Genomic DNA, 54622 nt, shown 5'->3' with positions numbered 1-54622 from the left:
CGCCCACATGTCCCTTCATCAATCAACAATGTCAAAGAGCCGACAACCATACCGGACAGCTGTCCTACCCCGTTCCTTGCGTTCCGGGAGACCAGCGTCCGTTCCTGTTGGCGACCGTCGTTTCCGCCGTCCCTGTGGGGCAGCGCCGCGTCGGTGAAGGGGCATATATGGAGGGCTTCCCGAACCGTCAAACCCTTTTTGCAATTTTATTTCAGAATTTTTTGGGACTTGCCGGATAGAAGGACCCCGCGGCCATGAACGGTCCGGAAAACAGGAATGAAGATGGGTTTGCAGGACGCCGACGCAAGCGACGCCGGTTTTGGCTCGAAGATAAGAAGCGCGATCCTCTGGCGGTCGGGCAGCCAGATCGTGGCGCAGATGCTGAGTTGGGTCGTGACATTGGCCGTGATTCGAATGCTCGATCCCGCCGATTACGGTCTGTTCGCAATGACGCAGGTGATCCTGAACTTCGCGACCTTCCTCAACGGCTATGGGCTGGTGAGCGCGCTGGTGCAGTCCGAAACCGTCGAGACGCACAAATTGCGGCAGGCCTTCGGCATCATGCTGTTGCTGAACGGCGGACTTGCCCTGGCCCAGCTTGCGGTCGCTCCGCTGGCAGCTGCCTATTATGAGCAGCCCATGGTTGCGGATCTGCTGCGGGTGCAGGCGCTGCTCTATCTGTCGACGCCCTTCATCTCGATTCCCGAGGCGATCATGGGCCGGGCGATGGATTTCCGGCGGCCCGCGCTGGTCAACCTGATCGCGGCCATCGCGTCGGCGGCGGTGGCGCTGACCGGGGCGCTGTCGGGCTGGGGCGTCTGGACATTGGTGTTCGCGCCGATTGCGGGATTCTGGGTCAAGGGCATAGGCTATGTGCTGGCGACCGGGTTCATGCCGATTCCCAGCTTCGATTTCCGCGGGACCGGAGCGATGGTGGCCTATGGCGCGTCGCTGCTGGGGGGGCAGCTTTTCTGGATCGTGCAGAGTCAGGCCGACATCTTCATCGGCGGGCGGGTGCTGGAACCGCATCAACTGGGCCTTTATGCCGAAGCGCTGTTCCTGACGCAGATCTTCGTCAGCAAATTCATCCCGCCGCTCAACGACGTGGCCTTTCCTGCCTATGCGCGGATGCAGAAGGACCCGTCGCGAATCGCATGGTCCTTCTGCAAGGCGGTGCGGCTGCTGCTGCTGATTAGCTGCCCGGTCTATCTGGGCATGGCGGCGACGGCGGGGCCTTTGGTCGAGACGCTGTTCGGCGCGAAGTGGCGGGACATGGCGCCTTTCGTCGCGATTCTGGCGCTCGCCATGCCGTTCATGACGTTGCAGGTGATGTTCGCGCCGGTCAGCAATGCGCTGGGCCGGCCGGGGACGACGGCGCGGGTGTCGGCGGTGGGCGCGGTGCTGATGCCGGCGGCCTTCTTCATCGGGATTCGATTCGGGGCGATGGGGCTGGCCTGGGCATGGTTGTGCGCTTTCCCGATTCTGACGCTGATCACCGCCCAGCTGGCGGGCGCGCCGATGGGGTTGCGGCTGATCGACCTGATGCGGGCGACCGCACCGGGGCTTGGCTGCTCGCTGTTGATGGCTGCGGCGGTGATGGCGGTCGACCGGTTGCTGCCGCCCCTCGCCGCACCAATCCGGCTGGGGATATTGGTGCCGGCAGGCGGGCTTGCCTTTCTGGCCGCCCTGATGCTGTGCGCGCAGGGGACGCTGATGGAGCTGGTCGCGCTGGTCGTTCGGCGGGCCCCGCCGGTCGAGGCGCCCGCCTGAAACGGGTCAGGCGGTCTGGATATAGTCGCGCAGGGCGGCCGCTTCCGATTCGATCGAATCGATGCGGAACTTCACCAGATCGCCTATCGACACCAGCCCGACCAGCGCGCCGTCGACCACGACGGGCAGATGCCGGATGCGCCGCTTCGTCATTAGCGACAGGCAGTGGATGACGGGCGTCCGCTCGTCCGTGGTGATCGCCGGAGCCGTCATGATCTCCCCCACCGGACGCTCCAGAACCCCTGCCCCCTCCTGCGCCACGCGATAGACCAGGTCGCGTTCGGAGAAGATGCCGACCACCTTGCCGTCATCCACCACCGGGACGCAGCCGATCCGCCGCTCGGCCAGCAATTGCACCACCGACAGGACCGTGTCGCCCGATTGCACCTGGACGACATCCTGTCCCTTGCGTTGCAGAATCGCCGCGATCGTCATGGTCCGTCTCCCTGCCTGCCGGCTAAATGCCTCAGTCCCTTGATGATCCCACTTTCACACTCCAAAGGAAAGGGATGACGCACAGACAAGGACTTGATGACCCGCAGGTCGCGCAGGTCGCATGGCGGCGGTTCCGCCGCATCATGGGATGGATGGCGCTGGGCGGCGCATTGTGCGTCGGGGCGGCGCTGCTCTTCCTGCACTGGTGGGCGGGCCCCATGCCGATCCATATGGTCATCGCCACCATATTGGGCGTCTGGTTGACGTTCATGTTGGGGACGGGTCTGATGGCGCTGGCATTTCTGTCGAGCGGAACGGGACATGACGAACAGGTCATCGACCGGATGAAGGATGAGGTTTCCAGTGATGACTGACGAAAAGGGCGAAGTGGTGTTGCGCGTGGTGCCGCACATAACGGACATCAACGCCAATGGGCATATTTTCGGCGGCTGGGTGTTGAGCCAGATGGACATTGCCGGCGGCATCATCGCCGCCCGGATCGCCCGGGGCGCCGTAGCGACCGTCGCGATAGAGGGCATGACGTTCATTGCCCCGATCCTGCTGGGCGACATCGTGTCGGTCTATGCCCATGAGGAAAGGCGGGGACGGACATCGGTCGCCATCCGGATCGATGTCGTCGCGACGCGGGGACCGCAGGAGACGAAGGTTGAACTGACCAGCGGACTGTTCACCTTCGTCGCTTTGGATGAAAATCACCGGCCGCGTCCGCTGCCCACTGCCTGATCCCGTCAAGGCCGCGCCGGAAGCATGAAAAAGGGGACAGCGCAGCGGCACTGTCCCCTTTTCTTGACGCTCGTCCCCACCCATCCGGGCGGAACCGGCGCCTATTCGGCGGCTTCAGCAGCAGGCCGGGCCCGGCGGGTGCGCTTGCGCGGGGCTTCAGCGGCAGGTTCCGCATCATTGTCGGCGCGCGCGATCGAGGGCGGCAGCACCGCCAAGTCCAGACCGCCCTGGCCTTCCTCCTGCGCGGCCGCCGCCTTGCGCGGACGTCCGCGACGGGCGCGGGGAGCCTCAGCCTCGGGCTGCGATTCCGGAGCGGCCTGCGCGGGGGCCGACGGCTGAGGCGCGGTTTCGGGCTGCCGCTGTTCCACGGCTTCCTCGATGGCCACTTCCTCTACCGGCGAGCGTTCCCGACGCCGTTCGTTACGATCGTTGCGGTCGTTCCGGTCATTGCGATCGCGCCGATTGCGGTCGTTCCGGCCTTCGCGATAATCGCGCTGCTCGTCCCGACGGCGATCGAAGTCCTGCCCGCGGTCGCTCGCCTGATCGGCGCGCCCGTCCTCGCCCGCTTCGTCCCCGGCATCGAAATCGTCGAAATTCTCGTCGAAGCTTTCGTCGCGCGGGCGGAAGCGTTGCTGCTGCTCCTCCTGACGGGCGCGATTGTCGGCCAGCACGCGGAAATAATGGTCGGCAAACTGCAGATAATATTCCGCATTCACCCGATCGCCCGCCATCTGGGCATCGCGCGCCATATTCTTGTATTTTTCAAGAAGCTGGGCCGCATTGCCGCGCGCGCGGCTGTCGATCCGGTTGCCATTGTCACCGCCGCCCCGATTGCCACCGTTGGGCCGGCCATTATTGTTGTTCCGGCCGCGATTCCGGCGACCGGCCTGCCTGTTGTTGATCAAGAGCTGATCCTTGCGTTCACTTTGCCATCATTCACGGAAAAACACTGTTCAGTCGCCATCCTTCAGCACGGCCTGACCATCAGGCCGGATAAGGCTCCGCCAGGCAGGGGCCGAGCGATCGGCCTATGCCCTTGACCTGCCAGAGGCGCCTGCGCAGCAGCGCCGTCGTGACTTTGAAGGAGCGGGAAAACGGCCTTTTCTTGTCGCGGCCCCACAGGGCAGATCCTCAGGATAGTGCCGTCCCTAAGCTCCATGTAGTGGCTTCCCGGCCATAAACCAAGCAATTTTAGCTTGTGCCGGCGCAAATCCTTCGCCGGGTCAGACGGATGGAGCCAGGGTTGCGATCAGGCAGCGGTCATGACCGGCGAGATCGTGGCGGACCGCGACGCTAAGTCCTTGATCGGCAAGCAGGGTGGAGACGCTGAGCCGTTGGTCGTAGCCGATCTCGATGGCGGCCATCCCGTCCGGCGCCAGCAGCCGGGGCAGCATCGGCGCGATCCGGCGATAGTCGTCCAGCCCGTCCGCGCCTGCGAAAAGGGCGCTTTCGGGCTCATGGAGGACGTCGCCCGCCAACGCAACGTCGCGGGCGATATAGGGTGGATTGATCAGGATCAGGTCGAAGGAGCCGTCCATTCCCTCCGCCCAGTCGCCCATCCGGAAATCGGCGCGTTCGCTGAGATCCAGCCGATCGGCATTGCCCCGGGCGACCGCCAGCGCCGCCGGGGAAATATCGACGCCCACCCCGCTTGCCTGCGGCCATTGGCTGAGCGCCGCGAGCAGCAGCGCGCCGGAACCGGTGCCGAGGTCGAGGATGCGGGCGGGACTCCGCACGCCGAAATGGTCGAGAGCCGCCTCGATCAGCGTTTCGCTGTCAGGACGGGGAATGAGGACATCTGGCGTGACGCGCAGGCTGATCGTCCAGAAATCGCGCGCGCCGGTGATATAGGCGATGGGTTCGCCGGTCAGGCGGCGTTGGAGCAGCGTTTCGAAGCCGGGCGGGACGCTGAGGTCGCGCTGGCGCATCAGCAGCTCGTTGCGGTCGATCTCCAGCGCGTGGGCCAGGAGCAGTTCGGCGTCGAGGCGCGGGGTGGCGCTGATGAGGGCGAGGCGCTCGGTTGCCTGACGCAAGGCTGGAGCGACCCCCATATTTGTCATTCCCGCGAAAGCGGGAACCCATCTCCAGACGCTGCACCAAGTCGCAACTTATGGGAGATGGATTCCCGCCTACGCGGGAATGACGGATGGTGCTGAGAGGGCGACGGCATCACGCCACGCCGTCCAGTTGGGCGAGGCGGGCGGCTTCGTCCTCCGCCACCAGCGCGTCGATGACTTCGGACAGGCCCGGCCCTTCCAATATTTCCGGCAGGCGGTGCAGGGTCAGGTTGATGCGATGGTCCGTCACCCGCCCTTGCGGGAAATTATAGGTGCGGATGCGTTCGGACCGATCGCCGGAGCCCACCATCGCCTTGCGCGCACCGGCCTGTTCGCTCTGGGCGCGCTCGCGTTCCATCTCATACAGGCGGGCGCGCAGCACCTGCATCGCCTTGGCCTTGTTCTTATGCTGGGATCGCTCGTCCTGCTGCGTCACCACGATGCCGGAGGGCAAGTGGGTGATGCGCACGGCGGAATCGGTGGTGTTGACGTGCTGGCCGCCCGCGCCGGACGCCCGGTAGATGTCGATCTTGAGGTCGCTGTCCGCGATCTGGACGTCGACCTCCTCCGGTTCCGGCAGCACCGCGACGGTGGCGGCGGAGGTGTGGATGCGTCCTCCGCTTTCCGTGACCGGAACGCGCTGGACACGGTGGACGCCGCTTTCGAACTTCAGCTTGGCGAAGACGCCGGTGCCGGTGACGCTGGCGACGACCTCCTTATAACCCCCGACTTCGGAGGCGTTGGCGGAAATGAGTTCCATCTTCCAGCCCTGCGCGTCGGCATAGCGCTGGTACATGCGGAACAGGTCGCCCGCGAACAGCGCGGCTTCGTCGCCGCCGGTGCCTGCGCGGATTTCCAGCATGGCCGGGCGGGCATCGGCGGCATCCTTCGGCAGCAATTGCAGCGCGAGGGCGCGTTCGGCGTCAGGCAACCGACTCTTGATCAGTTGCATCTCTTCCTGCGCCATTTCGCGCATCAGCGGATCGGAATCCGCATCCTCGCCGCCCGCCATATATTCCAGCGCGCTCAGTTCCTGGCGCAAGCGGCGGACCTCATGGGCGGCCTTCGCCACCGGCTCGATCTCCGCATATTCCTTGGACAGCCGCACGAACTCCTCCGGCGCGAGGTCGGCACGCGTCATCGACGCCTGCACCTCGTCCCGGCGCGCCTCGATCTGCGCGATGCGTTCGGCGGAGATATGCATCAGCGCGTTGCCAGTTTCCCGATCAGCGCATCTAGGGCGACGGCTTCCTGTTCGCCCGTGCCGAGATTGCGGACGGCCGCCTCGCCCCGCGCCAGTTCGTCGTCCCCTAGGATCACCGCCCAGGCCGCGCCCGAAGCATTGGCCCGCTGCATCCGCTTCTTCATGTTGCCGCGATAGCCCATGTCGCAGGCAATGCCCGCGCGGCGCAGGTCGGCGATGATGCCGGTGGCCCTGACTTCGGCGGCTTCGCCCATGGGTATGACGGCGACGGTCGGGCCGGCAATCTCCGGCATATCCACCAGCATCGCCAGCCGCTCGATCCCCGCCGCCCAGCCGACCGCCGGAGTCGAGGGGCCGCCGAGATTCTCGATCAGCCCGTCATAGCGCCCCCCGCCCAGCACCGTGCCCTGCGCGCCGAGCCGGTCGGTGATGAACTCGAACGCCGTGTGGCGGTAATAATCGAGGCCGCGCACCAGCCGGGCGTTGCGCTCCCACGCCACACCCGCCGCGTCGAGGCCCGCCGTCACCTTTTCGAAGAAGCTGCGCGCTTCATCGGTCAGATAGGCGTCGATGTCCGGCGCGCTGTCCGCCACCGGACGGTCGCGTGGGTCCTTGCTGTCGAGGATGCGCAGCGGATTGCGGTGCAGGCGATCAAGGCTCTCTTCCGAAAGCTGATCCCGATGCGCCTCGAAATGCGCGATCAGCGCGGCGCGCCACGCTTCGCGGCTCGGGCCGTCGCCCAGCGTGTTGAGGTTGAGCGTCACGCCTTCCGATACGCCCAGTTCCCGCAGCAACTGGTCGGCCAGCACCAGCAGTTCCACGTCCGCGCCCGGCTCGCCCGCGCCGATGACCTCGGCGTCGAGTTGGTGGAACTGGCGGAAGCGGCCCTTTTGCGGACGCTCGTAGCGGAACAGTGGGCCGTGGGTCGCGACCTTCAGCGGCGCATATTGCTGCCAACCCTCGGTGATATAGGCGCGGGAAATGCCCGCGGTGAATTCCGGGCGCAGGGTGATGCTGTCGCCGCCGCGATCCTCGAACGTGTACATTTCCTTGGAAACGACGTCCGTGCTTTCGCCCAGCGAGCGGGCGAACACCGCCGTCGATTCGAACACCGGCACTTCCACCCGCTGGAATCCGTAGAGCCTGCGCACCCGGTCGAAGGTCGCGACCACATGGGCGAAACGTTCCTGAAACGCTTCGCTCGTGCCGCCCAGCATGTCCTGCGTGCCGCGCACCGGGCGCGGGGTTTCGATCTTCGCCATGGGGGAGCGCCTTTAACGATAAAGACGGCTCAAGGAAACGCGCTTTTTTGTCGTAAAATATGCCAAGAAGAGTTGGGGGTGGACGAGAGCGGAATGGCTCGCCATGCTGTTGTTATACGGTCGTTCGACCGCACGCTTTTTCGGAGATGTTCATGATCCGCAGCCTTGCTGCCGCCCTTTTCCTTTCCACGGCGATCGCAACCCCGCTGATCGCGCAGGATGCGATCCGCTCCAAACCTACGGCGCTGCCGGTCGACTATGCCGCGCCGGCGCCCAAGGATGCGCCCTATCCCGGCGGCACGATCAGGCTGGAGGTCGACGCCACCGATACGGTGCAGCGCATCTTCCGGGTGAAGGAAACCATCCCCGTCGCCGCCGCCGGGCCGATGACGCTGCTGATGCCGCAATGGCTGCCGGGCAACCATGCGCCGCGCGGACAGATCGAGAAGCTGACCGGCCTCAGCTTCACGGCCGACGGCAAGCCGCTGGCGTGGAAGCGCGATCCGCTCAACGTCTATGGCTTTGTGATCGACGTGCCGCAGGGGACGAAACAGGTCGTCGCATCCTTTCAGTTCCTGTCCGCCACCCAGCCCAATCAGGGCCGCGTCGTCGTCACGCCCAAGATGCTCAATATCCAGTGGGAGTCGGTGTCGCTCTATCCGGCAGGCTATTATACGCGGCAGATTCCGATCCAGGCGACCGTCACCTATCCCGACGGCTGGCAGGCCGCGACAGCCTTGCGGGGCAAGAAGACCGGATCGACCGTCGCCTATGAGACGATCGACTATGAAGCCTTGCAGGATTCGCCGGTGTTCGCGGGCCTTCATTTCAAGCCCGTGGACCTCGGCCATAATGTGACGCTCAACATCGTCGCGGACGATGCCGACGAACTGGACGCCAAACCCGACCAGATCGCCAGGCACAAGAAGCTGGTCGATGAAGCGGGCGCGCTGTTCGGCACCTATCATTTCGACCATTATGACTTCCTGTTCGCCATTACCGACGAGATGGGCGGCATCGGGCTGGAGCATCACCGGTCGTCGGAGAATCAGGTCGAGCCGGGCTATTTCAAGAAATGGGGCGACGGCGATGCGCTGCTGGACCGCAACCTCTTGCCGCATGAATTCACCCATAGCTGGGACGGCAAGTTCCGCCGTCCGGACCTGCTGTGGACACCCGATTTCAACGTGCCGATGCAGGACAATCTGCTGTGGGTCTATGAAGGGCAGACGCAGTTCTGGGGCTATGTGCTGGGGGCGCGGTCCGGGCTGTTCTCCAAGCAGGAAACGCTGGACGCCTATGCCCATATCGCGGCCAAGCTGGATACGGCGCGGGGCCGCGAGTGGCGCCCGATGGAGGACACCACCCATGATCCCATCATCTCCGCCCGCCGTCCCAAGGGCTGGTCGAGCTGGCAGCGGTCGGAGGATTATTACAATGAAGGCCTGATGATCTGGCTGGAAGCGGATGCGATCATCCGCCAGCAGACCAGGGGCGCCAAGGGCCTGGACGATTTCGCCAGGGCCTTTTTCGGCATCAATCCGGGCGATTGGGGACAGGTCGTCTATAATCGCGGCGACGTCATCAAGACGCTCAACGCAGTCGCGCCCTATGACTGGGCGGGCTTCTTCCAGAAATATGTCGACAGCACGACCAGGGAGACACCCAAGGGCGGCTTCACGCTGGGCGGCTACAGGCTGGTCTATGGCGACACGCCGGGGGCCATCACCAAGGCGGCCGAAGGATCGGGCAAGTTCACCGACCAGAGCTTCGGCATCGGCATGATCGTCAAGAATGACGGCGAGATCAGCAACGTCGTCTGGGACAGTCCGGCCTTCAAGGCTGGCCTGGCGACCGGATCGAAGATCCTCGCGATCAATGGCGATGAATATTCGGGCGATGTGTTCAAGGCGGCGATCAAGTCCGGAAAGCCGCTCCAGATCATAGTGAAGCAGGACAAATATTATCGCACTTTGACCCTCGCATATTCCGGCGGCCTGCGCTATCCGCGCCTCGAAAAGACAGGAGAGGGTGAAGGCAGCCTGGACCGGCTGCTGAAACCGAAAACATAATCACCCGTAGCGCCAACGCGTATCGAAAAAGGCTTGAAGTCCCATGAATATCGAACTGATCCCGGTGGGCGACGATCCGCCCAACAGCCTGAATGTCATCATCGAGGTTCCGGTCGGTGGCGAGCCCGTCAAATATGAGTTCGACAAGGCGTCGGGCGCGCTGTTCGTGGACCGCATCCTGCATACGCCGATGCGCTATCCGGCCAATTACGGCTTTGTGCCGCACACGCTGTCGCCCGATGGCGATCCGCTGGACGCGCTGGTCATCGCCCGCTCGCCCTTCATTCCCGGCGCCGTGGTCGCGGCCCGCCCGATCGCCGTGCTGAATCTGGAGGATGAAGCGGGCGGCGACGAAAAGCTGGTCTGCGTGCCGGCGGATTCGGTCTTCCCCTATTATTCGAACGTTGGTGAGAAGGACGACCTGCCCGGCATCGTCATGGAGCAGATCGAGCATTTCTTCACCCACTATAAGGATCTGGAAAAGAAGAAGTGGGTGCGCATCGGCACCTGGGGCGGCGCGGAAGACGCCAAGCGCATCACCCTGGAAGCGATCGAACGCTACAAGGCTGAGAAGCAGGCCGCCTGAAGCGCTGCGAAATACTGAACGAAAGAGGGGCCGCGTAGCTTATCTGCGCGGCCCCTCTTCATTTTGTCTGATCGATGAAGCGCCGCGCGTTGGAATCGGTGAAGATGGCCGTCCGCTGCGCCACTCCCCAAAGACAGAGGCGATGAATGCCGTAATGACCGGCTGCCTCCACCACCCATTCAATCCGGGCGCATGGCTTCCGCAACCAGGGCTTCGGCCTCGATGAGCAGGGCATCCTCCACCTCATGCTGGGCGACCTGCTCGCGTCCGATGAGGATCAGCACGGGGACGGCGAGCGGGCTCACCCGGTCGAGATCGACATGCAGCATGGTGGCCGAGGCGCGGTCGATCAGGTCGCCCAACCGTCCCACGTCGGTCATCCGTGCGCGGGCGTCGGCCCAGGCCGCCTTCAGCAGCAGATGATCGGGCTGATATTTGCGCAGCACGTCGTAGATGAGGTCGGTCGAGAAAGTGACCTGCCGACCCGTCTTGCGCTTGCCGGGATGCTGGCGCTCTATCAGGCCGGAAATGACGGCCACGTCGCGAAAGGCGCGCTTGAGCAGGCTCGACTGTTCGACCCATTCGATGAATTCATGATCCAATATGTCGGCCGAAAAGAGGCTCTGCGGGTCGGTGATCGGCTTCAGCCCATAAACGGCCAGCGCATAGTCGTTGGAAACGAAGCCCATCGGCATCAGCCCCTGCGCATCCATGCGGCGGGTCAGCAGCATGCCCAGCGACTGATGCGCGTTCCAGCCTTCGAAACTGTAGCAGACCAGATAGTGCCGTCCCTCATGCGGGAATGTCTCGATCAGCAATTGCCCCGGTTCGGGCAGGGCCGAGCGATATTTCTGCACCTCCAGCCATTCGCGCACATCGTCGGGAAAGCGGGACCATTGCTCCGGTTCGGCCAGGAAGTGGCGGACGCGGTCGGCCAGCCGCGTGGACATGGCCATGCGCGTGCCGCCCCAGCTGGGGATGCGTGCCTGTCTGGAAGTCGCGCGGACGATGAGGTCGGTGCTGTCCATACGGACCACTTCCAATGCGGTGCCGGAAAAGAAGAAGCAGTCGCCGGGGCTCAAGGTGGCGGCGAAGCCCTCCTCCACCGTGCCGAGCTTGCGCCCATTGGCGAAGCGGACGGCGAGCGCCGGCTGGTCGACGATGATGCCGGCGTTGAGGCGATGCTGCTGGATGAAGCGCGGATGGGAGACGCGCCATAGACCGTCAGGTCCAAGCGTCAGCCGCTTGAAGCGGTCATAGGCGCGCAGGGCATAGCCGCCGCCCTCGATGAAATGGAGGACATTGGCAAAGGCTTCCTCCGTCAACGCGCCATAGGGGGTGGCCGACCGGACTTCCGCCAGCAGATCTTCCGCCCGAAAGGGCGCTGCGCAGGCGAGGCCCATGACATGCTGGGCAAGGACGTCCAGGCTGCCCGGACGGAAATCGTCGGTGTCGCGCTCGCCCGCCTCCACCGCGTCCAGCGCCGCGCGGGCTTCGAGATATTCGAAACGGTTGCCGGGGATGAGGATCGCCTCGGACGCCATGTCGAGGCGGTGATTGGCCCGCCCGATGCGCTGGAGCAGGCGCGAACTGCCCTTGGGGGCGCCCATCTGGATCACGCAGTCCACATTGCCCCAGTCGACGCCGAGATCGAGCGAGGCGGTGGCGACCAGCGCGCGCAACCTGCCGGCCGCCATCGCCGCCTCCACCTTCCTTCGGGCTTCGATGGAAAGGCTGCCATGATGGATGGCGATGGGCAGGTTCGCCTCGTTCACCGACCAGAGTTCCTGGAAGATCAGTTCCGCCAGGCCGCGCGTGTTGCAGAAGACCAATGTCGTGGCGCGGCGCTCGATCTCCTCCATCACCTGCCGGGCGGCATATTTGCCGGAGTGGCCGGACCAGGGAATGCGCCCTTCGGGGATGAGGATGGCGACATGGGGATCGGCGCCCGCCTCTCCCAAGACCGGAGTGACGGCGCCGATGTCCCCGTCCGGGGCCAGCCAGGCCCGATAGGCATCGACATCGGCGACGGTCGCCGACAGCGCCACGCGGCGAAGGCCCGGATTGATGCTCTGGAGGCGGGACAGGGAAAGGTTGAGGATGTCGCCGCGCTTTTGCGTGGCGAAGGCGTGGACCTCATCGATGATGACCGTCTTCAGGCCTGGGAACATCAGGAAGCTGTCGGGATAACTCAGCAGCAACGACAGCGATTCCGGCGTGGTGAGCAGGATTTGCGGCGGGCGGGCGCGCTGGCGCGCCTTGCGGTCGGAAGGGGTGTCGCCGGTGCGGGTTTCCACCCGGATCGGCAGGCCCATTTCCTCGATGGGCGTCAGAAGGTTGCGCCGCACGTCGACGGCGAGCGCCTTGAGGGGCGAGACATAGAGGGTGTGGAGACCCTCACCGGGATTTTCGATGAGGTCGGCCAGGGTCGGCAGGAAGCCGGCGAGCGTCTTGCCCGCGCCGGTGGGCGCGACGAGCAGCGCGTGGTCGCCGGATCGGGCAGCGCTCAGCATGTCGATCTGGTGGCGGCGGGGCGTCCAGCCGCGTGAGGTGAACCATTGCTCCAGCGGTTCGGGTAGGCGTTGGTTCATGGGGAGGATGTAGGATGAGAAGACATAAACGTCATCCTGTTCAACGCTACCTCGCCTCAAAACGCTCCGCGCTCCTGCGCAGGAATATGGAGCGCATAGTAATTTAACTTTGGTTTCATGAAATAATCTAACAATCCGCTCTGGCTCCTTCCCCCCCGAAAGCGTTACACTCCCTGCCATCGCAGCGGCGCAACAGACGCCGCAAACATGCAGGAGATCATCGATGAACGGCGAAACCGAAGCCGACCTCACGGGCGCGGAACCCACGCGCAACCGCCGCCGCCCCAAGCAACCGATCATGGAAATCGAAGGCCGCAAGCTGAAGCCCGCGACGTTGATGATGGGCCATGGCTATGATCCCACTCTGTCCGAAGGCTCGCTGAAGCCGCCGATCTTCCTCACCTCCACCTTCGCCTTCGAAAGCGCCGCAGCGGGCAAGCGGCATTTCGAGGGGGTGACCGGCATCCGTCCGGGCGGCGCCGAAGGCCTCGTCTATTCGCGCTTCAATGGGCCGAATCAGGAGATTGCGGAGGACCGGCTGTCGGTCTGGGAAGAGGCGGAGGACGCCCTGCTCTTTTCCAGCGGCATGTCCGCCATTGCAACGACCTTGCTGGCTTTGGTGCAGCCGGGCGACGTGATCGTCCATTCGGCGCCGCTCTATGCCGCGACCGAATCGCTGATCGGACGCATCCTCGGCAAGTTCGGCGTGCAGTGGCTGGATTTCCCCGCGGGCGCGAGCGAGGAGGAGATCGGCGCGGTGATCGACCGGGCCAAGGCGCTGGGCCGCGTGGCGCTGATCTATCTGGAAAGCCCGGCCAATCCGACCAATGTCCTCGTCGATCTGGAGGCGGTAGTTGCGCGGCGCGACTTTTCCTTCGCAGGCGAAGAATATCGACCGCCCATCGCCATCGACAATACTTTCCTGGGGCCGCTCTGGCTGCATCCGCTGAGCCATGGGGCGGATCTCGTCATCTACAGCCTCACCAAATATGCGGGCGGGCACAGCGATCTGGTCGCGGGCGGGGTGCTGGGGTCCAATGCGCTGATCAACACCATCCGGCTGATGCGGAACACCATCGGCACGATCCTGGACCCGCATTCCGCCTGGATGCTGCTGCGGTCGCTGGAGACGCTGGAACTGCGCATGAGCCGCGCGGGCGAGAATGCGGCCAGGGTCTGCGCCTGGCTGAAGGACCAGCCGCAGGTGGAGAAGGTCGTCTATCTCGGCTTTCCGGAGACCGAACGACAGGCGGACATCTACCGCCGGCATTGCACGGGCGCAGGATCGACCTTCTCGCTTTACCTGAAGGGCGGCGAGGCGGAGGCCTTCGCCTTTCTGGACGCGCTGAAGATCGCCAAGCTGGCCGTCAGCCTGGGCGGGACAGAGACGCTGGCGAGCCATCCGGCGGCGATGACGCATCTGTCCGTCCCCGCCGAACGCAAGAAGGCGCTGGCGATCAGCGACAATATGGTGCGCATCTCCATCGGCTGCGAGGATGCGGAAGATCTGATCGCGGACTTCGCCCAGGCCTTGCGGGCGGTGGGATGAGGGAAGCGCGCCCCGTGATACTGGTGGCGCAGCCGCATCTGGCGCCGCTGCTGGACGTGCTGGCCCCCCATTATGACGTCATGGCCTTGTGGGAGGAGAGCGGGCAGGCGCGGCTGGCGGAGGCCGAAGCGCTGGTGACGGCGGGCGAGTTCCGGCTCGACCCGGCGATGCTGGAGCGGATGGCGGCGCTGCGGCTGATCGCCTGTTTCACCGTGGGCTATGACGGGGTGGACCTCGACTGGGCACGGGCGCGCGGCGTGGCCGTGACCCATGCGGGGGACGCGAATGCGGCGGATGTCGCGGATCATGCCCTGGGGCTGATCCTCGCGCACCGGCGGCAGATCGTGCTGGGCGACCGGCAGGTGCGGTCGGGTGAATGGAGCGCGGGCGCGAAGATGCTCACCCGATCCATGGCGGGCGCGGGGATCGGGATCGTCGGCATGGGGAGCATCGGGGTCGCCTTGGCCGAACGGGCCGGGGCGATGCGGATGCGGGTCGGATGGTGGGGGCCACGAGACAAGCCGGAACTGCGCTGGCCACGGGCGCAAAGTCTGGCGGCGCTGGCGCGGGACAGTGACGTCATGGTGGTGGCGGCCAGGGCGACCGAGGAGAATCGCGGGATGATCGATGCGTCCGTGATGGACGCGCTGGGGGCACAAGGGCTGCTGGTGAATGTCGCGCGGGGGCAATTGGTGGATGAGGATGCACTGATCGCGGCTCTGCGCGAGGGACGGCTGGGCGGAGCGGCGCTGGACGTGTTCAAGAGCGAGCCTACGCCCGCGGCGCGCTGGGCCGATGTGCCGAATATCGTGCTGACCCCGCATACAGGCGGCGCGACCTATGAGGCGGTCGGGCGGATGCGGGACATGCTGTTGGCGAATCTCGCCGCGCATTTTGCCGGGGAGGCGCTGGTTTCGCCGGTGATTTAACCGCGCATCATGCTCCTGCGAAGGCAGGAGGACCTCATCCTATGCCGCCATCGAGCCTTACGCCCAGTCCACCCGTTTCCATCCCCGTTCCGCCGCCAGCTTCGCCAGCGGCTTGTGCGGATTGGACGCGAAGGGAATATCCGCGAACTCCAGCATGGGCGCGTCGGACACATGGTCGGAATAGGCGCGGATATGCGCCTGCGTGCGGTCGATCGCCTCGGCCGCCATCCACGCCTTGATCATGCGCAGCTTGCCGGTGTCGTAGCAGTTCTCGCCCGCGATCCTGGCGCGGACATAGCGCAGATCCTGCGAGAGATGATCGGTCGCGATCACTGCATCGAAGCCCAGCCGCCGGGCAATCGGCTCGACATAAAGGCGGTAGGAGGCGGTGGCGAGAACCAGCCGGTAGCCGTCCGCCCTGTCCTTCGCGATCTGCGCCAACGCGCCCGCACGGACATTATGGGCCACCACCTTCGCCGCATAGCTTTCCACATGCGGCATCAGCCGGGCACGCTCGACATTATGGCCGATCATCAGCGCCTGGTTCATTTCCTTCAGCCGCTGCCGGCTGATCAGCTTCAGCACATAGGCCAGCATCAGCAGGACGACGCCGGGAAACAGCGCCAGACGCCACGGCGCCATGCGTTTCGCGACATGAACCAGAAAGCCGGTATAGGTGCCGCTGAAGGTGACCGTGCGGTCCATATCGTAGATTGCGAGCCTGTGCGTCATGCCATGTCCGAAACTTTTTGCGGTGCCCCTTCGTTTGATCGTGCGGATGGGCCGTTTCGGCTTGCCGTGCAACCGATAATGGACCACACCACCGCCTTGATGAACAAAGCCGCTGATCTTGCTCAGGAAGTCCGCGACGGCGAGACGGTCATTCGGCTTTCGGGCAATATGTCCATCGCTTGCCTCAACCATCTGCCCGACCGGCTGGACGCGATAGAGGGTCCGGTCGACACCATCGACCTGTCGGGCGTGGAACATATGGACACGATCGGCGCGTGGGTGCTGCACCGCACGATCAAGCGCTGGAACTGCAAGATCACGGGCGACAAATGCGATGCGGAACGGCTGATCGCGGCGGTCGGCCGCGTCGATGAACCGGTCAACATCCGCCCCGACTATGTGCCGCCCTGGCAGCGCGTCGTCGGCCAGATCGGGGAAGCGGTGGTCAATGCGGGCAGCACCATGCTGGGCCTGCTCGGCTTTTTCGGCGGAACGCTGGTGGCGACGTGGAACGTCATCCGTCATCCCAGCCGGTTCCGCATCAATGCGGTGGTCCAGCGGTTCGAGGTGGTGGGCGTCTCGGCGCTCGGCATCATCGGCCTGATGAGCTTCCTGATCGGCATCGTCATCGCCCAGCAGGGTTCGGTGCAGCTCCGCCAGTTCGGCATGGAGATGCTGACGATCAACCTGGTCGGGCGCCTGACCTTCCGTGAACTCGGCGTGCTGATGACGGCGATCATGGTCGCGGGCCGGTCCGGTTCCGCCTTCGCCGCGCAACTGGGGACGATGAAGCTGACCGAGGAGGTCGACGCCATGCGCACCATCGGCGTGTCGCCCATGGAGGCGCTGGTGCTGCCGCGCACGCTGGCCGTCGTCGTGATGATGCCGCTGCTCGGCTTTTATTCCTCCATCGTCGCGATCGTCGGCGGCGGGTTCCTTTGCGCCGTATCGCTCGACATTCCGCCGATCACCTTCGTCCAGCGGCTGCGGGAGGTGGTGCCGATCCACGACCTGTGGGTGGGGCTGATCAAGGCCCCGGTCTTCGGCGTCATCATCGCGCTCGCCGGCTGTTTCCAGGGCATGCAGGTCAAGGCCAATGCCGAGGAAGTGGGCCTGCGCACGACATCGGCGGTGGTGCAGGCGATCTTCCTCGTCATCGTGCTCGACGCCTTTTTCGCCGTCTTCTTCACCTGGGTGGGCTGGAACTGATGACGCCCGAAGAAGCGATGAGCGCGGAGGAAGAGCGGGTCGAAAAGGCGCTGGAGCGCGATGATGTCGCCATATCGGTCCGCAACCTGCGCAACAGCTTCGGCGACCAGGTCGTGCATGAGGGGTTGAACCTCGACGTGCGCAAGGGCGAGATATTGGGCGTGGTCGGCGGGTCGGGGACGGGCAAGTCGGTGCTGATGCGCTCCATCATCGGCCTCCAGACGCCCGATGAGGGCGAGGTCCACGTCTTCGGGGAATCGATGATCGGCCGGCTGGACGATGAGGCGCTGGCGATCCGCAAGCGCTGGGGCGTGCTGTTCCAGGGCGGCGCGCTGTTCTCCACGCTGACGGTCGCGGAGAATGTCGAGGTGCCGATCCGCGAATATTATCCGAACATCGGCCCCAAGCTGCGCGACGAGATTGCCGCCTACAAGATCCGCATGACCGGCCTGCCCGCCGAGGCGGGTCCCAAATATCCCGCCGAACTGTCAGGCGGGATGAAGAAGCGCGCGGGGTTGGCGCGGGCGCTGGCGCTTGATCCCGACCTGCTGTTCCTCGATGAACCCACGGCCGGGCTTGATCCCATCGGCGCGGCCGCCTTCGACGACCAGACGCGCAAATTGCAGCAGACGCTGGGCCTCACCGTCTTCCTCATCACCCATGATCTCGACACGCTCTATTCGATCTGCGACCGGGTGGCGGTGCTGGCGGACAGAAAGGTGACGGCGGTCGGCACCATCGATGAGCTGCTGGCGACCGATCATCCGTGGATTCAGGAATATTTCAACGGCCCGCGCGGGCGCGCCGCGACGGCGGCGGTCGCTCGCGAAAAGGACAAGAGGCGATAGGATATGGAAACCCGCTCCAACCATGTGCTGGTGGGCACGGTCACGCTGCTGCTGCTGGCGGCGATCATGATCGCGGCTTTCTGGTTCTCGCGCCTCTCCCAGGGCGACAATATGGAATATGACATCTTCTTCAAACAGTCGGTCAACGGCCTCGCCAAGGGATCGAGCGTCAACTATTCCGGCGTCCCGTCCGGTCAGGTCGAGAAGATCGAGCTGTGGAAGCGCGATCCCAGCTTCGTGAAGGTGCGCATTTCGGTGAAGGAAGGGACGCCGATCCTGCAAGGGACCACCGCGACCATTGCCGGGGTGGGCTTTACCGGCGTGTCGGAAATCGTGCTGGACGGCGCGGTCAAGGGCGCGCCACCGATCACGTGCCCGGCGGAAAACCCCCTCGCCTCCTGCCCCGATGGCGTACCGGTGATCCCGACCAAGCCGGGGGCGCTGGGCGAGCTGCTCAACAACGCCCCGCAGTTGCTGGAGCGGCTGTCGACGCTGACCGAGCGGCTGACGGAGTTGCTGAACGACAAGAATCAGCAGTCCATCGCCGGCATATTGGCCAATGTGGAGCGGATTTCCGGCTCGCTGGCCGACCGCAGCCCCGAAATCGCGGCAACGCTGGCCGAGGCGCGCATCGCCGTGCAGCGCACTGGCATCGCCGCCGAACAGATCGGCAAGCTGGCCGCGTCCACCGACGCCATGGTCAATGATGAGGGCCGTCCGCTGCTGGCCGACCTGCGCAAGAGCATCCAGTCGGCCACGCGCAGCATCGACACGCTCGACAAGACCATTGCGGAGGCGCAGCCGGGCGTCCACGCCTTCAGCAACCAGACCATGCCGGAGGTGAACCAGTTGGTCCGCGACCTGCGCGAAATGTCGCGCTCCTTCCGCGGCGTGGCGGAAAAACTGGATCAGCAGGGTGCGGGATCGATCGTCGGATCGCCCAAATTGCCTGATTACAAGCGATAAGAGGGACATGATGATGTTTCACAGGAAACTTGGCCTGATGCCCGTGGCCCTCGGCGCATCGATGCTGGCCGGCTGCGTGTCCTTCGGCGGCAAGCCGCCCGAACGGCTGCTGTCGCTCAACGCCGCGCAGAAGGTCGCCCCGGGCACGCTGCGCAGCGCATCGGCGGGCGCATCCATCACGGTAGCCGATCCCGAAGCGCCCAAGATGCTGGATACGGTGCGGGTGCCGGTGATCACCTCCCCCACGTCGGTCGCCTATGTGACGAAGGTGCAATGGGCGGACACGCCGCGCCACCTGTTCCAGAAGCTGCTGGGCGAAACCATCGCCGCCACCAGCAACCGCATCGTGCTCGACCCCGGTCAATATTCCGCCGACGCCGGGCAGCGGCTGATGGGCGAGCTGGTCGATTTCGGCGTGGATGAGGCGAGCAACAGCGCGATCGTGACCTATGACGCGATGCTCACCGGGCCGGGCGGCACGGCCATCGCCAAGCAGCGCTTCACCGCCAGCGCGCCGATCGGGGGCAAGATCGACGCCAGCAGCGTGGGCGCTCCGCTCAATGCCGCCGCGAACAAGGTGGCGGCGGATGTGGCCGCCTGGCTGGCGACTTCGGGAAGGTAGGGCGCCGTTCCTGGCCGTCATCCCAGCTTTCGCTGGGGTGGCGCGCAGGGTGGAAGGACGTCTTTACTCCAAACTCTTGCTTACCTGCTCCGTCACATCCTTCGACAGTCCCGGCTCAAGCAGGATGCGCTGCAATTCCGCCCGCATCAGCGCAGCGCGTGGTTCATCGAACCGTTTCCAGCGGCCGAGCGGCGGCACCAGCCGGGCGGCGGTCTGGGGGTTCAGCTTGTCGAGCGCGATGATGCAGTCCGCCACCAGACGATAGCCCTTACCCGACGGGTGATGGAACGCCCATTGATTGCCTGCGAAGGCGCCATAGAGCGCGCGCACCCGGTTGGGATTGGTCAGGGTGAAATCCTTGTGCCTGCCCAGTTCCTCGACCAGATCGACCGTATCGGGATGGAAGGCGAAGGCCTGGGTCTGGAACCATTTGTCCAGCGTCAGCGCATCGTCACGATAGCGGTTGTAGAAGATGTCGAGCGCCGCTTCCCGTTCCGCGCTGGTGCCGTTCGCCAATGTCGCGAGCGCTGCCTGCCGCTCGGTCATATTGTCGGCCTCGCTGAACTGGCCGAAGGCGACGGTCGGACCATCGACCGCGCCGGAAGCTGCAAGATAGAGCAGCGCCGTGTTGCGCAGCTTCCTGGCGCCCTTGGCGACTGACGACAGGGCGAAGGCATTGGCCCTGGTCCGGGCGTGAATATCGCGCCAGAGCGGCTCCAGTTCGGCGCCGATGCGCCGTTGCAGCGCATCCCGGGCCGCGTGGATCGCGTCGGGATCGACCACCGCCATCTGATCGCCCAGATAGGCTTCGCTCGGCAGGCGGATCGCCTCCGCGACGAAGGCGGGATCTAGCAGCGGATCGGTGGCGGCGTTGCGGATCGCGGCGATCACCGCATCCTCATCGACCGCCTGCCCGCCGATCCGGCCGACCAGCACATTGACCATGAGTTGCTGCATCGCCTCATAACGGGCGAAGGGATCGTCGTCATGGGCCGAGAGGAAGGCAAGATCGGCCTGGCTGCGATTGGTTTCGACAATGACCGGGGCGGAAAAGCCGCGATTGATCGAAAGGATGGGCGCGGCCGTCCAGCCCTGGAAGGTGAAGCTCTGCCGCGCTTCGGTCAGCATCAGAAGTTCATCGCCCCTGTTCTCACCCGTTTCCGGATCGAACAGAGCCGTGCGCAACGGGATGGCCATGGGCCGTTTTTCGGGCTGGCCCGGCGTCGGCGGGACCGTCTGCTCCAGCAGCAATGTCACGCTGCGCGCAACCGGGTCGTGGGTCAGCAGGGCGCGGACATGAGGCGTGCCGGCCTGCTCGTACCAGAGGCGGAACTGGCCGAGGTCGATCTCTCCCCCCTCCTCCATCGCCCGCACGAAATCCTCGCAGGTCGCTGCCTCGCCATCATGTCGGTCGAAATAGAGGTCCGTTCCGGCACGGAAGCGCTCCGGACCCAGCATCAGCGCCATCATGCGGATCAGCTCCGCGCCTTTATTGTAGATGGTCGCGGTGTAGAAGTTGCTGATTTCCATATAGGATTCCGGACGAACCGGATGGGCGAGCGGTCCGCTGTCCTCCTGGAACTGCGCCGCGCGAAGGATGCGGACGTCCTCGATCCGCTTGACCGCGTGCGATCCCATGTCGGCGGAGAAATTCTGGTCGCGGAAGACGGTGAAGCCTTCCTTCAGGCTGAGTTGGAACCAGTCGCGGCAGGTGACGCGGTTGCCCGACCAGTTGTGGAAATATTCGTGCGCCACCACCCCCTCGACGCCGTCATAGTCGATGTCGGTCGCGGTTTCCGGATCGGCCAATATGTAGCGTGAATTGAAGATGTTGAGGCCCTTGTTCTCCATCGCCCCGAAGTTGAAATCGGCAACGGCGACGATGTTGAACACGTCCAGATCATATTCACGGCCATAGACGCGCTCGTCCCAGGCCATGCTGTTCCTGAGCGCCTGCATCGCATGGGCGGTGCGAGGCAGATCCGCTTCCCTGACCCATATGCCCAGTTGCACCTCCCGCCCGCTCATCGTGACGAAGCGGTCGGCATTGCAGGCAAGGTCGCCGGCGACCAGCGCGAACAGATAGCAGGGCTTGGGAAAGGGATCGTTCCAGCGCGCCCAGTGGCGGCCGCCGGGCAACTCTCCCTGCTCGACGGGATCGCCATTGGCGAGCAGCACCGGGTAGAGCGCCTTGTCCGCCGCCATGCGCACCGAATAGCGCGACAGCACATCGGGCCGGTCGGGGAAGAAGGTGATGCGCCGGAAACCCTCCGCCTCGCATTGCGTACAGAGGAGGCCGCCGCTGGCATAAAGCCCCATCAGTTTGCTGTTGTCCTGAGGCGCGATCTCCACGAGCGTTTCAACTATATGAACGGCGTCGGGAAGCGCGATGACCAGCGCGCCGCTGTCCATCGACCATAGGTCCGCGGCGAGGGGGTTGCCATCGACCCTGATCTCCAGCGGCAGGAGGCCGTCGCCATCCAGTTTCAGCGGCCGGTCATGATCGCCATTTCGCGTGACCGACAAGGTTGCATGGACGCGCGTTGCAGCGGCGTCGAGATCGAAATCCAGCGCGATGTCGGGAACAAGCCAGTCCGGCGGCCGATAGTCCTCGCGACGGACGACATGGGGCACGGTGAGGGAGGAGGAATTGTCTGCCATGCGTGCAGGCTAGGCAGTTGAGGGGGAAAAGACCAGTGGCCGCCGCGCCTAAATGCGTTGGCCACCAGTCCTTTGGCGAAGCTTCAGATACGCTCGCCCGAGAGGCGCTGGCACAGCATGTCCAGTTGGTCGAGCGTCGAATAATGCAGCGAAAGCGTGCCGTTGCCGCCTTGCATATAGTCGATGTCGACCTTCACCCCCAATATGTCGGCAAGATGCTGCTCCAGAGCCGCGATGTCGGGATCGTTTTCCTTCGGGACAGCCGCCCGTCTGCGGCCGGGCGCGTCATCGCCCTTCTTCGCGCGGCGCACCAGTTGTTCCGTATCGCGAACCGACAGGCCCCTGGCTTCCACGGTGCGGGCCAGATTTTCGCAGTCCGGCGCGCCGATCAGCGCACGGGCATGGCCCATGCTGAGCTTTTGTTCGATCACCTGCTGCTGAACGGGCGCGGGCAGATCGAGAAGGCGCATCAAGTTCGCGACATGGCTGCGCGACTTGCCGACCAGACGGCCCAGCGCTTCCTGGCTGTGCTGGAACTCCGCGATCAACTTGCGATAGGCTTCCGCTTCTTCGATCGGGTTGAGGTCTTCGCGCTGGATATTTTCGATAAGGGCGATTTCCAGCGTTTCCGCCTCATCGAAATCGCGCACGATGGCAGGGATGCGGTGAAGCTGGGCGCGCTGGGCCGCGCGCCAGCGACGCTCGCCCGCGACGATCTGGAAACCGCCGCCATGGGGCCGAACGATGATCGGCTGGATGACGCCCCGCTTGCCGATGCTGTCCGCCAGTTCCTGCAACGCGCCCTCATCGAAATGGCGGCGCGGCTGTTCCGGATGGGGCTGGATCAGCGCGACTTCGATGCTCTGGATCGCCTTGGTGGACGGCGGCGTGGCCGCTGTCGGCGCGACGGGTTCTTCCCGCGCCACGTCTCCCAACAGTGCCGACAGCCCCCGGCCAAGGCCGTGGGGGCGCTTCACCGACTTCATGGCATTTTCGTTATTCAAGCAGCAACCTCCTGCCGGGGCAGGCGCGCGATCAACTCACGCGCCAGACGCATATAGGCTTCCGATCCCGAGCAGCGGAAATCGTAGATCAGGGCCGGCACGCCGTGGCTGGGCGCTTCCGACAGGCGGACATTGCGCGGGATGACCGTGGAAAAGACAAGATCGCCCAGACAGGCCCGCACATCGTCCGCAACCTGATCCGTCAGGCGATTGCGGCGGTCGTACATGGTGAGCGCCACGCCCATGATCGACAGGCCGGGATTGAAGCGGCCACGAATCCGTTCCACTGTCTGGAGCAGTTGCGAGAGCCCTTCCAACGCAAAAAATTCACATTGCAGCGGCACGAGCAGCGACTGCGCCGCGACCATGGCGTTTATCGTCAGCAGGCCAAGCGAGGGCGGGCAGTCGATAAGGCAGATGTCCCAACGGCCGGGCTGGGCTTCGGCGAGGACCCTTTCCAGCCGATGGGTCCGTTCCTCATATTCGATCAGTTCGATCTCCGCGCCCGACAGATCCTGTGTCGCGGGAACGATGTCGAGCTTGGGAACCCGCGTGCCGAGAACCGCATCCTCAAGCGCGCAATTGCCGAGAAGCAGGTCGTAGCTCGACTGGACGCGATCCGATTGGTTGACGCCGAGTCCGGTGGACGCATTGCCCTGAGGATCGAGATCGACCAGCAGCACGCGAAGACCAGTGGCCGCCAGACCTGTGGCCAGATTGATGGCGGTCGTGGTTTTTCCGACGCCGCCCTTCTGATTGGCAATGGCAATACGGATCATCCTCGGGCTTTCCTCCTGACGGATCGGACCGCCTCCGCGACGATGATGGCGCTGTCGGCATCGGTCACGCTGCGTTCCACGTGGAACGCACCTTGCCATGATCGAGTCGCCGCCTCCAGTTCATTCTGCGCATTTCGTCCTTTTGGAAGCACCCAAATGGTTTTTTCATCGGCCAGATGATGCGCGGATTCGAGTAGCCGGGGCAGAGGCGCATAGGCGCGGGCGCTGATGATGGCTGCCGCCGAAGCGGGAACGGTCTCTACCCGACCGCCAAAGACCTGGGCATGGGAGAGGCCCAGCTCTGCGATGACGTCGTTCAGAAAGTCGATCCGCTTGCGCCGGGACTCCACCAGTTGGATGGGGCGTTCATGGAGGATCGCGATGACTATGGCCGGCAAGCCGGCACCCGAGCCCAGGTCGACCCACCTGCCCTGCCCGGCCTTCGCGGCCAAAGGCAGGAGCTGCGCGGAATCGACAATGTGCCGTGCCCATATATGGGCGCGGGTCGATTCAGCGATCAGGTTCTGCTGCTCCATCTCCCTCAGAAGGATCGCAACATAGCTCTCCAGCCGCTCCCATGTTCCACGTGAAACATCGAAACGGGACTGCAACCATTGCCGTGCTTCTTCTTCCGTCACGCGGCGCGCCGCCTGATGTGAACAAGAAGGGCCGCCAGTGCCGCGGGCGTTATGCCGCGAATGCGCCCCGCCGCCGCAAGCGTATCCGGCCGCGCCCGATCCAGCCGCTCGATCATTTCCGTCGAGAGCCCGCCGATAGAAGCGAAGTCGAAATCGGCCGGAATGGCGACACGTTCATTGCGGCGCATCTCCGCGATCTCCGCCTCCTGCCTCTCCAGATAGGGCGCATAATGCGCATCTTCCAGAATCTCGTCGCGCAGGTCGGCGGATGTTCGGGCCAATGCCGGCGCGAGTGCGAAGAGCAGATCCTGCCCCACCTCCGGAAATCGCGCCCATTCGAACAGGGTGCGGCGCGCGCCATCCTGCCGGACGGATGCGCCCGATCTGGCCATTTCGGTGGCCGAGAAGGAACGGCCCAATTCTTCCTCCACGAGCGAGCGCTGATGGGCGCGTTCCGCATAATAGGCGGTCCGCTCTTTGCCGAGCACCCCATGATAGATGCCGAGCGGGGCCAATCGGGTGCCCGCATTATCGGCGCGCAGCCGCAACCGATATTCGGCGCGGGCAGTGAGCATGCGATAGGGCTCGGTCACGCCCTGCAGGACCAGATCGTCGATCATCACGCCGATATAGCTGCTGGCCCGATCCAGAATGAGCGGTTCCTCCGCCTTGGCCCTGGCGGCGGCATTGATTCCGGCGATCAGGCCTTGAGCCGCCGCCTCTTCATATCCGGTGGTGCCGTTGATCTGCCCCGCGCAGAAAAGACCGGGGATCGCGCGCACTTCCAACGTCGCATCCAAGGCGCGGGGATCGATATGGTCATATTCCACGGCATAGCCGGGCACGACGATTTCGGCCTTTTCCAGACCCGCCATCGACCGCACCATCGACAGTTGCACATCGGCGGGAAGCGAAGTGCTAATCCCGTTGGGATAGACCAGATGGTCGTCCAACCCCTCCGGCTCCAGGAATATCTGATGCCCGTCGCGATCGCCGAAGCGGATCACCTTGTCCTCGATCGATGGGCAGTAACGCGGCCCCCTGCCCTCGATCGCGCCGCTGAACAAAGGCGAGCGGCCTAGCCCTTCCCGGATGATCGCATGCGTGCATTCATTGGTGCGCGTAATGGCGCAGCTCAATTGCGGTAGCGGTCGCCCCGGCGACATGGCGGACATGGTCCATGCCGACCCATCGGAAGGCTGCGCCTCAAGCCGCGCCCAATCGATGGTGCGGCCATCGATTCTGGGAGGGGTTCCGGTCTTGAGCCTTCCAACCGGCAGGTCCAGCGCGCGAAGCTGAACCCCCAAAGCCATCGCCGCCCGCTCTCCGGTACGGCCGCCCGCCTGCGTCTCTTCCCCCCGGAAGAGCTTGCCACCCAGAAATGTTCCCGTCGCGAGCACCACGGCGGGCGCCTTGAGCATCCGTCCGTCGGCCAGGGACAATCCGGCGATGGTTCCGCCCGTCAGGATCAATCCGATGGCTTCTCCCTCCACGATCTCCAGTCCAGGCTGGCGGTCGAGGAGGCGGTGAATCTCGGCACGATAGCGTTTGCGATCCGCCTGGATGCGCGGACCCTGAACCGCTGCGCCCTTGCTGCTGTTGAGCATGCGGTAGTGAATGGCAGCGGCGTCGGCAGCACGGGCTATCAAGCCGTCCAGTGCGTCGACCTCCCGTACCAGATGGCCTTTGCCCAGACCGCCTATGGCCGGATTGCAGGACATGGCGCCCACCGTCGCTCTGTCGAAGGTCAATAGCGCAACCGAGGCCCCTTTGCGCGCCGCTGCGCCCGCCGCTTCGCAGCCTGCATGGCCGCCGCCGACCACGATCACATCATAGCTTGTTCGCATGCGCGCCCCCTTAACAGAAGTCGGGCGCCCCGGTCAAAACTGTTCCACGTGGAACATGGCTATTTACCGATGCAGAATCCGGCAAACAGGCGGTCGAGCATGTCCTCCGTACCGGCTCGTCCGGTCAACAGGTCTATGGCCTGACGGGCCTGTCGCAACTCCTCCGCTACGATCAGCAGATCGTCCGATGCCTGCGCGGCGCTCAGATGCCCGTGCAATTGCGCCCCGGCTTCCCGCTGCCGCCGGTGCAGGGCATAATCGCCCTCACCCGGCAGGAGAGCGGCGGCGCGTTCGAGCAGAATGGATGTCAGGCGATCCATCCCCTCGCCTGTGACGGCCGAAAGCCGAATACCGGGGCGGTCCGTAGCCATGTTCCGGTCGCATTGCGCGGCAACCAATAGGGCGTCCGCGCGAGGAGCCTCCTCCGCCGGACCCAACCAGAGGATGATGTCCGCCGCGTCCAGCGCGCCCCGCGCCCTGTCCATGCCGATGGCTTCAATGGCATCGTCCGTCTCGGCGCGCAGGCCGGCGGTGTCCGTGAAAAGAAAGGCGGTGCCATGCAGCGCGGCCGGTACTTCTATCCGGTCGCGGGTCGTCCCGGCTATGTCCGACACAATCGCCGCCTCCCGCCCGACAAGCCGGTTGAGCAGCGTCGACTTCCCCGCATTGGGCGGGCCTGCCAGAACCACGCGAACGCCGTCGCGCAACCGCTCGGCCGATGGCGCGGCGAGCATGGCTTCGACTTCCCCTGCCAGTCCATGGACGCCCTGGTCGATCCGCGCCTCCATTCCCTGATCGGGCACATCATCCTCATCGGAGAAATCCAGCGCCGCTTCCGTCATGGCGGAAAGATCGAGCAATGTTCGGCGCCATCCCTCCACCCGCCGTGAAAAATGGCCTTCCGCCATCAACAAAGCCGCGCGCCGCTGCTGCTGTGTCTCGGCAGCGAGCAGATCGGACAGCCCCTCCACCGCGTTCAGATCCATGCGGCCATTGGCGAAGGCGCGGCGTGTGAACTCTCCCGCTTCGGCCCGGCGCAATCCTTCGAGCGTGCCCAGCGCCTGCTCGACCGCGGCGATGACCGCCCGCCCGCCATGGCAATGCAGTTCGGCCAGGTCCTCGCCGGTCGCCGTATCCGGTCCGGGAAACCACAGGATCAGGGCCCGATCCAATAAGGCGCCGTCGCGGGGGTCGTGCAGCGACGCCAGCCGGGCCCGCCGGGGTGGTGGCAATTGCCCGGCCAGCGCAAGAAGCGCCCGGCCTGCCGCCGGTCCGCTGATCCGGATGACAGCAATGCCGGCAGGGGGCGCGCCGCTCGACAGGGCAAAGATGGTGTCCGTCACGGCGCGCCGTCCCTGGCAGGATCAGCCCGGATTCTTGTCGCCATTCTTGCCCGGCATTCCGGCCAGGCCGATGTCCATCATCTGCTTGAACAGGCGCATTCCGGCATCGCCCAAGGGCGAGAAGCTCTTGAACAGGGTCTCCATCTGCTCGACATTGGCGACGCCGTCGAAGCTGTCGAGCATCGTCTTCACATATTTGTCGTGAATGGGGGTGACATCCGGCAGCCCCAGGAAAGCCCGGGCCTCCGCAGGAGTGCAGTCGACGTCCACGCTTACCTTCATATCCTGCTACCCTTTGCTGCAGCCACCCTTTACAACGCCTCATGCCGCAACAAGGGCGCGCAAGGCAAATTTTTTGACGGCAAGCATGGTTGCACTCCGCCCCGCAACCGCCATTATGCCGGCCATCGACAATGTCAGGAAAAAGGAAAGGATTTCCCATGGCAGCATTCACATCCATCCCCACGCTGGAGGGCGATGCCCGGTTCGATGTCTATGTTGCCCGGCCGCAGGGAACGCCCAAGGCCGCGATCGTGGTGATCCAGGAAATCTTTGGCGTGAACGAGGGGATTCGGCGCAAATGCGATGGCTGGGCGGCGGCCGGCTATCTGGCCCTTTCTCCCGATCTTTTCTGGCGCGAGAAGCCGCATGTCGAGCTGGATGCCGACATAGCGGAGGATTTTCAGGCGGCCATCGGCCATATGCAGAAATTCAACCAGGATCAGGGCATTCGCGACATAGAGGCGACGATCAAGGCCGCGCGGGAGGAACTGGGGCAAGGCGGCAAGGTCGGGCTGGTCGGATATTGCCTGGGCGGGCGGCTGGTGTTCATGTCGGCTTGCCGGACCGATGGCGATGCGTTCGTGGCCTATTATGGCGTCGGCATCGACGGCCTGCTGAAGGAACAGCACGCCATCGGCAAGCCGGTGCTGCTGCATGTTCCCACCGCCGACGGCTTCGTTCCGCCCGAGGTGCAGCAGAAGATGCATGACGGGCTGAAGGACAATCGTCATGTCACCCTGCATGATTATGAGGGGCTGGATCACGGCTTTGCCGCCGAGATGGGCGCGCGCCGCAACGAGGCGGCGGCGCAGCTTGCCGATGGCCGGACCGCGGATTTCTTCGCGGCCCATCTCTGACCGGGAGGCAAAGGCATGACGCAGGCATGGCGGATGGTGGCACGCACGCATGGCGGGCCGGAGGTGATCGCGCGGGAAGAGTTCGACCCCGGCCTGCCCGGTGAAGGCGAATTGCTGATCGCGCAGGATGCCGTCGGGTTGAATTTCATCGACACCTATTTTCGCAGCGGCCTTTATCCCGCGCCGTTGCCCACGCCGATCGGCGCGGAAGGTGCGGGCCATGTCGCCGCCGTCGGTCCGGGCGTCACCGGCTTTGCCGTGGGCGACAAGGTGGGCTGTGCGGTCGGACTGGGCGCCTATGCCACGCATCGGATGGTGCGCGCCGACCAGACGGTGAGGATTCCGGATGCCGTCACCACGCAGGATGCGGCGGCGATGATGCTGAAGGGCATGACCGCCTGCTATCTGGCGGAGGACATCGTCACCCTGGATGCGGGGCAGTTCGCGCTGGTCCATGCCGCCGCCGGCGGTGTCGGTTCCGTGCTGGTGCCGTGGCTGCGCGACAAGGGCGTGCTGGTGATCGCCCATTGCGGATCGGCGGAAAAGGCGGCGAAGGTGGATGCCGAACATAGCCTTTATGGGAGCTTCGACAGCCTGGCATTCGCCGTGCGGGAGATCACCGGCGGGCGTGGAGTGGATGTCGTCTATGACGGCGTGGGCAAGGATAGCTGGAGCGCGTCGCTGGCGTCGCTCAAGCGGCGCGGCCTGATGGTGAGCTACGGCAATGCGTCCGGCGCGGTGCCGCCGATCAGCCTGCTCGAACTCAGCCGGGGTGGGTCGCTTTATGTCACCCGCCCGACCCTGTTCGACTATATCGCTACTCCCGAAGAGTTGGCGCGGACGGCCGAAAGGCTGTTCGACCGCATGGCGCGGGGCGTGGTAAGGACCGTCGTCGGCCAGCGCTTTGCCCTGGCGGATGCCGCCGACGCGCACCGCGCGCTGGAGGCGCGGCAAACCACGGGAAGCACGCTCCTGATCCCCTGACTGCCGCAGGCAGGGCTGGAAGCGGTTTGCGTCGGTATCGGTCGGATGACAGTGCACGTCACATCATTGGAAACGCATTGTTTTTCAAGGCGGGCGGCATATTCCGCTCGACCGGGGCCCACCGGAATGGCAAGGCGCGGTCGATGAACGCCTTTGCGCCCCTGCTCGCGCCGCTCTGGTTCGCCCAGCTTTTCACCGGCGCCAAATCCTTTGTCGACAATCCGCTGATCGGTTCGACGCGGCTCAATTCGCTGGGGCTGCACGCGGCGCGCGTGCAGGCGGCGCAGGCCATGACGGCCCGGCGCCGCAAACGATTGGCCAATGCCGTCGATCCGGAGCATCGGACGACTTTCGACCGGGACGGTGTCGTTGAAATCCGGGATTTCCTGTCGACAGAAACCTTCCGCGCCCTCCAGGAACAACTCTTTTCCTACCGCGGACCGGCGCGGGAAATGGTTCAGGGCGACACGATCACGCGGCGGCTGGCGCTGGACCCCGCCGCCCGGCGCGCCATTCCGGCCTTCGAAGCCTTCCGCCGGGATGGCCGCTGGCAGGCGCTGTCGCGCTATGTCTCCGGCTTCGACATAGAGCCGCTGCTCTACGTCCAGTCCATCCTGCCGCAGCGGCGCGACGCCGCGCCTGATCCGCAGCTCGCTTTCCATGCCGATACCTTCTATCCGGCGATGAAGGCATGGCTGTTCCTGGAGGACGTGCCGGTCGAAACCGGTCCCTTCGCCTATGTGAAGGGGTCGCACCGGTTGACGCCGCAGCGGCTGGCCTGGGAAAAGCAGCGCAGCCTGAGCGCGCGCGATGGCGATTGCCGTCTTTCCGCCCGAGGATCGCTGCGCATCGATGTCAGCGAACTGGCGGCCTTGGGCCTGCCGCAGCCCAGCATCTATGCAGTGCCCGCCAACACCCTGCTGATCGCCGACACATTCGGCTTTCATGCGCGCAGCCCGGCCAGCACCCCCGCGACGCGGGTCGAGATTTGGGCCTATGGCCGTCGCAACCCGTTCCGGCCGGCCAGGGGATGGGATGTCTGGAGCCTGCCCGGCATTGCCGAGCGCCGGATTCCGCTGCGCTGGTGGCTGGGCGATAAGGCCGCCGGCCTGATCAGGCAGCCATGGCGGCCGGTGGGCATCAAGGGCGCGGCGGACGGTTGATCGGTGCGCTGAAGGGCGCATGGAGCCCTTCTGCCATAACCCGCCGTGTTCCTGCGCAGGCAGGAACCCAGTTCAAACGGCGGGACTGGGTTCCTGCCTGCGCAGGAACACAGATGCCCAATCTCTCTAGACGAAGAGCGTCAATATGCCGACCTGATGGTCGACGATGCCGTCGTAGATCATCTTGATCGCGACATAGATGATGACCGCCAGGCCCAGATAGGCGATCCAGCGGAAGCGCTCGATATATTTGGCGATGATGTTCGCGGCGATGCCCATCAGCGCCACGGACAGAATCAGCCCGATGATCAGGATGCCGGGATGATCGCGCGCCGCGCCCGCCACCGCCAGCACATTGTCGAGGCTCATCGAAACGTCAGCGACCGCCACCGCCCAGGCCGCGCCCGCGAAGCTCTTGGCCGGACGCAGGCCGGATATGTCGTCGTCGCCGGTGTCGGGCGTGTCCCCGCCCCGCTTCGGGTGGAGTTCGCGCCACATCTTGAACGCCACCCACAGCAGCAGCAATCCGCCCGCCAGGATCAGCCCGACGATCTGCATCAGCTGCGTCACCACCAGCGCGAAGCCGATGCGCAGCACCAGCGCGGCGATGATGCCGATCAGGATCACCTTCTTGCGCTGTTCCGCAGGCAGGCCCGCCGCCAAGGCGCCGACGACGATCGCATTGTCCCCCGCCAGCAGAACGTCGATCATCAACACCTGGCCGAAGGCAGCCAGCGCGGCGGGCGAGCCGATATTGCTGAAATCATTGACGATATGCGCCCAGATGTCGGCGGGTGAGCCGATCCCCTGAGCCGCAGCGGCGGCGGTTGCGAGTAGGTCGATCATGACGGCCTGCTATCCCCTGAAAATATGGCCCAAAACAAAGGGGCCGCCAGACCGGAGTCCGACGGCCCGAAAAATCGCGGCGGCGCGATGGAATGGATGCGCGCCTCCGGCAGAAGCACAACCCATGCCGCGGCTTACTGGTTCATCGAATCGAAGAAATCCTCGTTGGTCTTGGAATCCTTCATCTTGTCGAGCAGGAATTCCATCGCGTCGACCGTGCCCATCTGCATCAGGATACGGCGCAGCACCCACATCTTGGAAAGCTTGGCCTTGTCGACCAGCAGTTCTTCCTTGCGGGTGCCGGACTTGCCGACGTCCAGCGCCGGGAAGATGCGCTTGTCCGCCACCTTGCGGTCCAGCACGATTTCCGAGTTGCCGGTGCCCTTGAACTCTTCGAAGATGACTTCGTCCATGCGGCTGCCGGTGTCGATCAGCGCGGTGGCGATGATCGAGAGCGAACCGCCTTCCTCGATATTGCGCGCCGCGCCGAAGAAGCGCTTCGGCCGCTGCAATGCATTGGCGTCGACGCCGCCGGTCAGCACCTTGCCCGAGGACGGCACCACCGTGTTGTAGGCGCGGCCGAGGCGGGTGATCGAGTCGAGCAGGATCACCACGTCCTTCTTGTGTTCCACGAGGCGCTTGGCCTTTTCGATCACCATTTCAGCGACCTGGACGTGGCGTTGCGCCGGTTCGTCGAAGGTCGAGGAAACCACCTCCCCCTTCACGCTGCGCTGCATGTCGGTGACTTCTTCCGGACGCTCGTCGATCAGCAGGACGATCAGGAAGACTTCGGGGTGATTGTCGGTGATCGCCTTGGCGATATTCTGGAGCAGCACCGTCTTGCCGGTGCGGGGCGGCGCGACGATCAGGGCGCGCTGGCCCTTGCCCTGCGGCGAGACGATGTCGATGACGCGGGCCGACTTGTCCTTGACGGTCGGGTCGGTCGCGTCGAGCGTCAGCTTCTGCGTCGGGTAGAGCGGCGTCAGATTGTCGAAATTGACGCGATGGCGGACGACTTCGGGATCGTCGAAATTGACCGAGATGAGCTTGGTCAGCGCGAAATAACGCTCGCCATCCTTGGGCGCGCGGATTTCGCCTTCCACCGTGTCGCCGGTGCGCAGGCCGAATTTGCGGACCTGGTTGGGCGAGACATAGATGTCGTCGGGACCGGCGAGGAAGTTCGCTTCGGGCGAGCGCAGGAAGCCGAAGCCGTCGGGCAGCACCTCTATCGTGCCCTCGCCCATGATCTGCTCGCCATTGTCGGCCTCGACCTTGAGGATCGCGAACATCAGGTCCTGCTTGCGCAGGGTCGATGCGCCTTCGACGCCCAGTTCCTCCGCCATGGTCACGAGTTCGGCGGGCGCTTTTTTCTTGAGATCCTTAAGGTGCATTCGCGTGAAGTCCGATGGAATGAGAGACGAGGAAGGAGAAATGGGGAAGGTCTGCCCGGCAATGACTCGGGGAAACCCGCGCCGGACGGGCGGGATAGAATGTCTGGCGTTTAGCGATCTGCCATAGGCCAAGTCAAGGTGGCTGAGCCGTTCAGTTGAACGGAAATTGCCGATATGCGCCCTGCCGCGAATGAAATGGGATGGGCGGAACCGGGGCGCTCATGCTATACAGGAATAAAATTAGGAGGAACGGGAGATGGGACGCTGGCGCGCCGCTCTGGGCATCGCGATCGCGATCGCCAGCCCTCCCCTTGCGGCGCAGGATCGCCCGGCGCTGGACCCCGAAGAGCCGCCGGCGGTGATCCGCACCATTGCCAGCGACGACGCCCGCATCACCATCCCCATCCAGATCGACGGCAGGGGGCCGTGGAATTTCGTGGTCGACACCGGATCGCAGCGCACCGTCATTTCCCGCGCCCTGGCCGAACGGCTTGCGCTGCCGCTGCGGGATCGGGTGACGGTGATCAGCATGACCGGCCGAGCGGAGGTGGACACGGTGGCCGTCCCGCGCCTGGGCTTCGGCAAGACCGTGGTGGACGACATAGAGGCGCCGGTGCTGGAAGGCGAGCATATCGGCGCGCCGGGACTGTTGGGATTGGACGGCCTGCACGCCAAGCGGCTGCTGCTGAATTTCCGCACGGGCCAGATGGAGATCAGCAACAGCAAGCGGAGCTGGCGCGACCCCAATGTCATCGTCGTCGAGGCGCGGCGGCGCCAGGGGCAGCTGATCCTGCTCGATTCCGACGTGAACGGGATGCAGGTCAGCATCATCCTGGACACCGGCACTTCGGTCAGCGTCGGCAATATGGCGCTGATGAACAAGCTGGTGCGCAAGAAGAAAGCGCCCGCGATGAAGCTGGTGACGCTGACCAGCGTGACGGGAGAGACGCTGTCGGGCCAGGCGGGCCTGATCGACCGGGTGCGCATGGGGCAGGTCACGCTGAACGAGATGCCGGTGATGTTCGCGGATGCCCAGCCCTTCGCGGAACTGGAGCTTCAGGACAAGCCCGCGCTGCTGCTCGGCATCGACGCGCTCAAGCTGTTCGACCGGGTGGCGATCGACTTCGGGCGGGGGAAGGTCGACTTCCTGCTGCCGGATACGGGGCTGCTCGACCGGAAACGCTTCGCGACGGCGCGGAGAGCGGCGGGTTAGGCATGGTTTAAGCGGAAAACCGGTGGCCCCCTTCGACAGGCTCAGGGCAGCCTTTTCCGCACCATGCCCTAGAGCCAATCGACATTCAGCCCTGACGGCCTGCAAATGACGCTTTTCCGTGCTTCCGGTGCTCACCTACTTTGAGTAGGCTGCGCGCCGGGTCACGGAAAACCACCATTTTCGGCTCGTCATCATCTGAATGTCGATTGGCTCTAATGTGGCGCCGGCTGCTGCCGATTGCGGCCCAGCACATTGTCGATCCATTGCTGGTCCAGACGCGGCGGCTGCGGCCGGTCGGCGGGATTGGGCGCCGCCTGCCCGCTATCGTCCGGCTGTTCCTCATCCTCCGGCGGCTGCTGCGCCCGTTCTATGGGAAGGCCGTTTTCATCGACCATCATGCCGCTGTCCGTGCCGCCGTCGGGCTGACCATAATAGGCCTCCTCATCCGGTTCGAGCTGCCATTCGGGCAGCGTCACCTGCGTTTCGAACTGTTCGACCGGGCGTTTCGCGACGGCGACCTTCATATAGTCGGCAAAGGCATGGGCCGGCGCCCGGCCGCCCTGGAGGACGCCCACGGCGCGGGCGTCGTCGCGGCCCATCCAGACGCCGGTGGTGATGCCGCTGGAAAAGCCCAGGAACCAGCCGTCCTTGTTGCTGCTGGTGGTGCCGGTCTTGCCGGCGACGGGGCGGCCGATCTGCGCGGCCCTGCCGGTGCCGGTGCTGACGGCGGTCTGCATCAGGTCGGTCATCCCCGCCGCGACCCAGGGGGCGACCAGCACCCGGCTGGTGTCGTCCTGATGTTCGTAGAGCAGGCGGCCTTCGGCGGTCGTCACCCGGGTGATGCCATAGGGAGTCACGGCCACGCCCTTGCGCGCGATGGAGGCGAAGGCGCGCGTCATGTCGATCAGGCGCACATCGGACGTGCCCAGCACCATCGAGGGATGGGTGTTGATCGGCGTGGTGATGCCGAAGCGGCGCGCCATGTCCGCCACGGTGGGGAAGCCGACCTCCACGCCCAGCTTCGCCGCCACGGTGTTGACCGAATAGGCGAAGGCGGTGCGGATATCGATGTCGCCGGAAAAGCGGCCATTGCTGTTGCGCGGCTTCCACCCGTTGATGTCGACCGGACTGTCGGTGACGCCGGTGTCGGGCGTATAGCCCGCCTCCAGCGCCGCCATGTAGACGAAGATCTTCCAGGCCGAACCCGGCTGCCGCGTCGCAGTCGTCGCGCGATTATAGTTGGAGCTCACATAGTCCAGCCCGCCGACCATCGCCCGCACCGCGCCGTCGCGGTCGAGCGAAACCAGCGCGCCCTGCGTGCCGCTGGGCACATTGGCCTGGATCGCCGCGGTGGCCGCCTTCTGCATGTTGAGGTCGATGGTGGTGTAGACCTCCAGCGGCTCATTGGGCTCATCGATCAGCGTGTCGAGCTGCGGCAGCGCCCAGTCGGTGAAGTAGCGGACGCTGTTCTGCGGCGGTTCGGGCGCCATCCTTACATTCTGGAGACCGGCCGAAGCGCGTTCCGCCGCGCTGATCTTGCCATTTTCCTCCATCAGTTCCAGCACCACGCCCGCGCGGCCGATGGCGGCATCGGCGTCGGCGGTCGGGGAATAGCTGGAGGGCGCCTTCACCAGGCCGGCGACGATCGCCGCTTCGGGCAGATCCAGGCTGGTGGCCGGGTGGCCGAAGAATTTGCGGCTGGCCGCGTCGATGCCATAGGCGCCGCCGCCGAAATAGACCTTGTTGAGATAAAGCTCCAGGATCTGCCGCTTGGAGAATTTGCGCTCCAGCGCGAGGGCCAGCACCATTTCGCGCACCTTGCGGCCCCAGCTGTAGCTGTTGTTGAGGAAGATGTTGCGCGTCACCTGCTGGGTGATGGTGGACGCGCCCTGCCAGCGGCGGCCGCTGCCGCGCCGCTCCAGCGCCACCCAGGCGGCGCGCGCCATGCCGATGGGATCGACGCCGGGGTGCAGATAGTAACGCTTGTCCTCGGTCGAAACCATCGCATCGACCATCACGGTCGGAATCTGGTCGTAGCTCAGCCAGCGGCCGAAGCTGGGGCCCAGCGATACGATGACGCTGCCGTCGGCGGCATGGACGCGGATCATCTGGCCGTTGGGCGAGGACTTCAGCGATTCATAGTCGGGCAGAGACTGATAGGCGATCACCACCGCCACGACGATCGCGACAAGCGCGCTGAGGCCGCCGACGAGGCCGATCTTCAGGCCCCGCACCAGCCATGTCTTCAATTTGCCCCGCGGTTCGCTGCTCTTGCCTGATCGTGCCATGGTTCGCCCGGATATGCGCTAAACGAAAAGGCGGCCAGTGGAAAAGCCGTGCAGGCCGCGCAAAAAAGCCGGAATTTCTCCGTCATGCGCGATTTCGCCTCTGCCGAAATCGCCCGTCATCCTCAAGGGAAGCGCCGCTTTACCGGCGATGAACGATCATTCGCCTTCGTCGCGCGGCTTGAAATCGAGCGACGCGCTGTTCATGCAATAGCGCAGGCCGTTGACGCCCGGACCGTCGGGGAAGACATGGCCCAGATGCCCGCCGCAATTCGAACAGCGGACTTCGGTGCGGATCATGCCATGGCTGGTGTCGCGGATTTCATCGACCGCATCGATGTCGACCGGCGCGGTGAAGCTGGGCCAGCCCGATCCGCTGTCATATTTTTCGTCCGCATCGAACAGTTCGGCGCCGCAGCCCGCGCAGAAATAGCGGCCATCGGCCTTGTTGCTGTTATATTTGCCGGTGAAGGCCCGTTCCGTGCCGCCCTCCCGCAGAATATGATATTGTTCGGGGGAAAGGCGCTCGCGCCATTCGGCGTCGGTCAGGTTGAGCTTGTCCATGCCCGGCAATATGGCGGTGGGCGGGCGTGCGATCAAGCGGTTAGCATGATCTGGGTAACGGCGCTCCCGCGGCCGGCGGCAGCGCCCGGGAGAAACCTCTATCGCTCCCGCGCCGCCTGGCGGGCGATGGCGAGCAGTTCGTGCCGGACCATCAGGTCGCCCAGCCCCCTGCCCGACCGGCTGGCGCGCTCCGCCTGGGCGAGCCTGTGGATGACGCGCGCGATGCCGGGCGCGTCCCAGATGCGGACCTGCCGGGTGACGATGCCCTTTTCCTTCCAGAAGACCTGCTTGCCCGCCGCCTCGACCGCGCCTTCCAGCCGGCCGCTGTCATCGAAATCGGTGCGGATATTGGCGAGCAGCATGGCGCGGGCCAGCAGCGGGCGCAGCACCGCCGCCATCGCCGTTCCCGCCTCCGCCAGCCGCCCCAGTTCCCGGTGCATGCCGCGCAGGTCGCCGCCCAGCACGGCATTCACCAGCGGCGCGGCGTCGCTGTCGGGATTGTCGGCGGAAAGGGCGTCCAGCGCCTCCTCCGTCGCTTCGCGCGGGCGGTCCGGCGCGGCGTCGAGATAGAGGACCAGCTTTTCCACCTCCCCGGCCATCAGCGTGCGGTCGCCATTGGCAAGATCGGCGATGCGGCGGCCCAGTTCGGGCGAAAGGCGCAGCCCCCCTTCCCGCGCGATGGCGATGGCGATCTGCTCCGCCTCCCGCGCGTCGGGCTGGTAGGATATGAAGGCCATGGTCTGCTTGTGGTCGAGCGCGAGCTTGAGCAGCTTCGACGTGCCCTTGAGCGCGCCCGCTATGGCGATGACGGGATTGCCCGCCGCCTCCGCCTCCAGCAGGGCGTTGAGGGCGGGCAGCGATTCCTCCCCCATGCCGGTGACGCGAATCCAGCGCTTGTCCCCGAACATGGAGAAGGACGCCGCTTCATCCGCCAGCCGCGCCGGATCGTCGCGCAGAGTCGGTCCGTCCAGGTCGACCCGCTCCGCTTCCGGCCCCATGGCGCGCTCCAGCCGCTTGGCGAGCGCCGTGCTGCCCGCTTCGTCGGGTCCGTAGAGCAGGAAGAAGCGGCAGTCGGCAGGCGGCGCGTCGAGCGCCTTTTCGATCTGGCCGCGATTGGCCTTCAACGGGATTTGTCCCGCGCCGCGAAACGGGCGAGCCGCGCGACGATCTGGTCGGCAATGGTCTGCGACAGGCGTTCCAGGGCGGTGTCTTCCGCCGCGATGGTCGCATATTCGCTGGAGACCACGTCGATGCCGACATCCGATCCGGCGGTATCGTCCAGAATTTGCGCGCCGGTTGCGCCGTCGATAAGCTGATAGCGCGCCCGCAGGGTCCGCCGCTCGCGCGTGACGGCGGCGTCGGAGCGCAGACCGAAGCCGCTGATATTGTCGTCCAGCTTCACCACCAGCTTGTAACCGGGTCCGGTGCCGCTCATCGCCGCCAGCCGGTCGTTCAGCGCATTGCGCACCAGCCAGCCGCCCTTGCCCTCTATCGGCTGCACCTCGACATTGCCCAGCGCCTGCGCGACCGGGCCGTGGCCGCCCCCGCCATAGACCGGGCGCAGGCCGCAGGCGGAGAGGGACAGGGCGACGAAGAGCAATGGCCAGAGCTTCATAAGACCTACCCTTAACCGTTCGCCCTGAGCTTGTCGAAGGGCCGTTCTTCCCCAAAGAGAAGTAAAGAGCTTCGACAGGCTCAGCCCGAACGGATGTTGTCAGATAACCAAATTCACCAGACGATCCGGCACCACGATCACCTTCCTGGGCGTCGCGCCGTCCAGCGTCCGCACCACATTGGGCGCGGCGAGCGCCAGACGTTCCAGCTCGTCCTTGGGGGTGCCCTTGGGAACGGTGATGGTGTCGCGCAGCTTGCCCATCACCTGGCAGGCGATGGTGACTTCATCCTCGACCAGCAATGCCGGATCGACCGCCGGCCAGGCCGCGTCCGCGATCAGACCTTCCTCACCCATGTCGGCCCATGCCTCTTCGGCCAGATGGGGGGTCATGGGCGCGACCAGCAAAGCCAGCGCCCGGATCGCCGCGCTGCGGCTGGCCGAGGGCGTGGCCTTTTCGACTGCATTGGTGAGTTCGTAGATCTTCGCCACCGCCTTGTTGAAGGACAGCGCCTCAATGTCCTTCGCCACGCCGTCGATGGTCTGGTGCAGCTTGCGGTCGAGCGTCTTGTCCTTCCCCTCTGCCGCTTTGTCGGCTTCTCCGAACAGCCGCCACAGGCGGTTGACGAAGCGCCAGGAGCCTTCGATGCCCGCCTCGGTCCAGGGCAGGTCGCGCTCCGGCGGGCTGTCGGACAGCATGAACCAGCGCACCGCGTCCGCGCCATATTGGGCGATGATGTCGTCCGGATCGACGACATTCTTCTTGGACTTGGACATTTTCTCGACGCGGCCGACGGTGACTTCACTGTCGGTCCCGACAAGGAAGCATTTGCCGTCCCGGCGTTCGACCTCAGCGGGCGAAACCCAAATCTCGGCAGCATGCATTTCCGGCTGCGAGCCATCATAATCGGCAGGAACCGGGAGAGGGACAGCCGCCTTGTAGGTCTCATGCGTCACCATGCCCTGGGTGAAGAGGCCGGTGAACGGTTCGGCAAAGCCGATCTGGCCCATATGCCGGAGCGCGCGGGTCCAGAAACGGGCGTAGAGCAGGTGCAGGATCGCATGTTCCACGCCGCCGATATATTGGCCGACGGGCAGCCATTTCTCGACGGTTTCCCGGTCGAACGGCCTGTCCTTGGGCTGGCTGGCGAAGCGGATGAAATACCAGCTTGAATCCGCGAAGGTGTCCAGCGTGTCGGTCTCGCGCCGCGCCGCCTTGCCGCATTTCGGGCAGTCGACATGCTTCCAGGTCGGATGCCGGTCCAGCGGATTGCCGGGAATGTCGAAGCTGACGTCTTCGGGCAGGACCACGGGAAGCTGGTCCTTGGGCACGCCCACGGGGCCGCAATCCTCGCAATGGATGACGGGGATCGGCGTGCCCCAATAGCGCTGGCGCGAGACGCCCCAGTCGCGCAGGCGGAAGACGGTGGTGCCGGTGCCCCAGCCGCCCTCTTCGGCGCGGCGGATGACTTGCGCCTTCGCCTCCTCGACGCCCAGGCCATTGAGGAAGTCGGAATTCACCAGCCTGCCGGGGCCGACATAGGCCTCGTCGCCAATGCCCTTGGCTTCGTCGCCTTCGGCGGCGACGACGCGCTCGACCGGCAGCATATATTTGCGCGCGAAGTCGAGGTCGCGCTGGTCATGGCCCGGAACCGCCATGACGGCGCCGGTGCCATAGTCCATCAGCACGAAGTTCGCGACGAACAAGGGCAGCTTGCGACCGGTGAAGGGGTGGATCACCGACCGGCCGGTGTCATAGCCCTTCTTTTCCTGGGTCTCGATCTCGGCGGCGGCGGTGCCGGTCTGGCGGCATTCCTCCGCGAAGGCGGCGAGCGCCGCATCCTTTTCCGCCAGGGCGAGCGCAATCGGATGATCGGCGGCGACGGCCGCGAAGCTGGCGCCGAAAATCGTGTCGGGGCGGGTGGAGAAGACCTCCAGCTCACCGATTCCGCCGACCGGCGCGTCCAGCCTGAAGCGGAATTGCAGGCCGACCGACTTGCCGATCCAGTTTTCCTGCATCAGCTTCACCTTGTCCGGCCACTGGTCGAGCGTCTTCAGGCCCGCCAGCAGATCGTCCGCGAACTGGGTGATCTTGAGGAACCACTGGGACAGCTTGCGCTTTTCGACCGGTGCGCCGGATCGCCAGCCCCTGCCGTCGATCACCTGCTCGTTCGCCAGCACGGTCATGTCGACAGGGTCCCAGTTGACCGCCGATTCCTTGCGATAGACCAGGCCCGCTTCCAGCATGTCCAGGAACAGCGCCTGTTCATGGCCGTAATAGTCCGGCTCGCAGGTCGCCAGTTCCCGGCTCCAGTCCAGCGCGAAGCCCAGCTTCTTGAGTTGCGCGCGCATCGTCGCGATGTTGGAGCGGGTCCAGGCGCCGGGATGCACCTTCTTCTCCATCGCGGCGTTTTCGGCGGGCATGCCGAATGCGTCCCAGCCCATCGGGTGCAGCACCTCATGCCCGGTCATCCGGCGGAAGCGGGCCAGCACGTCGCCCATCGAATAGTTGCGGACATGGCCGATATGGATGCGCCCGGAGGGATAGGGAAACATCTCCAGCACATAGCTGCGCGGCTTGTCGCTGCTGTCGGACGCCTTGAACGTCTGCTTCTCGTCCCAGACGGCCTGCCAGCGGGCATCGGCCTCAAGCGGGTTGAAGCGCCTTTGCATGGATAATCCTTAACTCAAGTGCCGTTCGGGCCGAGCCTGTCGAAGCCCTGCACTACTCTTCAAGAACATATGGCCCTTCGACAGGCTCAGGGCGAACGGAAATCGACGCCGCGATCAGCCCGCAATCGCCATGCGGCGCAGGTCGCGGGCCTTGGTCAGGATGATCTCTTCCAGTTTCTGCACGGTCGCGGCCTGCACCGGCACGTCGACCCACTGGCCGCCCTGGCTGACCTGGCGGCTGGCGGCGACGCGCAGCGCATCGGCGCGCAGATCCTGGTCGAGGATCGATACGGTCAGCTTCATCCGCTCATTGGGGCTGTTCGGATTGGCGTACCAGTCGGTGACGATCACGCCGCCGTTCGAATCCGTCTGGACCATCGGCATGAAGGACAGGGTGTCGAGGCTGGCGCGCCACAGATAGGCGTTGACGCCGATGGTCGTCACCTTCGATGCGGCGAGGTCCGCCTTCGGGCGGTCCTTGGCGCCGCCCCCGCAGGCGGCGAGCGGCAGAAGTGCAGCCAGCAGCAGACCGGCGGAAAGGCGCGAAGAAAGGCGGCGGACCATCATTATTGTCCCATCAAACGAGTAAACGCCCCGCTTCTATAGAGGACCGGCGGCAATGGGCAAGGGGGACTCCGGGACGGCGCGACGACGACCCGCCGTGCAACCGGGGCGAGTCCTGTGTGTTCCGTGCAACAGCTCCGACAAAAAACCGGTGGCGCTCTACCAATTCCAGAGCCTTGCGTATATGAAGGACCATAGAAAAGTAGTCGGCGGGGAAGAGATTCGGAACATGCGCCTGAAAAGGGGACATATAGCGTTGGCAGGCTCGGCGGTCGCCGTGGCCGGCTTCATGCTGTCCCCTGCCATCGGGGCGGCCACCGACCTTGTCCGCATGCGCGCCGAAACGCCGGTTTCGCTGGGTGCGCTGGGCAGCATCTCCTCCTTCACGCCGACGACCAAGGACCCGCGCCTGGCGGCGGCCTATGCGAAGATCGCCGCGTCCGCGAGTCGCCAGAATTTCCGCTTCACCCCCACCAGCGGGTCGCTGAGCGGTCAGCGCTCGGTCACCGTCATGGTGCGCGCCGCCGACCTGAACGATCGCGTCGCGATCAGCCGGACGCTGGACCCGGTGAGCATCGCGCCCGTCGCCTTCAGCCTGAACAGCGCGCATAACTGGCGCAAGTTCGCCCTGCCCGAAGCGGTGGGCCGCAAGGAACTGGACCCGGTCGCCGTCGAGCCGATGGCGGGCGCCAGGAATTTCTCGCTGGATCAGGGCCGCAAGGACCGTTTCAGCACCAAGGTGCTGATCGAGAGCCGCCGCGAACCGGCCGCGACGATCCGCAACCCCAGCGCGGACAAGGATTATTCGCTGGATCTGGCCAGTTCCTATTCGCTGACGCGCAATCTGAACGTCACCGCGGGCATTCGCTATAATAACAGCTTTGCCGGACGCCTGACGCCGATGACCGACGACCGGCAGGATGCGCAGGCCGTCTATCTGGGCACGATCTTCAAATTCTAAAACGGCTTGAGGAAAGAGGTTGAGCGGCATCATGCCTGCCTCGGCTTCTGTCTTGTCCAGCGTTGGTCCCGTCCAGGCCGAACCATGGTCCGGGGCGGGAGCATGTCCCGCTTCCATCCGGCAGAAAGACCTGAGCGCCCTGTGTCGCCCGGCAACCGGGGGCTTTAGAGCCAATCGACATTCAGCCCTGACGGCCTGCAAATGGCGCTTTTCCGTGCTTCCGGTGCTCACCTACTTTGAGTAGGCTGCGCTCCGGGTCACGGAAAACCACCATTTTACCTTCGGTGGCCTTCGGCTCGGCTCGTCATCTTCTGAATGTCGATTGGCTCTACGGTTCGCCTTGATCGTCCCGCAAGCCGCCGCAGCCGTTCAGCGTTCCCTCGCCAAAGGCCACCGCCACGCGGTCGGACCAGACCGCATCGCTCATGCCGTCGCTGCATGGCCCTTCGGTTACGGTCATTGAAAAGCCCTCGCCCAGGAAACGGACAGCCCGCGGGTCGTCGTTCCGGGATATGGCGTAGCGGACGGGCGCCCTGTCCGGACGCTCCAGCACGGCGGTTGATCCCTTTACCGTCACGGCCCAGAAAGGCTCGGTCCCGATCGCCCGATAACCATCGTCCACAGCATGCTTAACGCCGGGAGAGCTGACCGGCGGGCTCTCCTCCGTCCCACGTGCCTCTGTTCCACGTGGAACCAGTTTCGAAATATTTTCAGGGCCTTGGCCTGGCGCTGGGTCCGGCGTCCCGATCGGTGCGGAGGCGTGAGGCTGCGCGCTATTGGCCGTGGGCATCCCGTCGCCGCCACACCCCGCCAGCGCACACAGGACCAGCGGCAGGAATCGTCTCACGCCTTGCCGACCTCATCCCGCCGGAAGCAATCCACCGCATGATCGTTCACCATCCCGATCGCCTGCATCCATGCATAGACGATGGTGGGGCCCACAAATTTGAAGCCGCGCTTCTTGAGGTCTCGGGAAATCTCTTCCGAAAGGTCGGTTCTGGCCGGGAAGGTCAGGCCATCGTTCCGGATCGGCTCGCCCCCGACGAAATTCCAGACATAGGCGGAGAAATCCTCGCCCCGTTCCCGCATATCGCAGAAAATCCGAGCGCCCCCGATCGTCGCTTCGATCTTCGCCCGCGCCCGGATGATGCCGGGGTCGCCCATCAACCGTTCGACATCGGCCCCGTCGAAGCGCGCAACCTTGTCCGGATCGAACCCCGCAAAGGCGGCGCGGAACGTCTCCCGCTTGCGCAATATGGTGATCCAGCTGAGGCCCGCCTGGAAGCCCTCCAGCATCAGCGTTTCCCAGAGCATCCGCGGATCGCGTTCCGGAACGCCCCATTCGCTGTCATGATAGGCGCAATAAAGCGGGTCCGATCCAGCCCAACCGCAACGGACCCGCTCCATCGGATCAGACGTCCAGATTGGCGACGTTCAGCGCATTGTCCTGGATGAACTCGCGCCGCGGTTCGACCACATCGCCCATCAGCCGCGTGAAAATCTCGTCGGCAACGTCCGCCTGCTCGACCTCCACCCGCAGCATCGAGCGATTATCGGGGTCCAGCGTGGTTTCCCAAAGCTGTTCCGCATTCATCTCGCCAAGGCCCTTGTACCGCTGGATCGCCAGCCCCTTGCGCCCGGCAGCGAGGATCGCCTCCAGCAATTCGCTGGGCCGCGTGACCGCCGTCGAACCCTTGGTCGCGACCGGCAGATCGTCATCCCCCGCCTCCTCGGCGGCGGCCGCCGCCTTGGCCGTGACCAGACGGCTGGCGGTGCGATAGCTGTCCGCCTCCTCGGTTGCGATGGCGTGCAGCTTGCGCGCTTCGGCCGACCCGATGAAGCCCGCCTCGATCATGTGATGGTCGGTGACGCCGCGCCACAGCCGCTCGAAATGGAAGCCGCCCTCCTCCGCGATCCGGCCGGTCCACCTGCCCTCTTCGTCCTGCGCATCCATCCAGCGGACGGTGTTCGTCAACCGCTCGGCCTGCGCCTCATGGCTGAGTTCCGGATCGAGCGCGCCGTTGATCGCCAGCGCTTCGATGATCGCGGGATTGTAGCGGCGCGGCACATAGCGCATCACCGCGCGCATCCGCCGGCCATGCTCGATCAGGTGGCGCAGGTCTTCGCCAGACCGCATGCCCCCGGTCGTTTCCAGCGCCATGGATTCGACGCCATTGTCGACCAGATACTGCTCCAGCGCGGCTTCGTTCTTGAGATAGACCTCCGACCGGCCGCGCGTCGCCTTGTAGAGCGGCGGCTGGGCGATAAAGAGATGCCCCGCCTCGATGATCTGCGGCATCTGGCGGTAGAAGAAGGTCAGCAGCAGCGTGCGGATATGCGCGCCGTCGACGTCGGCGTCGGTCATGATGACGATCTTGTGGTAGCGCAGCTTTTCCAGGTTGAAATCGTCGCGGATGCCGGTGCCCATCGCCTGGATCAGCGTGCCGACTTCCTTGGACGAGAGCATCCGGTCGAAACGGGCGCGCTCTACGTTCAAAATCTTGCCCTTCAGCGGCAGGATCGCCTGATTATGCCGGTTGCGCCCCTGCTTGGCCGAACCGCCGGCCGAATCGCCCTCCACCAGGAAGAGTTCGGATTTGGCGGGATCGCGTTCCTGACAGTCGGCCAGCTTGCCGGGCAGCGAGGCGATGTCCATCACCCCCTTGCGCCGGGTGAGTTCGCGCGCCTTCTTCGCGGCTTCGCGGGCGGCGGCGGCGTCGATCACCTTCTGCACGATCATGCGGCCATGCTGGGGATTTTCCTCCAGCCATTCCGCCATCTTGTCGGCCATCAGGCTTTCCAGCGGCTGACGCACTTCGGAACTGACCAACTTGTCCTTGGTCTGCGAGGAGAATTTGGGATCGGGCAGCTTGACCGACACGATGGCGGTCAGGCCTTCGCGCATATCCTCGCCGGTCAGCGAGACCTTTTCCTTCTTCAACAGGCCGGACTTGTCGGCATAATTGTTGAGCGTCCGGGTCAGCGCAGCGCGGAAGGCGGCAAGGTGGGTGCCGCCGTCCCGCTGCGGGATGTTGTTCGTGAAACAGAGGACATTTTCATAATAGCTGTCGTTCCATTCCAGCGCGACGTCGATGGTGACATCGTCGCGGCTGCCCGAAATCGCGATCGGATCGGGCATCAGCGGCTGCTTGTTGCGGTCCAGCCACTTCACGAAGGCCGCGATGCCGCCTTCGTAAAACAGCTCGATCTCCTTCTTCTCCTCATGCCGCGCATCGATCAGGAACAGCCGCACGCCGGAATTGAGGAAGGCGAGTTCGCGATAGCGATGCTCCAGCTTCTCGAAATCGAATTCGGTGTGGTTCTTGAACGTGCCGCCGTCGCCGGGCACTTTCTCGGTCGAGGGGAGGAAAGTGACCTTCGTCCCTTTCTTGCCCGCGGGCGCGTCCCCGATCACCTTGAGCGGCGCCACGGCGTCGCCATAGGCAAAGCGCATATAATGCTCCTTGCCGTCGCGCCAGATGTTGAGGTCGAGATATTCGCTGAGCGCGTTCACCACGCTGACGCCCACGCCGTGCAGGCCGCCCGACACCTTATAGGCGTTGTCGTCCGACGTGTTCTCGAACTTGCCGCCCGCGTGGAGCTGGGTCATGATGACCTCGGCCGCTGAGACGCCCTCTTCCTTGTGGATGTCGGTGGGGATGCCGCGGCCATTATCCTCCACGCTGACCGATCCGTCGGGATTGAGCGTGATCAGGATGCGGTCGCAATGGCCGGCCAGCGCCTCGTCTATGGCATTGTCGCTGACCTCGAACACCATATGATGCAGGCCGGAACCGTCGTCGGTGTCGCCGATATACATGCCGGGCCGCTTCCGCACGGCATCCAGCCCTTTCAGGACCTTGATGCTGTCGGCGCCATAGGCATTGCTGTTGGGGTTGTTCTGACTTTCCTCGCTCATATCCGAGCATATAGGGAAAAGGGGCAGCAAACTAAAGCGAAACATGGCGGCTATCGCCTGCGCCGGGCAGGGTCTATCAGGCGGCTATGCGCATGATCCTGACCCTGGTCCTGATGCTTGCCGCCTGCTCCAAGAGCAGCGACGTGCTGGAGGAACTGCCCAACAGTTCGCTTGCCGGCGCACCGCGGGAGGAGGTGCCGGAAACCCGCCTGGAATCGCGCCTCGTCCGCCCGGTGACCATTGGGGAGGACGGTCCGCGCCTCGACGCCTGCGGCGCGATGGGCCAGGCGGTGCGCGTAGGCGCCGGAGGAGCGGCGGTCCGGGCCGCGCCCTTTTCGGACGCCGGAGAAGTCGCCCGCATGGCGGAGGGCAGCCGCGCATGGGTCTGCACCCGCAGCCTCGACCAGAAATGGCTGGGCGTCGTTCTGGTCCCCGATCCTCCTGCCGACAATGCCGCGGCCCCGGTGGATTGCGGCGTGTCCGGACCGGTGGATCGCAAGCAGCCCTATGACGGCCCCTGCCCCAGCGGCTGGGTGTCGAGCGCCGCCATCCGGTTGATCGCGGGTTAGGGGGTGCGCCGCCCGCAGGCGGGAGCGGGCGGGCGCGACATCGGCGGTGGTTTGCTGACGGCAAGGCTGGAGGCTGGCTGCGCTCGCCCCTAACCCCTCCCGCAGGCGGGAGGGGAATGCCTTATGACGACCGTCGCCACCCGGCCGCTAAATCCCACCCAGATAATCGATCTTGCTCAGCGGCACCCCCGCCTGCCGCAGCAGCGCATAGGCGGTCGAAACATGAAAATAGAAATTGGGCAGCGCAAAGCCCAGCGCATGGCTGCGTCCGGTAAAGCGGAATTCGCCGCGAGGGCCCTTGAGGATCACTTCCGCATCCTCCCGCCCGTCGATCCGCTCGCGAGGCACGGATTCCAGGAAGGCGATGGTCTTGCCGATCCGTTCTTGCAGGTCGGCAAAGCTCTGCTCCGTATCGGGCATGGCAACCGGATCGAGCCCACCGATGCGTGTCACCGCCCCCTTGGCGCTGTCGCTGGCATATTGCACCTGTCCGGTGAGCGGAGCCATGTCCCCGATCAGGCGCGCCTGCGTCAGCGTCAGTGGATCGATGCCCCTTTCTTCCGCATGGGCGGCGCCCTTCTCCAGAATGGCGGAAAGGTTGCGCAGCCCGCGGATGAAGACGGGAACGGTCAGGTCGTACAGGTCGGTCGCCACCAGGCTCTCCTCATGATCGTGAGGCGCCTAGATATGGCGTGGATCACCACAGTCGATACCCGCGCGAAATAAAAGGACCGGCCGGCGGACTCCATGCCGGCCGGTCAGGGGGCAACCGGATCAGCCAAGCGCGGGGCGTTCGCGCGGGACAATGGTGAAGAAGGGCAAGGCATGGTGCACGATCCACCCGATCGTCGCCGCATAGAGCAGGGTGCCGAGGCCCACCGTGCCGCCCAGCAGCCAGCCGACCGCCAGCACGCCGATCTCGATACCGGTGCGGACCCATTTGACCGGCAATCCGGTCCGGCGGCAGAAGCCCGTCATCAACCCGTCGCGCGGGCCCGGGCCCAACCCCGCGCCGATATAAGCGCCGCCCGCAATGCCGTTGAGGACGATCCCCGCCGCCAACCAGGCGAAGCGCATGGCATAACCCTCCGGCGTGGGCAGGATCATCAGGCTGAGGTCCACCGCCGTGCCGATCACCGCAATGTTGCAGACCGTGCCGATACCGGGCCGCTGACGCAGCGGCCACCAGAGCAACAGCACGATCGCCCCGACCAGATTGACCGTCATGCCGAAACTCAGACCCAGGCGCGGCGCCAATCCCTGGTGCAGCACGTCCCAGGGATCGAGCCCCAGATCGGCGCGCAGCATCAGGGCCATGGAGAAGCCATAAAGGCCAAGACCCCAGAAAAGCTGGAAAAGGCGGCGGTGCATCATCATGGCGGTTGAAATCACCCGAAATGGCCTTTTACAAAATGGCCATTATTGGGTAAGTGGCCTCCTCCCTTTCCGGATTGGAACCTATGGTCATGTCCACTTCCCTGTTGCGGCCGCCTTCCCTGCTTCGCCTGCTGGGCGCCTGGCGCGCCGAAGACAGCGCGGAGCCCGCCTATCGCCAATTGGCGCAGGCGCTGCGGATGCTGGTGCTGGATGGGCGCGTCGGCCTGAACGTCCGCCTGCCCGGGGAACGGGAACTGGCCGCCGCGCTGGGCCTCAGCCGCACGACCATCGCCGCCGCCTTCGACCGGCTGCGCGACGAAGGCTTTCTGGAAAGCCGGCAGGGATCGGGCAGCGTCACCCGCCTGCCGCCCGGCCGGATGGAACAGGCCCTGCCGGAAATCGACATGATCGACGGCGGCAATATCCTGAACTGGACCCATGCCGCATTGCCGGCCGCGCCGGGCGTGGGCCGCGCCTATCAGGTCGCGGTGGAGGCCCTGCCCGCCTTTCTGGGCGAGCTGGGGTACGATCCTTTGGGCCTGCCGCCGCTGCGCCGGGCGATCGCCGCCTATTATGAGCGGCGGGGATGTCCCACCAGTCCGGACCAGATCATCGTCACCAACGGCGCGCAGCAGGGATTTTCGCTGTTGCTCCACTGGCTGGCGGGACCGGGCGACCGGGCGGTGATCGACCATCCCACCTATCACAATGCGATCCAGGCCTTGCAGCGCGCCCATGTCGTGCCGGTGCCTGTCGGCCTGCCCGCGCAGGGATGGGACATCGACGCGATGGAAGCGGCCTTCCGCCAGACCAGTCCGCGCTTCGCCTATATCATCGCGGATTTCCACAATCCGACGGGGCGCAGCATGGACCCGGGCACCCGCCGCGCACTGGTGGCCGCGGCGACGCGCAGCCATATGCCGCTGATCATCGACGAGACCATGGCGGCGATGGGTCTGGACAATATGCCGCCGCCGCCAGTCGCGGTGCATGATCCTTCCGGGCGGCAGGTCATCACCCTGGGTTCGGCCAGCAAGATCTTCTGGGGTGGGCTGCGCGTCGGCTGGATTCGCGCCGATCCGCAGACCGTCGCGGCGCTGGGACGACTGCGCACGACGATGGACATGGCGAGCCCGGTGGTGGAGCAGCTTGCCGTCGCGCATCTGATCGATAGCGACGAAGGGCTTGGCCCGCGGGCGGCGATCCTGCGGGGGCGTCGCGATCATCTGCTGGGGCTGATCGAACGACACCTGCCGCACTGGCGTGCCGAATCCCCTGCCGGCGGCCTGTCGCTCTGGGCGGAACTGCCGCGCGGCGAGGCGACGGCGCTGGCCGCCATTGCCGAGAGTCATGGCGTGCGTGTCGCGCCTGGGCCGCGCTTCGGCGTGAGCGGGGCGTTCGAGCGCTTCCTCCGCCTGCCCTTCACCTTATCGGAGGAGCAACTGACCGCTGGCGTCGAGCGGTTGGCGGAAGCCGATGCGCGGCTTCACGCCCGCATGCCGCGCGGCCGCGATTCCCTGGCGGCGGCGTTGGAGGCGGATCGGTTGATCTGAGCGCTGGCGGATATGGGTCATGAACTGCCATCGGCGCGGCATGCTCCTGCGGAGGAATCCGCAGGAGACAAGCGGCTCGCGAGAATAAGGTGCGGCCTTTGGATCGCCCGCCCTTACCGCCGTCACCGGCCCGACAGGCCGTCGATGGCGGCCCAGCCGGAAGCGCCGATTGCCTTCAGCATATGCCGATGCGCCGCGTTCACCCCGCCCAGGGCGATTACCGGCATCGGGGCGAGCCGGGCCAGGGCGGCGAAGCCCGCTCGCCCCAATAGGGGTGAACCGGGGTGCGAGCGCGTCGGGAAGAGTGGCGAGAGCAGGACGATATTTGCCCCATAGCGCACGGCTTCCGCCATCTCCCGCCCATCATGCACCGGCCTGCTGTGGAGCAGCGCCTTTCCTGCCCGCCGCCGGTCACGTCCGTGCCAGCCATCGGCACGCCAGGCCTGCGCCTGCGCCGCCGTGCCGCCCAGCATCAGCACCAGCCGCCGCCTTCGGGCAATCCGGGCGATCCGATCGAACAGGGCGCGCCGCTCCGCCGCGGCCGTGCGATAGTGCCGGAATATGACTCCCGCCTTCCCCTTGGGCAGACGGGCGACAGCAGCCAGCAGGGCGGGCTCCCCGATGCGTTCGTCGGTCATCAACCAGATCGTCGGCAATTTTTTGCGGTGGCGGCGTTGCATGGCCATCGCCTATAGCAGCCGCCATGACGACCGACAGCATCGAAGCCGCAGACCGGCTGGCCGCGAACCGATTGGCCGAGATACACGACGCCATGGGCCGCGCCGCCCGCCTTACCGGCCGCACCGCCGACGACATCACCCTGATCGCCGTGTCGAAGACGCAGGCGGCGGACGCCATCCGCCCGTTGATCGCGGCAGGCCAGCGGGTCTTCGGGGAAAATCGCGTGCAGGAAGCGGAAAGCAAATGGCCTGCCCTGCGGGAGGAGCATGAGGGCCTTAAACTGCACCTCGTCGGTCAGCTCCAGTCGAACAAGGCGGCCGACGCGGTCGCCCTTTTCGATGTCATCCATTCGCTCGACCGGCCGTCGATGCTGACGGCGCTGGCCAAGGCCATGGACGCGGCGGACAGGCGGGTGCCCTGCTTCGTGCAGGTCAATATCGGTGCGGAAGCGCAAAAGGGCGGTTGTCCGATTGCCGACGTGCCCGCGTTGATCCGATCGGCCCGGGACGCGGATATTCCGCTGCTGGGCCTGATGTGCGTGCCGCCGGCCGACATCGAACCCGCGCCCTTCTTCGCGCTGCTCGCCAAGATGGCGCGGGAGGAGGGGATGGAACAGCTCTCCATGGGCATGTCGGGGGATTATGAAACCGCGATCATGCTGGGCGCCACGCACATCCGCGTCGGCACGGCCCTGTTCGGGGAGCGCCCTGCCGCTCGCCCGGCACCGGGGAGCGGCAGGGGCATGATCAGAAACTCCCGCGAAGGGTGATGCCGTAGGTGCGGGGATCGCCCAGATAGGCGGAGATCAACTGGTTCGCCATTGGTGCGCCCAGGGCGAACTGGCCGGTGGTCGAGGTGGACGGGCTGCTCGACTGTAGCGGGCTGCTGAAGGCGACCTGGCTATAGTCCTGGTTGAAGATGTTCTGGCCCCAGAATTCAACCGCCCAACGCTGCTGCGGCCCGCGAATGCCGACACGGGCATTGAACACCGCATAGCCGTCCTGCCGCTTTTCGGGGAACAGGTCCGATCCGGTGTTGAAGTCGCTGCTCATGCGCCCGTCGATATAGAAAAGCGCCGACAGGCCGTTGGAGCCGAGCGAAGGCGTCCAGGACGCGCTGACCGTCGTCACGACTTCCGGCGCCTGGGAGTTGATCGAACCCGGCAGCAGGAACAGCGCCGGATCGAGCGGCACCGTTCCGTCGCCGCTGCCGACCAGGCGGTTGGCGAATTTGGCGCGGGCATAGGTGAAGCCCCCCGCGACGCGCACGTTCCGCACCGGGGTTGCCGACAGTTCCAGTTCCACGCCCTGGCTGATCAGGCCGGGTCCCACATCGCCGCCCGCGCAGGTCCGCGCCGCCGTCAGCGCGCCGTCGCAGCCATTGATGTTCTGGACGACGAAGCTGGTGCCGTTGAAGGTGTTCAACTGGAAATTCTTGAACTCCTGCCGGAAGGCGGCGATGTTGGCGCTCCATTTGGGCTGGGTATATTTCAGGCCCACTTCGAACGCATCGACCTTTTCAGCGGCGAAGCGCAGACTGGTGACGTCGGCATTCGTGCGCGGCGCGAACACGGCCGGCACCGCGTTCAGGCCCGTCGATCCGAGCTGGAAGCGGTCGAGATTGTAGCCGCCCGCCTTATAGCCCTTCGAATAGCTGCCATAGACCAGCAGTTCGTCGATCGGCTTCCATGACAGGACGGCGGTGCCGGAAAACTCCCCGTCGCTGATCTTGTCATTGAGGTCGAGCGCGTTCAGCCCGGTCGATCCGTTGCCGAGACAGCCCAGGGTCAGGATGCCGCCCGCCAGGGCCGCCGCGCTGCCGAGCTGCGCATTGGTCGCGATGGCGGGCAGGCTGGAGGCCTGCAAGGCCGCGCAGGTGGCGTTGTTATTGTTGAGGTCCGCCGAGAAACGTTTGCTCTCATGGGTGTAGCGAAGACCCAGCGTCAGATCGAGCTGCTTTGCGATATGGATGATATTATGGGTGAACAACGCCCAATTCTCGCTCTTCTGATGGTAGAGCGAGGCAATGTCGCCGGTGCCCGAAGGGATCGCCGCCAGCGCGCGGAGACCATTGCCCAGGCCGGTCGAAATCGCCCCGGCCTGCAAGGCTGGAACGCCGGCAAGGACGAGGCCGCCGTTGAGCTGCGCCTGCGTGCCGGCGATCAGCGCCTGCGTCGCAAGCCCGCTGCCGCAAGCGGCAAGCTGCGCCGCCGTCAAATTGCTGTTGACGCCTGCCCCCGCCATCAGGCGGCAGGCGGCAAAGCGGCCATAGTCCGCGCCGAAGACGATATTATCCTCCAGCGTCAGCTTTTCATGCGCATAATAGCCGCCGACCAGCCAGTCGAGCACATCGTTGAAGGCCGATCCCTGCGCCCTGAGTTCCTGGGTGAAGGTCCTGAACTGGCGATAGGTGTTGGGATCGCGGTAGAGCAGGTCGGCCCCGCTATAGTCGTAATCGCCATAGTCCTGGCTCTTGTAATCGCGATAGGCGGTTATGCTAGTCAGCTTGGCGCCGCCCAGATCATAATTGATCTCGCCCGAAACGCCCCAATCCTTGAGCTTGCTCACATAATTCCGGCCAGCCGTGATGGTGAGGTCGCGGTCATAGGGATCGGCGGCAAAGACGCTGCCCTGCCCCGCCAGAATGGCGGCGATCCGGTTGAAGGGCGCCGTGCTGTAGCCCCCGCCGGCGACCGGACGGCGTTCCCGCGTCTCCATATAGGCGGCGCCGCAGCAGCTTTCGTCGCGATGGGTATAATCCCCGATGAGGCGGATGGAGAGCGCGTCGTTCGGCTCGAACAACGCCTGCCCGCGCAGGAAATAGCGGTCGCGGTCATTGGTTTCCCCGACCTTGGCCCCGCTGGCGTTCACCAGATCGTAGAAGCCGTCGCGCCTGGACCAGACGCCGTCCAGGCTCAGCGCCAGCTGATCGCTGATCGGCCCGGTGATGCGGCCGGCAAGGCGCCAATAATCATAATTGCCGTAAGTGATCTCCGCCTTGCCCGCGAGCTTGAACTCCGGCGCCTTGCTGATGATGTTGATGAGGCCGGCGGAGGCGTTGCGCCCGAACAGCGTGCCCTGGGGACCGCGCAGCACCTCGACCCGCTCGATCTCACCCAGTTCGTTGAGGCCGGCGCCGGTGCGCGAGCGATAGACGCCGTCGATGAACACCGCGACCGAGCTTTCCAGCCCCGGATTGTCGCCCACCGTGCCGATGCCGCGGATGCGGGCAGAGGCATTGGCCTCTGTCCCCGTGGAGGACAGCAGCAGCGAAGGGGCGA

The 54622-nt window shown here is 65.1% G+C and carries 48 protein-coding genes (1 of these 48 running past the window's edge); 19 read left to right on the top strand and 29 right to left on the bottom strand.

The genetic code is table 11. From position 1 onward, the window contains the following. Positions 1-282: 282 nt before the first annotated feature. Positions 283-1770, top strand: coding sequence for a lipopolysaccharide biosynthesis protein (locus TZ53_RS04840; protein WP_172668300.1), 1488 nt, complete (start codon positions 283-285; stop codon positions 1768-1770). A gap of 6 nt (positions 1771-1776) precedes the next feature. Here TZ53_RS04840 and TZ53_RS04835 read toward each other — a convergent pair whose 3' ends face one another. After that, complete coding sequence (locus tag TZ53_RS04835) at positions 1777-2205, bottom strand: CBS domain-containing protein (protein ID WP_044660616.1); 429 nt, start codon at positions 2203-2205, stop codon at positions 1777-1779. A 74-nt stretch (positions 2206-2279) separates the two neighbouring features. On the opposite strand from TZ53_RS04835, the gene TZ53_RS04830 reads away from it, so the two are divergent. Further along, on the top strand, positions 2280-2579 hold the full coding sequence (locus tag TZ53_RS04830) for a hypothetical protein (protein WP_044660615.1): 300 nt from the start codon (positions 2280-2282) through the stop codon (positions 2577-2579). Further along, positions 2572-2949, top strand: coding sequence for an acyl-CoA thioesterase (locus tag TZ53_RS04825; protein WP_025550743.1), 378 nt, complete (start codon positions 2572-2574; stop codon positions 2947-2949). Before TZ53_RS04830 ends, TZ53_RS04825 begins: the two co-directional genes overlap by 8 nt. A gap of 101 nt (positions 2950-3050) precedes the next feature. Here TZ53_RS04825 and TZ53_RS04820 read toward each other — a convergent pair whose 3' ends face one another. The 4 genes from TZ53_RS04820 to hisS form a co-directional block, all read right to left on the bottom strand. Continuing rightward, positions 3051-3854 (bottom strand): DUF4167 domain-containing protein, encoded by an 804-nt coding sequence (locus tag TZ53_RS04820; protein WP_044660614.1) that lies wholly within the window; start codon positions 3852-3854, stop codon positions 3051-3053. Between the two features lie 318 nt (positions 3855-4172). Continuing rightward, positions 4173-5000, bottom strand: coding sequence for a peptide chain release factor N(5)-glutamine methyltransferase (gene prmC, locus TZ53_RS04815; RefSeq protein ID WP_044660613.1), 828 nt, complete (start codon positions 4998-5000; stop codon positions 4173-4175). A gap of 118 nt (positions 5001-5118) precedes the next feature. After that, positions 5119-6210, bottom strand: coding sequence for a peptide chain release factor 1 (prfA, locus tag TZ53_RS04810; protein WP_044660612.1), 1092 nt, complete (start codon positions 6208-6210; stop codon positions 5119-5121). Next, a complete protein-coding gene (gene hisS, locus TZ53_RS04805; RefSeq protein ID WP_044660611.1) occupies positions 6210-7472 on the bottom strand; it encodes a histidine--tRNA ligase in 1263 nt (420 codons plus the stop codon). Before hisS ends, prfA begins: the two co-directional genes overlap by 1 nt. A 152-nt stretch (positions 7473-7624) precedes the next feature. Here hisS and TZ53_RS04800 point away from each other — a divergent pair, with 152 nt between their 5' ends. Together TZ53_RS04800 and ppa are read left to right on the top strand one after the other, a co-directional pair. Further along, positions 7625-9544 carry a M61 family metallopeptidase gene (locus TZ53_RS04800; protein WP_044662861.1) on the top strand — a complete coding sequence of 640 codons (1920 nt, stop codon included), beginning with the start codon at positions 7625-7627 and terminating at the stop codon, positions 9542-9544. A gap of 43 nt (positions 9545-9587) precedes the next feature. Then, entirely contained in the window at positions 9588-10130 is a 543-nt protein-coding gene (gene ppa, locus TZ53_RS04795) for an inorganic diphosphatase (protein ID WP_025550754.1), read from the top strand. A gap of 179 nt (positions 10131-10309) precedes the next feature. On the opposite strand, the gene TZ53_RS04790 is transcribed toward ppa, so the two are convergent. Then, complete coding sequence (locus TZ53_RS04790; protein WP_044660610.1) at positions 10310-12721, bottom strand: ligase-associated DNA damage response DEXH box helicase; 2412 nt, start codon at positions 12719-12721, stop codon at positions 10310-10312. Between the two features lie 223 nt (positions 12722-12944). Here TZ53_RS04790 and TZ53_RS04785 point away from each other — a divergent pair, with 223 nt between their 5' ends. Both TZ53_RS04785 and TZ53_RS04780 read left to right on the top strand, forming a co-directional pair. Further along, positions 12945-14270, top strand: a complete 1326-nt coding sequence (locus tag TZ53_RS04785; RefSeq protein WP_044660609.1) for a cystathionine gamma-synthase family protein — start codon at positions 12945-12947, stop codon at positions 14268-14270. Next, positions 14267-15199 (top strand): 2-hydroxyacid dehydrogenase, encoded by a 933-nt coding sequence (locus tag TZ53_RS04780; protein ID WP_044660608.1) that lies wholly within the window; start codon positions 14267-14269, stop codon positions 15197-15199. The genes TZ53_RS04785 and TZ53_RS04780 overlap by 4 nt, the downstream gene beginning before the upstream one ends. A gap of 57 nt (positions 15200-15256) precedes the next feature. On the opposite strand, the gene TZ53_RS04775 is transcribed toward TZ53_RS04780, so the two are convergent. Then, on the bottom strand, positions 15257-15931 hold the full coding sequence (locus TZ53_RS04775; protein WP_025550761.1) for an HAD family hydrolase: 675 nt from the start codon (positions 15929-15931) through the stop codon (positions 15257-15259). A gap of 99 nt (positions 15932-16030) precedes the next feature. Between TZ53_RS04775 and TZ53_RS04770 the strand changes: the two genes are divergently transcribed. From TZ53_RS04770 to TZ53_RS04755, 4 genes are read left to right on the top strand one after another with little or no spacing between them, the layout of a single operon-like run. Then, positions 16031-17140, top strand: a complete 1110-nt coding sequence (locus TZ53_RS04770; protein ID WP_044662860.1) for an ABC transporter permease — start codon at positions 16031-16033, stop codon at positions 17138-17140. Continuing rightward, positions 17140-17988, top strand: a complete 849-nt coding sequence (locus TZ53_RS04765; RefSeq protein ID WP_044660607.1) for an ABC transporter ATP-binding protein — start codon at positions 17140-17142, stop codon at positions 17986-17988. The genes TZ53_RS04770 and TZ53_RS04765 overlap by 1 nt, the downstream gene beginning before the upstream one ends. 3 nt (positions 17989-17991) lie before the next feature. Further along, on the top strand, positions 17992-18954 hold the full coding sequence (locus TZ53_RS04760; protein ID WP_044660606.1) for an MlaD family protein: 963 nt from the start codon (positions 17992-17994) through the stop codon (positions 18952-18954). A 7-nt stretch (positions 18955-18961) separates the two neighbouring features. Continuing rightward, positions 18962-19576 carry an ABC-type transport auxiliary lipoprotein family protein gene (locus TZ53_RS04755; protein WP_083198959.1) on the top strand — a complete coding sequence of 205 codons (615 nt, stop codon included), beginning with the start codon at positions 18962-18964 and terminating at the stop codon, positions 19574-19576. 63 nt (positions 19577-19639) lie between these two features. On the opposite strand, the gene pepN is transcribed toward TZ53_RS04755, so the two are convergent. The 7 genes from pepN to TZ53_RS04720 form a co-directional block, all read right to left on the bottom strand. After that, positions 19640-22237: an aminopeptidase N gene (pepN, locus tag TZ53_RS04750; protein WP_044660604.1), complete on the bottom strand. Its 2598-nt coding sequence runs from the start codon at positions 22235-22237 to the stop codon at positions 19640-19642. An 83-nt stretch (positions 22238-22320) separates the two neighbouring features. Then, positions 22321-23223: a ParB/RepB/Spo0J family partition protein gene (locus TZ53_RS04745; RefSeq protein WP_170825582.1), complete on the bottom strand. Its 903-nt coding sequence runs from the start codon at positions 23221-23223 to the stop codon at positions 22321-22323. A 14-nt stretch (positions 23224-23237) separates the two neighbouring features. After that, entirely contained in the window at positions 23238-24020 is a 783-nt protein-coding gene (locus tag TZ53_RS04740) for a ParA family protein (RefSeq protein ID WP_025551164.1), read from the bottom strand. Next, positions 24017-24658, bottom strand: coding sequence for a 16S rRNA (guanine(527)-N(7))-methyltransferase RsmG (gene rsmG, locus TZ53_RS04735; RefSeq protein WP_044660602.1), 642 nt, complete (start codon positions 24656-24658; stop codon positions 24017-24019). The genes TZ53_RS04740 and rsmG overlap by 4 nt, the downstream gene beginning before the upstream one ends. Further along, positions 24655-26505 (bottom strand): tRNA uridine-5-carboxymethylaminomethyl(34) synthesis enzyme MnmG, encoded by a 1851-nt coding sequence (gene mnmG / locus TZ53_RS04730; RefSeq protein ID WP_044660601.1) that lies wholly within the window; start codon positions 26503-26505, stop codon positions 24655-24657. The genes rsmG and mnmG overlap by 4 nt, the downstream gene beginning before the upstream one ends. A gap of 59 nt (positions 26506-26564) precedes the next feature. Continuing rightward, complete coding sequence (mnmE, locus tag TZ53_RS04725; protein WP_044660600.1) at positions 26565-27848, bottom strand: tRNA uridine-5-carboxymethylaminomethyl(34) synthesis GTPase MnmE; 1284 nt, start codon at positions 27846-27848, stop codon at positions 26565-26567. 21 nt (positions 27849-27869) lie between these two features. Next, entirely contained in the window at positions 27870-28130 is a 261-nt protein-coding gene (locus TZ53_RS04720; RefSeq protein ID WP_025551156.1) for a DUF6489 family protein, read from the bottom strand. Between the two features lie 158 nt (positions 28131-28288). Between TZ53_RS04720 and TZ53_RS04715 the strand changes: the two genes are divergently transcribed. The 3 genes from TZ53_RS04715 to TZ53_RS04705 all read left to right on the top strand — a co-directional run bounded on the left by TZ53_RS04715 (position 28289) and on the right by TZ53_RS04705 (position 31134). Continuing rightward, positions 28289-28987: a dienelactone hydrolase family protein gene (locus TZ53_RS04715; protein WP_044660599.1), complete on the top strand. Its 699-nt coding sequence runs from the start codon at positions 28289-28291 to the stop codon at positions 28985-28987. Between the two features lie 15 nt (positions 28988-29002). Continuing rightward, positions 29003-29971, top strand: a complete 969-nt coding sequence (locus TZ53_RS04710; RefSeq protein WP_197565235.1) for a quinone oxidoreductase family protein — start codon at positions 29003-29005, stop codon at positions 29969-29971. Between the two features lie 143 nt (positions 29972-30114). Then, the gene (locus tag TZ53_RS04705) at positions 30115-31134 is read left to right on the top strand and encodes a phytanoyl-CoA dioxygenase family protein (protein ID WP_170825581.1); all 1020 of its coding nucleotides are present in this window, start codon (positions 30115-30117) and stop codon (positions 31132-31134) included. 126 nt (positions 31135-31260) lie between these two features. Here TZ53_RS04705 and TZ53_RS04700 read toward each other — a convergent pair whose 3' ends face one another. After that, entirely contained in the window at positions 31261-31980 is a 720-nt protein-coding gene (locus tag TZ53_RS04700) for a YjbE family putative metal transport protein (protein ID WP_025551148.1), read from the bottom strand. 134 nt (positions 31981-32114) lie between these two features. Next, positions 32115-33371, bottom strand: coding sequence for a transcription termination factor Rho (gene rho, locus TZ53_RS04695; protein WP_007689303.1), 1257 nt, complete (start codon positions 33369-33371; stop codon positions 32115-32117). Between the two features lie 256 nt (positions 33372-33627). Between rho and TZ53_RS04690 the strand changes: the two genes are divergently transcribed. Then, positions 33628-34584, top strand: a complete 957-nt coding sequence (locus TZ53_RS04690; protein WP_025551146.1) for an aspartyl protease family protein — start codon at positions 33628-33630, stop codon at positions 34582-34584. A gap of 212 nt (positions 34585-34796) precedes the next feature. Here the strand turns inward: TZ53_RS04690 and TZ53_RS04685 are convergent, their stop codons facing one another. The 6 genes from TZ53_RS04685 to TZ53_RS04660 all read right to left on the bottom strand — a co-directional run bounded on the left by TZ53_RS04685 (position 34797) and on the right by TZ53_RS04660 (position 42282). Continuing rightward, positions 34797-36872, bottom strand: a complete 2076-nt coding sequence (locus TZ53_RS04685; protein ID WP_044660597.1) for a transglycosylase domain-containing protein — start codon at positions 36870-36872, stop codon at positions 34797-34799. A 156-nt stretch (positions 36873-37028) separates the two neighbouring features. Next, a complete protein-coding gene (gene msrB, locus TZ53_RS04680; RefSeq protein WP_044662858.1) occupies positions 37029-37433 on the bottom strand; it encodes a peptide-methionine (R)-S-oxide reductase MsrB in 405 nt (134 codons plus the stop codon). A gap of 98 nt (positions 37434-37531) precedes the next feature. Beyond that, positions 37532-38557, bottom strand: a complete 1026-nt coding sequence (gene holA, locus TZ53_RS04675; protein ID WP_044660596.1) for a DNA polymerase III subunit delta — start codon at positions 38555-38557, stop codon at positions 37532-37534. After that, entirely contained in the window at positions 38554-39048 is a 495-nt protein-coding gene (gene lptE, locus TZ53_RS04670) for an LPS assembly lipoprotein LptE (RefSeq protein WP_025551884.1), read from the bottom strand. The genes holA and lptE overlap by 4 nt, the downstream gene beginning before the upstream one ends. A 99-nt stretch (positions 39049-39147) precedes the next feature. Continuing rightward, positions 39148-41718 carry a leucine--tRNA ligase gene (gene leuS, locus TZ53_RS04665; protein WP_044660595.1) on the bottom strand — a complete coding sequence of 857 codons (2571 nt, stop codon included), beginning with the start codon at positions 41716-41718 and terminating at the stop codon, positions 39148-39150. Positions 41719-41832: 114 nt separating this feature from the next. Further along, the gene (locus tag TZ53_RS04660) at positions 41833-42282 is read right to left on the bottom strand and encodes a DUF3576 domain-containing protein (RefSeq protein ID WP_025160613.1); all 450 of its coding nucleotides are present in this window, start codon (positions 42280-42282) and stop codon (positions 41833-41835) included. 229 nt (positions 42283-42511) lie between these two features. On the opposite strand from TZ53_RS04660, the gene TZ53_RS04655 reads away from it, so the two are divergent. Then, the gene (locus TZ53_RS04655) at positions 42512-43243 is read left to right on the top strand and encodes a hypothetical protein (RefSeq protein ID WP_025551889.1); all 732 of its coding nucleotides are present in this window, start codon (positions 42512-42514) and stop codon (positions 43241-43243) included. A 328-nt stretch (positions 43244-43571) separates the two neighbouring features. On the opposite strand, the gene TZ53_RS04650 is transcribed toward TZ53_RS04655, so the two are convergent. Genes TZ53_RS04650 through gyrB form a run of 3 tightly spaced genes read right to left on the bottom strand, consistent with a single transcriptional unit; the run spans position 43572 to position 47162 of the window. Next, positions 43572-44078, bottom strand: a complete 507-nt coding sequence (locus TZ53_RS04650) for a COG3650 family protein (RefSeq protein ID WP_044662857.1) — start codon at positions 44076-44078, stop codon at positions 43572-43574. Between the two features lie 8 nt (positions 44079-44086). Next, positions 44087-44650, bottom strand: a complete 564-nt coding sequence (locus TZ53_RS04645; protein ID WP_044660594.1) for a DNA-3-methyladenine glycosylase I — start codon at positions 44648-44650, stop codon at positions 44087-44089. A 4-nt stretch (positions 44651-44654) separates the two neighbouring features. Further along, positions 44655-47162, bottom strand: a complete 2508-nt coding sequence (gyrB, locus tag TZ53_RS04640) for a DNA topoisomerase (ATP-hydrolyzing) subunit B (protein WP_044660593.1) — start codon at positions 47160-47162, stop codon at positions 44655-44657. Positions 47163-47248: 86 nt separating this feature from the next. Here gyrB and TZ53_RS04635 point away from each other — a divergent pair, with 86 nt between their 5' ends. Further along, complete coding sequence (locus TZ53_RS04635; protein WP_025549637.1) at positions 47249-47731, top strand: hypothetical protein; 483 nt, start codon at positions 47249-47251, stop codon at positions 47729-47731. A 147-nt stretch (positions 47732-47878) separates the two neighbouring features. Here the strand turns inward: TZ53_RS04635 and TZ53_RS04630 are convergent, their stop codons facing one another. Beyond that, entirely contained in the window at positions 47879-48385 is a 507-nt protein-coding gene (locus TZ53_RS04630) for a DUF1993 domain-containing protein (RefSeq protein ID WP_044660592.1), read from the bottom strand. Between the two features lie 120 nt (positions 48386-48505). Beyond that, the gene (gene yczE / locus TZ53_RS04625; RefSeq protein WP_025549635.1) at positions 48506-49108 is read right to left on the bottom strand and encodes a membrane protein YczE; all 603 of its coding nucleotides are present in this window, start codon (positions 49106-49108) and stop codon (positions 48506-48508) included. A gap of 89 nt (positions 49109-49197) precedes the next feature. On the opposite strand from yczE, the gene yczR reads away from it, so the two are divergent. Next, positions 49198-50661 (top strand): MocR-like transcription factor YczR, encoded by a 1464-nt coding sequence (gene yczR, locus TZ53_RS04620; protein WP_044662856.1) that lies wholly within the window; start codon positions 49198-49200, stop codon positions 50659-50661. Positions 50662-50783: 122 nt separating this feature from the next. Here yczR and TZ53_RS04615 read toward each other — a convergent pair whose 3' ends face one another. Then, a complete protein-coding gene (locus TZ53_RS04615) occupies positions 50784-51347 on the bottom strand; it encodes a thiamine phosphate synthase (protein WP_044660591.1) in 564 nt (187 codons plus the stop codon). Positions 51348-51364: 17 nt separating this feature from the next. Here TZ53_RS04615 and TZ53_RS04610 point away from each other — a divergent pair, with 17 nt between their 5' ends. Next, positions 51365-52111 (top strand): YggS family pyridoxal phosphate-dependent enzyme, encoded by a 747-nt coding sequence (locus TZ53_RS04610; protein ID WP_044660590.1) that lies wholly within the window; start codon positions 51365-51367, stop codon positions 52109-52111. Here the strand turns inward: TZ53_RS04610 and TZ53_RS04605 are convergent. Then, positions 52089-54622: the 3' portion of a TonB-dependent receptor gene (locus TZ53_RS04605; protein ID WP_044660589.1), read on the bottom strand. It continues 232 nt past the right edge of the window; the window shows 2534 of its 2766 coding nt (coding positions 233-2766); its start codon lies beyond the right edge, outside the window — the gene reads right to left on this strand; the stop codon is at positions 52089-52091. The genes TZ53_RS04610 and TZ53_RS04605 overlap by 23 nt on opposite strands.

Origin of the sequence: Sphingobium sp. YBL2, from assembly GCF_000943805.1 — a bacterium.
Lineage (GTDB): Bacteria > Pseudomonadota > Alphaproteobacteria > Sphingomonadales > Sphingomonadaceae > Sphingobium > Sphingobium fuliginis.
This window is presented reverse-complemented; position numbering and strand designations above follow the sequence as displayed.

Excerpts from the sequence above, each read along its gene's own strand:
- TZ53_RS04840 (WP_172668300.1), top strand. The coding sequence starts at position 283 with ATGGGTTTGCAGGACGCCGACGCAAGCGACGCCGGTTTTGGCTCGAAG.
- TZ53_RS04835 (WP_044660616.1), bottom strand. The coding sequence starts at position 2,205 with ATGACGATCGCGGCGATTCTGCAACGCAAGGGACAGGATGTCGTCCAG.
- TZ53_RS04830 (WP_044660615.1), top strand. The coding sequence starts at position 2,280 with ATGACGCACAGACAAGGACTTGATGACCCGCAGGTCGCGCAGGTCGCA.
- TZ53_RS04825 (WP_025550743.1), top strand. The coding sequence starts at position 2,572 with ATGACTGACGAAAAGGGCGAAGTGGTGTTGCGCGTGGTGCCGCACATA.
- prmC (WP_044660613.1), bottom strand. The coding sequence starts at position 5,000 with ATGGGGGTCGCTCCAGCCTTGCGTCAGGCAACCGAGCGCCTCGCCCTC.
- prfA (WP_044660612.1), bottom strand. The coding sequence starts at position 6,210 with ATGCATATCTCCGCCGAACGCATCGCGCAGATCGAGGCGCGCCGGGAC.
- hisS (WP_044660611.1), bottom strand. The coding sequence starts at position 7,472 with ATGGCGAAGATCGAAACCCCGCGCCCGGTGCGCGGCACGCAGGACATG.
- TZ53_RS04800 (WP_044662861.1), top strand. The coding sequence starts at position 7,625 with ATGATCCGCAGCCTTGCTGCCGCCCTTTTCCTTTCCACGGCGATCGCA.
- ppa (WP_025550754.1), top strand. The coding sequence starts at position 9,588 with ATGAATATCGAACTGATCCCGGTGGGCGACGATCCGCCCAACAGCCTG.
- TZ53_RS04790 (WP_044660610.1), bottom strand. The coding sequence starts at position 12,721 with ATGAACCAACGCCTACCCGAACCGCTGGAGCAATGGTTCACCTCACGC.
- TZ53_RS04785 (WP_044660609.1), top strand. The coding sequence starts at position 12,945 with ATGAACGGCGAAACCGAAGCCGACCTCACGGGCGCGGAACCCACGCGC.
- TZ53_RS04780 (WP_044660608.1), top strand. The coding sequence starts at position 14,267 with ATGAGGGAAGCGCGCCCCGTGATACTGGTGGCGCAGCCGCATCTGGCG.
- TZ53_RS04775 (WP_025550761.1), bottom strand. The coding sequence starts at position 15,931 with ATGACGCACAGGCTCGCAATCTACGATATGGACCGCACGGTCACCTTC.
- TZ53_RS04770 (WP_044662860.1), top strand. The coding sequence starts at position 16,031 with ATGAACAAAGCCGCTGATCTTGCTCAGGAAGTCCGCGACGGCGAGACG.
- TZ53_RS04765 (WP_044660607.1), top strand. The coding sequence starts at position 17,140 with ATGACGCCCGAAGAAGCGATGAGCGCGGAGGAAGAGCGGGTCGAAAAG.
- TZ53_RS04760 (WP_044660606.1), top strand. The coding sequence starts at position 17,992 with ATGGAAACCCGCTCCAACCATGTGCTGGTGGGCACGGTCACGCTGCTG.
- TZ53_RS04755 (WP_083198959.1), top strand. The coding sequence starts at position 18,962 with ATGATGATGTTTCACAGGAAACTTGGCCTGATGCCCGTGGCCCTCGGC.
- pepN (WP_044660604.1), bottom strand. The coding sequence starts at position 22,237 with ATGGCAGACAATTCCTCCTCCCTCACCGTGCCCCATGTCGTCCGTCGC.
- TZ53_RS04745 (WP_170825582.1), bottom strand. The coding sequence starts at position 23,223 with ATGAAGTCGGTGAAGCGCCCCCACGGCCTTGGCCGGGGGCTGTCGGCA.
- TZ53_RS04740 (WP_025551164.1), bottom strand. The coding sequence starts at position 24,020 with ATGATCCGTATTGCCATTGCCAATCAGAAGGGCGGCGTCGGAAAAACC.
- mnmG (WP_044660601.1), bottom strand. The coding sequence starts at position 26,505 with ATGCGAACAAGCTATGATGTGATCGTGGTCGGCGGCGGCCATGCAGGC.
- TZ53_RS04720 (WP_025551156.1), bottom strand. The coding sequence starts at position 28,130 with ATGAAGGTAAGCGTGGACGTCGACTGCACTCCTGCGGAGGCCCGGGCT.
- TZ53_RS04715 (WP_044660599.1), top strand. The coding sequence starts at position 28,289 with ATGGCAGCATTCACATCCATCCCCACGCTGGAGGGCGATGCCCGGTTC.
- TZ53_RS04710 (WP_197565235.1), top strand. The coding sequence starts at position 29,003 with ATGACGCAGGCATGGCGGATGGTGGCACGCACGCATGGCGGGCCGGAG.
- TZ53_RS04705 (WP_170825581.1), top strand. The coding sequence starts at position 30,115 with ATGAACGCCTTTGCGCCCCTGCTCGCGCCGCTCTGGTTCGCCCAGCTT.
- TZ53_RS04700 (WP_025551148.1), bottom strand. The coding sequence starts at position 31,980 with ATGATCGACCTACTCGCAACCGCCGCCGCTGCGGCTCAGGGGATCGGC.
- rho (WP_007689303.1), bottom strand. The coding sequence starts at position 33,371 with ATGCACCTTAAGGATCTCAAGAAAAAAGCGCCCGCCGAACTCGTGACC.
- TZ53_RS04690 (WP_025551146.1), top strand. The coding sequence starts at position 33,628 with ATGGGACGCTGGCGCGCCGCTCTGGGCATCGCGATCGCGATCGCCAGC.
- TZ53_RS04685 (WP_044660597.1), bottom strand. The coding sequence starts at position 36,872 with ATGGCACGATCAGGCAAGAGCAGCGAACCGCGGGGCAAATTGAAGACA.
- msrB (WP_044662858.1), bottom strand. The coding sequence starts at position 37,433 with ATGGACAAGCTCAACCTGACCGACGCCGAATGGCGCGAGCGCCTTTCC.
- lptE (WP_025551884.1), bottom strand. The coding sequence starts at position 39,048 with ATGAAGCTCTGGCCATTGCTCTTCGTCGCCCTGTCCCTCTCCGCCTGC.
- leuS (WP_044660595.1), bottom strand. The coding sequence starts at position 41,718 with ATGCAAAGGCGCTTCAACCCGCTTGAGGCCGATGCCCGCTGGCAGGCC.
- TZ53_RS04660 (WP_025160613.1), bottom strand. The coding sequence starts at position 42,282 with ATGGTCCGCCGCCTTTCTTCGCGCCTTTCCGCCGGTCTGCTGCTGGCT.
- TZ53_RS04655 (WP_025551889.1), top strand. The coding sequence starts at position 42,512 with ATGCGCCTGAAAAGGGGACATATAGCGTTGGCAGGCTCGGCGGTCGCC.
- TZ53_RS04645 (WP_044660594.1), bottom strand. The coding sequence starts at position 44,650 with ATGGAGCGGGTCCGTTGCGGTTGGGCTGGATCGGACCCGCTTTATTGC.
- gyrB (WP_044660593.1), bottom strand. The coding sequence starts at position 47,162 with ATGAGCGAGGAAAGTCAGAACAACCCCAACAGCAATGCCTATGGCGCC.
- TZ53_RS04635 (WP_025549637.1), top strand. The coding sequence starts at position 47,249 with ATGCGCATGATCCTGACCCTGGTCCTGATGCTTGCCGCCTGCTCCAAG.
- yczE (WP_025549635.1), bottom strand. The coding sequence starts at position 49,108 with ATGATGATGCACCGCCGCCTTTTCCAGCTTTTCTGGGGTCTTGGCCTT.
- yczR (WP_044662856.1), top strand. The coding sequence starts at position 49,198 with ATGTCCACTTCCCTGTTGCGGCCGCCTTCCCTGCTTCGCCTGCTGGGC.
- TZ53_RS04615 (WP_044660591.1), bottom strand. The coding sequence starts at position 51,347 with ATGGCCATGCAACGCCGCCACCGCAAAAAATTGCCGACGATCTGGTTG.
- TZ53_RS04610 (WP_044660590.1), top strand. The coding sequence starts at position 51,365 with ATGACGACCGACAGCATCGAAGCCGCAGACCGGCTGGCCGCGAACCGA.